A 46356-nucleotide genomic window follows, 5' to 3' on the forward strand; every position below is an offset into this window, starting at 1 on the left:
GCTGCTTGCGTTGCCGCTTGCCGTGTCGATGGAGGCGCATTATAGGGAGTGAATTCGTTCTGGCAACCCCTCCCCTGCAATAAAATTGCAAAAAACTGCACTTTTTTAGTTATTCATATCCAAACACAGCTTTTATACAAACTTATCCACAGAAACCAGCACCGAATTGCTAGTATGGCTGAAAACAAGGAGGCCAAGATGGACTTGCGACTGAGACCCTACAAGGGAAAACGCCCGCAACTGGGCAAACGGGTATATGTGGACCCCTGCGCCACCCTGGTGGGCGATATCGAACTGGGCGACGATGCCAGCATCTGGCCCATGGTGACCGCCAGAGGGGACGTCAACCACATCCGCATCGGTGCCCGCAGCAACATTCAGGACGGCACAGTGCTGCACCTGACCCGCAAGAGTGCCAGCAACCCCGGCGGCTATCCGTTGTTGATCGGGGAAGATGTCACGGTCGGCCACAAGGCGATGCTGCATGGCTGCACCATTGGCAACCGGGTGCTGGTCGGCATGGGTGCCATCCTGCTGGACGGGGCCGTGGTCGAAGATGATGTGATGATCGGTGCCGGCAGTCTGGTGCCACCGGGCAAGCGACTCGAGGCCGGCTTTCTTTATATGGGTAATCCCATCAAGCAGGCGCGCCCTCTCAAGCCGGCCGAGATCGCCTTCCTCAAGACCTCGGCCGACAACTATGTCCTGCTCAAGGACGAATACCTGCAAGAGGTCTGAATCCAGATAGTCACAAACAGGAAGCCCGGCATGAGGCCGGGCTTCGCTTTTTATATAGCTATATAGGTGTCGATGACGACTGCCAGCGATCAGTGGGCCTGATCCCAGTTGTCACCGGTGCCCGCTTCGACCACCAGCGGCACATGCAGCTCGGCGGCGGCTGACATCTTCTCCTTGATGATGGCGATGTACTCCTCCAGCTTCTCTTCGCGGATCTCGAACACCAGTTCATCGTGCACCTGCATCAGCATGCGGATCGACTCGTCTTCAATGCCCCGGATCCAGCCATCCACGTTGATCATGGCGCGCTTGATGATGTCGGCGGCCGTACCCTGCATGGGGGCGTTGATGGCGGCCCGTTCCGCGGCCTTGCGCAGACCGGCGTTGCGCGACTTGATGTCCGGCAGATAGAGACGGCGACCGAACAGAGTCTCGACATAGCCCTGGGCATCCGCCTGCTGGCGGGTGCGCTCCATGTACTCCAGCACGCCCGGGTAGCGCTCGAAGTAGAGATCCATGTACTTCTGCGCCTCGGCACGGCCGATCCCCAGCTGCTTGGCCAGACCGAAGGCGCTCATACCGTAGATGAGGCCGAAGTTGATCGCCTTGGCGCTGCGACGCATGTCGCTGGTCACCGCATCCAGTTCAACCCCGAATACCTCGGCAGCGGTCGCCTTGTGGATGTCCTTACCCTCGGCGAAGGCGGTCAGCAACCCCTTGTCACCGGAGAGGTGCGCCATGATCCGTAGCTCGATCTGGGAGTAATCCGCCGCCACCAGCTTGTAACCGGCGCACGGAATGAAGGCCTGCCGAATACGGCGCCCCTGTTCGTTGCGCACCGGGATGTTCTGCAGGTTGGGATCGGTTGACGACAGTCGACCGGTCGCCGCCACCGCCTGATGATAGGAGGTGTGCACCCGCCCGGTCTGCGGCTTGATCATCAGCGGCAGCTTGTCGGTGTAGGTAGACTTGAGCTTGGCAAGCCCACGGTGCTCCATCAGCAGTTGCGGCAGCTCATAGGTCTCCGCCAGCTCCGCCAGCACCTCTTCCGCTGTGGATGGCGCTCCCTTGGGGGTCTTTTTGATGATCGGCAGTCCCAGCTTGGTGAAGAGGATCTCCCCCAGCTGCTTGGGTGAGGAGAGGTTGAACTCCTGCCCGGCCAGCTCGTGAGCCTGCTTCTCCAGCTCTGCCAGCCGCACTTCGATCTCCTGGCTCTGCTGATGCAGCAGCTTGGGCTCGATGGTGGTACCGAGTCGCTCCATCCGCGCCAGCACCGGCAGCAGCGGCAGTTCGATCTCGCTGAACACCTTGGCGAGACCCGGCTCCGCAGAGAGCTTGCCCCACAGCGCCTGATGCAGACGCAGGGTGATGTCGGCATCTTCCGCCGCGTAAGGGGCCGCCTGCTCCAGTTCAATCTGGTTGAAGGTGAGCTGCTTCACCCCCTTGCCGGCGATGTCTTCGAACGAGATGGTCTCGGCATTCAGATACCTGCGGGCCAGCGAATCCATGTCGTGGCGGCTGGCAGTGGAGTTGAGCACATAGGACTCGAGCATGGTGTCGTAGGCGATGCCCTGCAGCTCGATGCCGTGGTTGAGCAGCACGTTGCGATCGTACTTGAGGTTCTGCCCCACCTTGAGGCGGGCAGGATCTTCCAGCAGCGGCTTGAGCTTGCCGAGTACCACGGCCTCGGTCAGCTGTACCGGCGCCCCCAGATAGTCGTGGCCGAAGGGCACATAGGCCGCCTTGCCCGGTTCGATGGCAAAGGAGACGCCAACGACGCGCGCTTCCATATAGTCGAGACTGGTGGTCTCGGTGTCGAAGGCAAACAGCGGTGCCGCCTGCAGGCGTGCCAGCCACTCATCAAATTCGGCCTCGTCCAGAATGCAGCGGTAGTCGGTTTCGATGGCGGCAGCCGGGGCGGCGCCTTCCTCATCTCCCTCGGCGCCGCTCTCCTCGCCACCGGACTCCAGCTCTTTGATCAGGTTGCGCAGCTCATACTCGCGATAGACCGCCAGCAGGGCCTCCTTGTCGATGGGGCCAAGCTCCAGCTCTTCCAGGCTCTGCTCCAGCTCAACGTCGGTCTTGATGGTGGCCAGCACATAGGAGAGGCGCACCTGCTCCTCCTGCTCGCGGAACTTGTCGGCGAACGCCTTGGAGCCGCGAAAGCCCAGCGCCGCCACCTTGTCGAGGTTGGCGGCGATCTCGTCGATGCTACCGATCCCCTGCAGCAGGGCCAGCGCGGTCTTCTCGCCGACGCCGGTCATGCCGGGGATGTTGTCCACCTTGTCTCCCATCAGAGCCAGGTAGTCGATGATGAGCTCTGGCGGTACGCCGAACTTCTCGATCACCCCTTCCCGATCGGTCTTCACGTCCTTCATGGTGTCGATCAGGGTGACATGGTCGGAGACCAGCTGGGCCATGTCCTTGTCGCCGGTGCTGATCAGCACCGGCAGCTGTTTCTCGGTCGCCTGACGGGCCAGGGTGCCGATCACATCGTCCGCCTCCACTCCCTCCACCATCAGGAAGGGGAAACCCATCGCCTTGATCATCTGGTGGATGGGGGCGACCTGGCTGCGCAGATCGTCCGGCATGCTGGCCCGGTTGGCCTTGTATTCGGGATAGATGTCGTCGCGGAAGGTCTTGCCCTTGGCATCGAACACCACGGCCACGTGGCAGTCGGGGTACTGCTTGCGCAGGCTGCGCATCATGTTGGCCATGACACGGACGGCGCCGCTCGGCAAACCGGTCGAGGTGCGCAGATCGGCCTGCTGAGAGGCAAAGAAGGCGCGGTAAAGATAAGAGGAGCCGTCGACCAGAATAAGGGGATTGCTAGGGGCCATGAAATCGTCCTGCCAGAGATAAACAGCCGCTAGGATGCCACAGGGCCCCCCTCACACCAAGAGGGGGGGCGACCCGGCCGAGGGAGCCTCATCGACTGCCACGCTGTGGATAACTCTGTGCTCAAAAATGGAGTGACTGATGAAGCTCAGTGAAACCACTGTGGATAAAAAATGAAAAATGCATATATAACAATGATTTGAGATCATTAAAACCGATCGCCAGACCGTTGAAATGATCTCGATCAATGTGGAAAAAGATTTAAGGGAGTAAACGCGGCAGGATCCGAAACGAAACAATCCTAGCACAGCAAGATGACTTGACCAGCGGAGGACGAACGATAACCATACAAAAGTACAACAATCCATCCTGGCTCACATTTTCAACAACGAGGAGTCTGTCATGAAAAAAGTGGCCGTGATCTTGAGTGGCTGTGGCGTCTTTGACGGGGCCGAAATCCACGAGGCCGTGATCAGTCTGCTGGCACTGGCCCGTCAGGGAGCAACGGTTCAATGCTTCGCCCCGAACGTCGCGCAGTTGCATGTCATCAACCACCTGACCGGCGAGGTCAGCGAGGGGGAAAGCCGCAACGTGCTGGTCGAAGCAGCCCGCATCTGCCGCGGCCAGATCAAGGACGTGGCCGAGCTGGATGCAGCCGACTACGATGCCCTGCTGGTGCCGGGCGGCTTCGGCGCCGCCAAGAACCTGTGCGACTTCGCCATCAAGGGAGCCGAGTGCCAAATCCAGCCGGACGTGTTGAAGGCGTGCCAGAGCTTTGCCAAGGCCAACAAGCCGGCGGCCTACATCTGCATCGCACCAGCCATGATCCCGCTCATCTACGGCGCCGGCACCTTGGCTACCATAGGCCATGACGAGGGCACCGCCAACGCCATCGAGGCGATGGGGGGCAGCCATCTCAACTGCCCGGTCAACGAGTTCGTGGTGGATCAGGAGCGCAAGGTGATCTCCACCCCCGCCTATATGCTGGCCAGCAATATAGTGGAGGCCGCGGACGGCATCGAGAAGACCGTCAAGCAGCTGCTGGCGCTCTGACTGCCAGATTGACCCAAACAAACGGGCCGCTCATGGAGCGGCCCGTTTTCAATTCTCGCGTATAGCGACGGATTAGATGCTTTCGCCCATCTGATCCATCTTGCCCAACAGGGCACGCAGACGCTCTTGCCAGGCAACGTGCTCGTTGCGCAGCTGATGGTTCTCGTCTTGCAGCTTGCTGTTCTGCTCTTTCAGCTCATCCAGCTCCATCTTCAGCAGGGAGATGTTGTCGACGGCGGATTGTACTTTGGATTCGAGTTGCTCAAGGACTTCTAGTGACATATGCATACCTGTATGTTCAATTGCGATGCCCCACAGAGGGCGATTCAAGCGCGTGAAGCCAGCATACCCTGATGGCATCGGCACAAACAAGCCGGTGCGCTGTAAAATGCGCCTTCCATGGATGTATTGACTAAATATGCGTCTATTTTTCTCGTATCCTGCGCCGGGGCCACGGCAGGGCCCGCACAAGCCGCCATTGCGCCCGATCTGCTCCTCTATTCACATCAACCGGACTCCTCAGTTGTGCAGGGCGATATAGGCCCCCAGCAGCAGACAGGCAACCCCGTACATCAGCAGGCCGTAGAGCAGGTTGCCGCGCAAAATGGCCCCGGCACTCAGGTTGTAACGGGAGGCCAGCGCCAGGTTAGAACCGGAGAGCGGGCTGGTGCCGGTGGCCAGCCCCCACCCCAGCAAAAAGGTCATGCCAAGCAGGCTGGGATCCGGCGCCAGCGGCCACAGCAGCGGCGCCAGCCCGGAGATGCTGATGAGCGGGTGTACTCCGACGATGGCCACCAGCAGGATCAGCAGCAGGGTGAGCGAGGCCTCCAGCCAGCCGAAGTGATGGAAGAAGGGCAAGCCGTGGCCGCCGCCCAGCTCGAGCACCGACAGCGCGCTGTTGATGCCGGCAGCCAGCAGACCGGCCCCCAGAAACAACACTATCTGACCGCCGATGGCGGGGAAGCGCTCCACCACCTGCCGCTTGAGGGCAGGCCCTCGCCCCGTGCTCGGCATAAAGGCAAACGCCAGCAGCGGCGCCACCAGGGCGATCACCGCCAGGATGCCGAGATCCGGCCAGATCTGCTTGATCAGCAGCACCAGCCCGGCCAGGGCGACCGGCAGCCCCAGGGTCTGCAGCCGCAGCGGGTAGCCGGCAAAATCCGCCACCCCCAGCCGCTCCACCTGCCAGGCGGTCAACCCCATCGCCAGCAGGGTCGCCACCAGCCCGAACGGCAGGATCTGCGACAGCTGCAGACCGGGGGCGTAGGTGAGCGCCACCGCCATGGCGACGAAGAAGGGGGACCAGAAGGCCGCGGCACAGAAGATCCGGCTCAGCACCAGTACCTGACGCCGCTCCAGGGTGCCGCCCCGTTCCAGCCGATCGCCGATGATGAAGAGCACCGAGAGGTTGATGACGGCCCCCAGCAGGTTGAGGCTGGCCATGGTGCTCCACAACCCCTTGCGCCCTTGCCATGAGGTGGTGCCGGTCAAGAGGCCCGAGGTGGCGAGATTGAGGGTGCTCACCGCCGCAAACATGGTGAGCATGTTGATGTTGGGCAGCAGCCAGTCCGCCGGCTGGAGGCTGGCCCCTTGCCAGCAGGAGAAGATCAGCAGGGCCAGTGCCGCCCCGTACAGGGCAAGCGCCTGACGGCGCGCCGCCCCCACCAGCCAGGGCCAGGTGAGCAGGGAGGCTCCCCAGGCGGCGATGGCTGCCGGCCAGGGGGAGAACCCCAGATAGAGGTGCAGCAGGTTGAGCAGCCACATCCCCAGGATCAGATAACCCGACCAGCGCTTGGCCATCGACTCGCCTCGGTCACGGGATCAGAGACACTGATCCATGTCCAGCGACGGCTTCTCGCACTCCGGACGGCCCACGATCTTGGCGGGCACGCCCGCCACTGTGGTGTGCGGCGGCACCGGGTTGATCACCACGCTGCCGGCGCCGATCTTGGCGCCCATGCCCACTTCGATGTTGCCGAGCACCTTGGCACCCGCCCCTATCATCACCCCTTCCCGGATCTTGGGGTGGCGATCGCCGCTCTCCTTGCCGGTACCGCCCAGAGTGACGCTCTGCAGGATGGAGACATCGTCCTCGATCACCGCCGTCTCGCCGACCACGATACCGGTGGCATGGTCAAACATGATGCCCTTGCCGATGCGGGCGGCCGGGTGCACGTCCACCCCGAACACCACGGAGATCTGGTTCTGCAGGTAGAGCGCCAGCGAACGACGCCCCTGGCGCCACAGCCAGTTGGCGACCCGATAGCCCTGCAGGGCGTGGAACCCCTTCAGGTAGAGCAGCGGGGTGGAGAAGAGGTCGACCGCCGGGTCGCGCTCCTGCACCGCGCAGATGTCGGCGGCGACCATGGTCAGCAGCTCGGGCTCGCTGCGCAGGGCCAGCTCGATCACCTCGCGCAGGGCGATGGCGGGCATGGTGGCGCTGTCGAGCTTGTTGGCCAGCTGGAAGCTGAGGGCCGAACGCAGGTTCTTGTGATTGAGAATGGTGGAGTGGAAGAAGCTGGCCAGCATGGGCTCTTCGGTCGCCATGCTCGCCGCTTCTTGCTGAATTTTTTGCCAGGTTCTGGCAACCAGATCATCCATGTTGCAGCCTACTGTTGTTCTGAGGGAGTGCCTTGCTGTTCCTTGTGCACCACGGAGATGGGGTCCATGTGGATGATGACATCCATGCGCTCGAATGCCTGACGAACCGCCAGTTCGGCTTCATCGGCAATCTGATGGGCCTTGACCAGAGGGAGCTGATCGTCCAGTTCCAGATGCAACTGCACGAAGCGGGTCGGACCGGACTGGCGGGTGCGCAGATCATGCACCCCGTGTACACCTTCGACGGCACAGCAGAGGGCCATTATTCTCGCTTGTTCCTCGGCTGGCAACTGACGATCGAGCAGCGCCTGCACCGATTCATAACCGATGTGCAACGCCCCCCACAGCAGGAACAGCCCGATCAGGATGGCAAACAGGCCGTCGGCCCAGTACCAGCCCTGCCCCGCCAGCACCAGTGCCAGCAGCACGCCACCGTTGAGCAGCAGATCGGAGCGGTAGTGCAGCATGTCGGCCTTGATGGCCACGCTGTTGGTCTTGCGGATGACGAAACTCTGGAAGCTGACCAGCAGCAGGGTCAGCACGATGGAGCCGCCGCTGACCCACAGACCCGCCTCGAGCCGCTCCAGCGGCGCCTGTTTGAGCAGGGAGGAGATGCCGTGCATCACCAGCAGCAGCGCGGAGCCCGAGATGAAGGCTGACTGGATCAGCCCGGCCAGCGACTCCGCCTTGCCATGGCCGAAGCGATGCTCGTCGTCGGCCGGTGACAGGGCGTAGCGAATGGCCAGCAGGTTGATGATGGAGGCGCTCACGTCCATGAAAGAGTCGGTGAGGGAGGCCAGCAGGCTCGAGGAGTCGGTCATCAGCCAGGCGATCAGCTTGCCGGTGATCAGCAGGGTAGCGGTGGTGACGGCGGCCATGCTGGCCAGCGTCACCCAGCGGGAATATTGTTGATGGCTCAAAACCGGCTTTCCTCTTGCGGTTAAAAATCTATTATACCCTGACCCCTGCGCCAGTCTGGCGCGAAAAATCAGCGGAATGACTTCAGATGCACAAAATACTCCTGGTCGACGACGATCTCGAGCTGACCCAGTTGCTCACCGAAATTCTGACCCTGGAAGGCTTCCAGGTGACCGTCGCCGAGGATGGCGAAGAGGGGTTGCAGCGGCTGGCCGAACAGCACTTCAACCTGGTCCTGCTGGACGTGATGATGCCCAAGCTCAACGGCTTCGCCATGCTGACCCGGCTGCGCAAGACCCACGACACCCCGGTGCTGATGCTGACCGCCCGCGGCGACAGCCAGGATCGGGTCAACGGGCTGGAGGCCGGGGCCGACGACTATCTGGCCAAGCCGTTCGATGATCGGGAACTGCTGGCCCGGGTGCGCGCCATCCTGCGCCGCACCCAGGGTAGCCAGCCCCAGCGCGGCGGCAGTTCGGACGAGGTGCGCTTCATGGATCTGGTGCTGCAGCCCGGCCTGCAGCAGGCCAGCTGCCACGGCGACCTGCTGGAGCTGACCGCCACCGAATTCGGCCTGCTGGAGTGCCTGTTGCGCAACCCGGGCCAGATCGTCAGCAAGAGCCAGCTTTCCGAGCTGGTGCTGGGCAAGAAGCTGGAACCCTTCGATCGCGCCATCGACATGCACCTGAGCAACCTGCGCAAGAAGCTGCCTGAGCGCACCGACGGCCAGCCCCGCTTCAAGACGGTGCGCGGCCGTGGCTACCTGTGGCTGGAACAGGCATGAGAACGGCCCGCACCTTCAACGGTCTCTCCACCCAGATCTTCCTCTGGTTCTGGTTCATGCTGTTGCTGGTGGTGGCCGCCGTGGTGATCCTGCCGACCCTGGATCCCCGCAACATCATCCCGCTGCCGGCCCACGAGATCGCCCGCCTCAACAACAATCTGAAGGCGCTGCAGAAGGGGGCGGATCCCACTCAGGATTTCGATCTGGCCCAGGCCATCGACGCCGCCGGCCTGCTGCCGGTGGACAACATCTACCTGCGCGATGCCAAGGGGCAGATGCAGTCCAGCACCCGCCTGAGCAAGTTCGTGGTCCGTTTCATGCTCGATTCGGACAACCCGGCCAAGCCCATGCTGGGCAGCGAGCACAAGCGAGCCATCGCCGGCCCCTTCCAGATGAAGCATCGCGGCCAGATCTACCACGTCTACTTCGGCCTCAACGTCGAGAACTCCTATCTGTTCCTGTTCATCCAGATCCTGGATCATCCGATCCAGATCCTCGGCATCGCCATGCTGGTCAGCACCCCGCTCTGCCTGCTGCTGGCCTGGCGGCTGACCCGCCCCATCCTGCAGCTGCAGCAATCGGTCTCCCGGCTGGCGGAGGGCAACCTGGAGGCGCAGATCCCCAACCTGGGGCGGCGGGACGAGATAGGCCAGCTGGCGGATCACGTCAGCCACATGGTCGATACCCTCAAGAACATGATCCAGAAGCAGAAACAGCTGCTCTCCGACATCTCCCACGAGCTGCGCAGCCCGCTCACCCGCATCCAGCTGGCGCAGGCGCTGATCCGCCGCAAGCAGGGGGACAGCAACGAGCTGGCCCGGATCGAATCGGAGATAGGCCGGCTCGACAAGCTGATCGGCGACCTGCTCGATCTGTCGCGGGTGCAACAACATGTGGAGGCGCCGGTGGTGATGCCGCTGGCCGATCTGCTGGAACCCATCCTGGACGACGCCATGTTCGAGGCAAACCAGAGCGGCAAGCAGCTCCGGCTGCCGCCGCTGCCCACCGACTCCCTGCGGATGTGGCCCGATCTGCTGGCCCGGGCGCTGGAAAACCCGCTGCGCAACGCGCTCAAATATGCCCGCGAGTTCATCAAGGTGGACTGGTACCGGGAGGGGCGGGAGTGGGTGATGACCATCCGCGACGACGGCCCAGGCGTACCGGTGGAGCAGCAGCCGCAGCTGTTCCTGCCCTTCTTTCGGGTGGATGATGCCCGCAACGCCAAGACCGGCGGCACCGGACTGGGGCTGGCCATCGCCGCGGAGGCCATCCTGCGCCACGGCGGCACCATCCGCGCCAGCAGCAACCACCCGGCCGGGCTGACCATCACCATCCGCCTGCCCATCGGCTGAGCAGGCCCTTTTCATCCGCCCGGGCGCTGGGTATGCTGGCGCCCTTTTCGCCCCATCAGGACGCCGTCATGCTCGACATCGTGCTCTACCAACCGGAAATTCCGCCCAACACCGGCAACATCATCCGCCTCTGCGCCAACACCGGCTATCGGCTGCACCTGATAGAGCCGCTGGGGTTCGAGTGGGATGACAAACGGGTGAAGCGGGCGGGGCTCGACTATCACGAGTTCGCCGAGGTGAAGCGCTGGCCAAACTTCGAGGCCTTCCTGGCGGCGGTAGCGCCGACACGGGTATTTGCCTGCACCACCAAGGGGCGCACCGCCCATTCGGCAGTGCAGTTTGCCGCCGGGGATGCCCTGTTGTTCGGACCCGAGAGCCGCGGCCTGCCCATCGAGATCATCGAGAGCCTGCCGTTCGAGCAGCGGCTGCGCATCCCCATGCTGCCCCAGAGCCGCAGCATGAATCTCTCCAACGCGGTGGCGGTATTCGTCTACGAAAGCTGGCGCCAGCTGGGCTACCCCGGCTCGCTGCAGGTCTGAGCCGGATCAGCCTGGCTAGATAGCGGGCTCAGGAGGAGGCCTGCGGCGCCTCCCCCGCCCCATGGGGTGAGTGGAGCAGCCGACCATCGCGCTCCAGCTGCCAGCAGAGCCAGCCCAACGTCAGTCCCCGCCCCGCCATCAGGGCCGCCATCGCGGCCCACAAGGCCGCCACGCCCCAGCCCTGACAGAGCCACCAGACCGGGAAAAAGCCGCCGAGGGCCGCCACCAGCATGCTGTTGCGCATCTCCCGGGCCCGGGTCGCCCCGATGAAGACCCCGTCCAGCAGGAAACACCAGACCGCCAGCAGCGGCATGGCGATGAGCCAGGGCAGCTGCGCATTGGCCGCGGCGATCACCGCCGGCAGATCCGTGATGTACCCAATCAGCCGGCTGCCCCCCAGCGCAAACAGCAGGCTGAAGCCCAGCGCAATCAGCAGCGCCCAGCCGAGGTTGAGGCCGATGGCCTCCCGCAGTCCCTGCCGATCCCGCCGTCCGATGGCGCGGCCCACCATGGCCTCCACCGCATAGGCGAAGCCGTCCAGCCCGTAGGAGATGAGCATCAAAAAGTTGAGCAGCACCGCATTGGCGGCCACCGCCACGTCTCCCAACCTGGCCCCCTGCAGGGTCATGAAGGCGAAACAGAGCTGCAGGCAGAGGGAGCGGATGAAGATGTCCCGGTTCAGGGCCAGCAGTCGCAGCAACGCGGGCCACTGGCGCCAGCGCTGCCAGGCCCCCTGCCACGCCGTCGGCGCCAGCCGGCGCAGGTGCCGGCTCACCAGCCAGAGTCCCAACCCGAGCGCGCTGTAGTCCGCCAGCAGCGAAGCGCCAGCCACCCCCTTCACCTGCCAGCCCAGCCCCAGCACGAACCAGGCATCGAGCCCCATGTTGACCAGATTGGTGAAGATCAGCAGCAGCATGGGGCTGCGCGCATCCTGCATGCCCAGCAACCAGCCCATGATCACCAGGTTGCAGAGCGCCGCCGGGGCGCTCCAGATCCGTACCGAGACGTACTCGGCGGCATAGTGCTGCACCTCGGCGGAGCCACCGCTGAGGGCGATGAGGGTGGGGAGCAACGGCAGCAACAGCAGCAACAACGCCAGCCCCAGTGCGATGGCAAGCCCCAGCGCCCTGGCCAGGGTATCGAGCTGGCCGGCCGGGCTGCTGGCGCCATGGGCCTGGGCGGTCAGGCCGGTGGTGGACATCCGCAGAAAGCCGAGCAGCCAGAACAGCAGGTTGATGAGGGTGGCGCCGACCGACACGCCGCCGAGGAACCAGGCCTGGCCGAGATGACCGATCACCCAGGTGTCCACCAGCCCCAGCAGCGGAGTGGTGACATTGGAGAAGACCATGGGCAGGGCGAGGGCAAACACGGCGCGATGGCGGCGCCCGTCTCGCCACCAGGCGGGGGTCAACATGCCGGAGGACGTCCGTTGCTCATCACTATTCGCCATCCAGCCGCACTATCCTGGCAAAGTCCGACACCATGCTCGCCATCACCACCCTGGGCACCCCGTCCTCGCTCAGACGGGGGCGAAACACGGCTTCCAGTTTGCCGGCCGGATTGATCAGCACGATGGAGGCGGAGTGGTCGATCAGGTAATCCTTCTCCCCCTGATCGGCGATGGAGTAGATGAGCCCCAGATTGCGCACGAAGGGAAACAGCTTGTCGTGAGGGCCGGTTGCCGCCTTGAACTCCGGGTTGAAGAAGGCGGTATAGGTCTTGAGGCGGGCCACGTCGTCCCGCTGGGGATCAGCCGAGATGAACACCACCTGGCTGCTCGGAGCTATTTTTTTCAGCTCGGGATAGACGGAACGCAGATCCGCCAGGGTGGTCGGGCAAATATCGGGGCAGAAGGTGTAGCCGACGAACAGGAAGGTCCAGTGGCCGGTCAGGCTGGCCGGCACGAAGGGCTGGCCATCCTGATCGGTGAAGGCAAACGGATTGATGTCCCGCCCCGCCGGATAGTAGTCGGCGTGCTCGGGCAGGGAGGGCTGGCTCCAGTAAAAACCGCCCATCATGCCCCCGACCAGCAGCAGAAACAGCAAGGGGTAACGTGGTTTCACCATAAAAAACAAACCCTTTACGTCGACATGCCCGCCAGCCGGGCCAGAATGAAAGGGCTATTGTAACCCAGTGAGCACCGGGCCGGTCACTCCCTTGTCACGGTTGCCCGTTCGCTGGCCAACTTTGGTCAGAAGATGACGCCAGGGTCTGCAAAGCGACGCCGGATCGCCCAAAACGACAGCCCCACCGGGAGGTGGGGCTGTTGCAACGGGTCAAGGTTGTTGTCGGCGCCGCTCGTGCAGGCGGCGGCTCGAGGCGCGCAGCGGGATGACAGGGGCGGTCCAGAGATCATCGGCCAACCCCTGCTCGTGGTGGCTGTGAAACAGGCGCACCAGGCGGACAATCTTGTCCTTCGGGCACCCCAGCCAGATGGTCCAGCAGGCGCCCTTGTGGTGTACCCAGAGCGCGTAGAAACGGGTCATCCGGTTACCCTTGATGAAACGGGTGATGGAAGAAACGGGCGATGCCAGACCCGGATCCCATGGCGAGCTTGAAGCCATACCTGTCCTCCTTGATCAACAGGTCACGTCGACCGGCACCGTCCACCACCGCAAGGGGCGACCCGATGACTGCCGCGTGTCGACTGCACGAGTGTGCCGCTGTTGTGCCGACTGCCGGCGCCCTGCTGGCCACTCTCCCTTCTATCCCGCTGACGCCTCTGCCCCCGGACGAGGCACACATGCTGCCTGCACCGGGCGCGAAGCGCTTGTTATTCCCTGCTGCCCTCGGGGTTCCTGCCACCAGCGACGCGAAGCTGCGCGTCTTGCCGAGCATCGGGGGGCGGCTCACGCCAGTGAGCCAGCCTTACCAAATGATATATCTGAAATGAATCGCCTGCGGCGAGCGCCCGCAGACAAAAGTGCCGGGTATCAGGATCTGATTGAAATCACGGGGAAAGGAGCGCAGAAACAACAGGGCCTCCCATGGGAGGCCCTGTTGGCACGGATTACATCCAGTCGGCGTTGCGAATGACACCGACCGCCAGCCCTTCTATGGTGAGATGCTGGCTGGCGAGATCCACCTCGATGGGGGAGAGCTCTTCGTTCTCCGGCAGCAGCCACACCTGGCTGCCCTTGCGCTGGAAGCGTTTGACGGTGACATCTTCGTCGAGCCGCGCCACCACCACCTGACCGTTGCGTACCTCCTGGGTCTTGTGCACCGCCAGCAGGTCGCCATCCAGAATGCCGATGTTCTTCATGCTCATGCCCTGCACCCGCAGCAGGAAGTCTGCCCGCGGGTGGAACAGGGCGGGATCCACCTGGTAGTGGCTCTCGATGTGTTCCTGAGCCAGGATGGGCTCGCCGGCAGCCACCTTGCCGATCAGCGGCAGACCGCTCTCTTCCAGCTGCTCTTCCTCTTCGAGTAGCAGGCGGATGCCGCGGGACGTGCCCGGCATGATCTCGATGACCCCCTTTTTGGCCAGGGCCTTCAGATGTTCCTCGGCCGCGTTGGCCGACTTGAAACCAAGCTTCTGGGCAATCTCGGCGCGAGTCGGCGGCATGCCGGTCTCGTTCATGTTCGCCTTGATCAACTCCAGCACTTCGGCCTGGCGGGGAGTAAGGGGTTTCATAGCATGGGCACCTGTCTTTTTATACAGCACACTGGCAGTATATACAGTGCAGTGGCCAAGGCAAGCCGCAGCTGACATTTGTCGCGGCCCTCTGTTCATTTGCCATGGTTTTGATCCCGCGCAGCCGACTCATCGTACCTCTCGGCGACAAGCAGTCGGTGATTTGCTATGCTCACGCCGCATTTTTTTGGAGAGCAGACGCACATGTCCCTTGGACAGAAGATTTCCAGAGCCATCTTGCAATGGCCGGTCAGCGGCTTGGTCAATCACAAGAGCCTGCCGGAAAACCCCATCACGGAACTCAAGCTGGATCCGGCCAGACCCATCGTCTATGCCCTGAAGACCAGCTCGATCACCGATCTGATGACCCTGCAGCAGTGCTGCGAGGATCTCGGTCTGCCCGGCACCTTCACGCCGCTGGAGCTGAACGGCCAGCTGCTGCCGCGCTATGTCTGTCTGGATCGTCCGCCTCCCCTGTTCGGCAAGCGCAGCAAGCCGCTCCCCTTCCTGCAGGAGTTCCACCAGTTGCTGGATTTGCACAAGCAGGATCCGGCACTGGACATCCAGGTGGTGCCCGTCACCCTGTTCTGGGGCCGTGCCCCGGGTCGGGAAGGCGAGGAGGCCTCCGGCTGGAACATCATCAGCAGCCTAGCGCCGAACCGCCTCAAGAAGGCGCTGATCGTGATCCTGAAAGGGCGCGAGAACCTGGTGCGCTTCTCTCCGCCGCTCTCCCTGCGCTACATGGCGGACAAGCACGGCACCGACGAGGCCATCGCCCACAAACTGGCGCGGGTGGCCCGCACCCACTTCAGCCGCCAGCAGCTGGCCGCCACCGGGCCCAAGCTGCCCAACCGCAACCTGCTGTTCAAGCAGCTGCTCGACTCTGGCGTGATCCAGCAGGCCATCGAGGAGGAGGCCCAGCGCGAGGGGATCAGCCTCGATAAAGCCCAGAAACGGGCTCATGGCTACATGGACGAGATCGCCTCCAACTTCTCCTACCGGTTGATCCGGCTCGGCGAGAGCTTCCTCGGCTGGCTGTGGAACAAGCTCTATCGCGGCCTGTCGGTCAACGGCGCCGAAAAGGTGCGCCAGCTGGCCCAGGAGGGTCACGAGATCGTCTATGTGCCTTGCCATCGCAGCCACATGGACTACCTGCTGCTCTCCTACGTCATTTATCACCAAGGCATGGTGCCGCCCCACATCGCGGCCGGCATCAACCTCAACTTCTGGCCGGCGGGCCCCATCTTCCGCCACGGCGGTGCCTTCTTCATCCGCCGCACCTTCAAGGGCAACCCGCTCTACAGCACGGTATTCCGGGAATACCTGAACCTGCTGTTTGCCAAGGGTTATTCGGTGGAGTTCTTCACCGAGGGCGGTCGTTCCCGTACCGGTCGCCTGCTGCCACCCAAGACCGGCATGCTGGCGATGACCCTGCAGGCCATGATGCGCGGACTGGATCGGCCGCTCACCTTCGTCCCCGTCTACCTGGGTTATGAGCACGTGATGGAGGTGAACACCTACCACAACGAGCTCAAGGGCAGCCGCAAGGAGAAGGAGAGCTTCCTGCAGGTGCTCGGCATCCTGCGCAAGCTGCGCAACTACGGCCGCGGCTTCGTCAACTTCGGCGAGCCGCTGACCCTCAACAGCTACCTCAACGAACACGTGCCGACCTGGAAGGAGCACATCGGCGAGGAGGAGCGCCCCGAGTGGATGGCGGGCACCGTCAACCAGCTGGCCGAGCTGCTGATGACCCGTATCAACGGCGCCGCCGCCGTCAACGGCCTGACCCTGAGCGCGCTGGCGCTGCTGGCCGCCGAACGCCATGCCCTCACCCGCGACGAACTGCAGGCCCAGCTCAACACCTATCTGGACCTGCTCAAGCAGGTGCCCTACAGCCCGCACAGCACCATGCCGGCCGAGGATGCCAAGACCCTGCTGGATCAGGCGATGGAGCTCAACAAGTTCGAGGTGAGCGAGGACAAGCTGGGGCAGATCATCAGCCTGGACCGCTATCAGGCGATCCTGCTGACCTACTACCGCAACAACATACTGCACCTGTTCGCCATGCCCTCGCTGGTGGCGGCCCTGATCGAGCGTTGCGAGGGGATCTCCCGCAGCGAGATCGTCGCCCGCTGCATCGACATCTACCCGCTGCTCAAGACCGAGCTGTTCCTGCGCTACGAAGAGGATGAGCTGCCAGAGCTGATCGATGCCCTGCTGGCCGAACTGCAGCGCCAGCAGCTGATCGAGGCCCGCGACGGCGGCTTCTGGGTCAATCCGGTCAACCAGACCCGCCTGTTGCTCCTGGCCGAGAGCATCCAGGAGACCCTGCAGCGCTACGCCATCGTGCTGACCCGGGTGCTGGCCCAGCCCCGTATCGAGGCGGAGCAGCTGGAAGCGGACGGCCTGATGATGGCGGAGCGCCTCGGCACCCTGCACGGCATCAACGCCCCCGAGTTCTTCGACCAGAAGCTGTTCAGCACCCTGATCCACACCCTGCGCAGCGAAGGCTATCTGGATCCGGGCTGCAAGCCGGATCTAGGCCGCTTCCAGGCGCTGGCCGACAACATAGTGCCACTGCTCAGCACCAAGATCCGCCGTACCATTCAGGCGGGCAACCGGACCTGAGCAGGTACACACCAATGAAAAAGGCCGCATGTCGCGGCCTTTTTCATTGGGGAAAACGAGTTCACAGGTAGCTGATCACCACCCCGGCGAAGATCAGCGCCCCCACGTAGTTGTTGTTGAGGAACGCCTGGAAGCATCCTTCCCGCGCCCGCTCCCGGATCAGCCGCTGCTGATAGACGAACAGCGCCGCCGCCGCCAGCAGCGACCAGTAGTAGCTGGATCCCAGCTCGCTCAGCTGGCCCACCAGCAGCAGGATCAGCAGGGTCAGCAGCTGAAGCGCGCCGATGATCCGCTTGTCGTGGCGGCCGAACAGGATGGCACTCGACTTGAGACCGAGCTTGAGGTCGTCGTCCCGGTCCACCATGGCGTACTCGGTGTCGTAGGCGATGGTCCACAGCAGGTTGGCGAGAAACACCAGCCAGGCCACGGCCGGCAGGGCGTTGGCCTGGGCCGCGTAGGCCATGGGAATGGACCAGGAGAAGGCCATGCCGAGCACCAGCTGGGGGATCTGGATGTAGCGCTTCATAAAGGGGTAGCAGACCGCCAGCAGCAGGGCCGCAAACGACAGGCCTATGGTGAGCGGGTTCATGGTCAGCACCAGGGCGAACGAGATGAGCGCCAGCACGGCGAACAGCGCCAGCACCTCCCGCGGCTTGACCTTGCCCATGGGCAGCGGCCGGCCGGCGGTACGCTTCACGTGACCATCGAAGTTGCGATCCGCATAGTCATTGATGACGCAACCGGCGGAGCGCATCAGAAACACCCCCACCACGAACACCAGCAGGGTCCAGAGATCCGGCAGGCCATCGGCCGCCAGCCAGAGCGCCCACAGGGTCGGCCACAGCAGCAGCAGGGTACCGATGGGCTTGTCGATGCGAGCCAACTGCACGTAGGCCAGTCCCCGCTCCTTGGTTAACAGATTCACTCCAGCTCCTTGTTGCATGACAGAGAGGGCAAGAAGAGTTCATGGACCAGCAGTGGCCATTGCCCCAGAAACAGACGGGAACGGCGTCCCCACACGATGCCGGCCGGACACCAGGGATTGCTCGCAATCTCGAAACAGGCCAGTTGCAGGTGATCGCGCCGGGCAGGCTCGTCACCGAAGATACGCTCACCCAGAGGCTGCTCGCCCAGCTCGCGCAAGCCGCTGTCCGGCAAGGCAGCCTCGGCGAACAGGGTCCAGCCCAGCAGGGCCGGCCCACGATCACCGTGCAGGATCACCTCGCGGCACAGGCCAGCCGGATGATCGGCGGCCACCAGCTGCTGCTCGTCGGCATCGAGGGGGACGCTGCGGTTGCCGAGCAGTTGCACCGAAAAGTGGTGATTATGGCGGCGCAGGCGCCGGGTCATGGAGTCCGCCTCCAGCAACCAGGGCAGCAAGGCCTCGGGCGGCTCGCACTGCGCGGGAGTCCGCCAGGGCTCCAGCCGGACAAGGGGAACAGTCAACTCGGACTTCACAGCTTCACCATCCGGAGATTTCCGTTATCAGGTTAAAATCCGGTTTATTATCCGTAAATCAATCGAGAATTGTAAGAACATCCGTGCTTGACGGCCCCGATGGCAACATCAAAAATGGGGTATCTCTTGCTGATGAGCCATCCATATGAAGCTATTCAAATTTCTGCTGGTGTTGTTGCTGAGCTGCGGTGCACTCCAGACCTACGCCTCCGAAGGGGGGGAAGCACCCGCAGAAGGAGAAGCGGCGGCGGCCAAGCCGGGATTCCTCTACCACCTGCTGGATCCCGACATCATCACCAACTACCTGAGCGACGGTAAAACCCTCGGCTACGTCCGGGTGACGGTGGAGCTGATGGCCGAGAACGAGGCCGACCTCAAGCTGCTGGAGCAGCATGACCCCCTGATCCGCGACGCCATCATCCGCCTGATGGGCAGCAAGACCGCCGATCAGATCAAGTCCCTGGTCAGCCGTGAAGACCTGCGCAAGGAGTGCGAGACCCGGGCCAACGAGCTGCTGGTGAAAGAGAGCGGCAAGAAGGCGATACGCGAGCTCATCTTCACCAAATTCCTCTATCAGTAATGTCCCGTCATCACGAGCGGGCCATGCGATCATCCGGGCCCGCTCGCTGTTTTAGAAATGAAAATTGATTACACTAGGGCCCACTGAGTTGTCGAGGTAGTCGGAATGGGCAACAAGACCCTGTGTGAATGGCGTCGCAGCGAGATCCCGGCCGATCTCAAGACCCTGCGCAAAATCGTGCGCAAACCCAAGTTCGTCTGCGGCAAGTGTGCCCGCAGCGCCAACGACAAGAGCTATCTGTGTCAGCCGCTGCGGTTGAAAGAGAAAGAAGCCTGACCGGCTATTGATCGGTCCAGCCCTGGCGCCCCTGCTCGAACAGTCGGCGTGCCTGGACGTCGTTGGGGCAGACCCCGCGGTACTCCTCACCGGAACGGCCCGCCAGATAGAGATGTTCCGGTCGGCAGTACCAGGCCAGCCCTTTCTGGTGTCCCTGTTTCCACAGCTCGGCATCCACCTTCTCGCCGCACTGGGCCTGATGGAACTCGACCCGCTCGGCGGTCAGGCCCAGCTTGCCATCCGCCTCCCCCACCTCGCTCCACACCTTCTCGCACGGATCATCCGAATGGGAGGAACAGCCCCCAAGCAGGGCGGCAAACACTATCACCGAGAGTCGCATAGTCATCCTTGAGTGTCGTTTGGGCAGTTCATTCTAGCCAGCCCGCCGCCGGCCTCCAAGTGCCCGCCCCCATTCCTGTGAGCCGCCCAAAAAAACAGGCGGGCCCGAGGCCCGCCTGTGTATTCAATACGCGGATTACTGGTCGTCGAGAGGGTCATCGTCCTGCCAGCTCTCGTCTTCCCATTCATCCAGCTCGTCCTCCCAGGATTCCGGCTCCCACTCGTCGTCGAGGTCGTAATCCGGCTTGTGTCCACCCATGCTCATTCTCCTTGGATAGTGCACCCGCACTCAAAGTCTATCCAGAAAAATGGGGCTCGCCAGTCAGCGGGAGTTCAAAGTTTGACCAGGGTGCGGCCAGCAATCTTGCCCTGGGTGATGGCCTCGGCGGCCTCCACCACCTGCTCCAGTCCAATCTCGGTCACCGCCTGCGCGAAGAAGCTGGCGGGCAGATCCCGGGCCAGTCGCTGCCAGGCCAGCTGGCGACGTGCCAGCGGGCACATCACCGAGTCGACCCCTTGCAACCGCACGTTGCGCAGGATGAAAGGCATCACGCTGGTGGGCAGATCGAAGCCGCCCGCCAGGCCGCAGGCCGCCACAGCGCCGCCGTAGTTCATCTGGGCCAGCAGCTTGGCCAGCACCTGACTGCCGACACTGTCGATCGCCCCGGCCCACAGCTGCTTCTCGAGCGGCTTGGCAGGCTCCAGCAGCTCGCTGCGCGGCACGATGCGGCTGGCACCGAGCGCGGTCAGCATCTCGCCCTGCTCCTCGGGACGACCGGTCAGCGCCGCCACCTGATAACCCAGCGCGGCCAGCAGTGCGACCGCGGTGGAGCCCACCCCGCCAGCGGCGCCAGTCACCAGGATCTCGCCGCTGTGCGGGGTCACTCCCGCCTCTTCCAGCGCCAGCACGCAGAGCATGGCGGTCAGGCCGGCGGTGCCGATGCACATGGCCTGGCGCTCATCCAGCCCGGCCGGCAGCGGCACCAGCCAGTCGGCCTTGACCCGCGCCTGTTCGGCCATGCCGCCCCAGTGCCCTTCCCCCACACCCCAGCCGGTCAACACTACCTTGTCGCCCGGCTGATAACGCTCGTCGGCAGACTCGAGCACGGTACCGGCGAAGTCGATGCCGGGCACCAGCGGCCACTGGCGCACTATCTTGCCCTTGCCGGTGATGGCCAGCCCGTCTTTGTAGTTGATGGAGCTGTAACTCACCGCCACCCGCACTTCTCCTTCCGGCAGCTGGCTCTCACCCAGCCGGGTGAGGGTCGGTACCGTCTTGCCTTCTTGGTTTTCCAGTAACAGAGCCTTGAACATGGTTGCCTCTTTGATGAGTGTGAAAAGGATCAGCTGCTTTGCCGCTTCTGCAGCTGGAAGTCGAGGGTCAGCGCCGAGCCCATGACGGGTTCACCGGCCAGCTGACGCAAGATGAGATCGGCCGCCTCCTGCCCCATCCGCTGATAGGGGATGCGAACCGAGGTGAGGGCCGGGTAGCAGGCGCGCGCCACGTCCAGATCGTCGAAACCGGCGATGGCGAGCTTGCCCGGCACGTTCAGGTGGCGACGCTGGCATTCGAACAGTACCCCGGCCGCCAGCTCGTCGTTGACGCAGACCAGCGCATCCAGCTCGGGCCAGCGCAGCAGAAACTCCCCCAGCATGGCCGCCCCGGTGCTGAAGCTGGGTCGCTCCGAGGTGTTGATGATGGCGTCGGGGGAGAGGTAGTTGTCCAGCAGCGCCTTCTGCCAGCCCTGCATGCGCTGCTGCAGCATCCACTGCTCCTGGCGGGCGCAGAGAAAACCGATATTGCGGTAGCCGCGCTCGATGAGGTGGCGGGTCAGCTGATAGCCGGCATCGAAGTTGGAGACCCCGACGTTCATGTCGATGGGGCTGCGGGCCATGGCCCCCACCTCCACCACCGGCAGGCGAGCCGCCTTCAGCCGCTGGCGGATGGTCTCGCCGGGATCGCTGCCAAACAGTACCACGGCCGCCGGATTGTGCTGCAGAAAGCTGGTCAGCAGGCTCTCTTCCTGCTGTTTCAGGTGCTGGGCATCCCCCAGCATGATCTGGTAACCCTCCCGGCGCAGGCTCTGCTGCAGCCCGGCGATCACCTCGCCGCAGCCGCAGTCGGTCAGGCTGGGCACGATCACCACTATGGTCTGGGAGGTGGCGGATGCCAGCGCCCCCGCCGCCCGGTTGGGGATATAGCCGAGTTCATCCACCGCCGCCTCGATGCGCTCGCGCATCTTGTCGGATACCAGCTCGGGGGTACGCAGGGCGCGCGACACCGTCATGGCCCCCACGCCGGCCAGCTGGGCCACATCGTTGAGGGTCACCCGACCCGTGCTACGGCGTTTCTTCGCTTCTGACATCCTTTCCCTTCCTCGGCATACGGGTACTCACTTTAAGGCAAAAGCGGGGCACTGACTATTTGCTCAAACCGGATTTTACCCCCTTTGAGGCCGACAAGGGGCAGGATGAATCCCTTCTGTGAGAGAAATGATAGCGCTATCACAGATCGATGTTAGCGCTATCTGGTAGCGCTAACTTTCGCGATCAGGCTCACAGTTATCAGCCGGCAAGATCGCTAGATTGGCGCCATCTTATCCAGCCCGGACACTGCCATGCTGACCCAATTGCTGACCGAGGAGGTCATTTCCATCGAAGCGGGCGCCCGCGACTGGCGTCACGCCATCGAGCTGGCCACCGCCCCCCTGCTGGCCAACGGCACCATAGAGCCCTCCTATGTGGCGGCGCTCTACCGCTCCCACGAGGAGCTCGGCCCCTACTACGTGCTGGGCCCGGGCCTGGCCATGCCTCACGCCCGCCCGGAAGACGGCGTCAACCGGCTGGGACTGGCGCTGATCGTGCTGAAGGAGGGGGTCAACTTCGGCTTCGAGGGCAACGACCCGGTCCGGCTGCTGGTAACCCTGGCCGCCAGCGACAGCAACTCCCACGTGGAGACCATCGCCCAGCTGGCCGAGCTGTTCATGAATGAAGAAGACGTGGCGGCCATCATGGCGGCCACCAGCAAAGACGACATCCTGCGCATCCTGGCGCGTTATTGAGTGGCGCCCTGCGCCCGACAGAGGAAGAGAACATGAAGATTCTGGTTGTATGCGGACACGGCCTGGGCACCAGCCTGATGATGGAGATGAGCATCAAGAGCATTCTCAAGGAGCTGGCCGTGACGGCCGAGGTGGATCACCGGGATCTCGCCTCCGCCGGCAGCGAGAGGGCCGAGATCTTTGTCGCCACCCGCGACATCGCCGAACAGCTGGTCAGCATGGGGGTCGACGGCCGGCTGGTATCGCTGGACAACATGGTCGACAAGGCCGCCATGAAAGAAAAACTCGCCATCGCCCTGCGCGAGCTGGGCGCACTCTAACCCCGTTGCGACTGTCTGGGCGGCCGGTGAGCCGCCGCTTCCATCTGCTTGGAGCTGACCATGGAATTTTTCAATTTTCTGATGTTTGACGTGCTGTCGGAGCCGGCCGTGCTGGTTGGCCTGATCGCCCTCATCGGCCTGATCGCCCAGAAGAAACCGGTGACCGAGTGCATCAAGGGCACGGTCAAGACCATCATGGGCTTCGTCATCCTGGGGGCCGGCGCCACCCTGGTGGTGAACTCCCTCGGCGACTTCGCCACCATCTTCCAGCACGCCTTCGGCATCAAGGGGGTGGTGCCCAACAACGAGGCCATCGTCTCCATCGCCCAGCAGTCGTTCGGCAAGGAGATGGCGATGATCATGTTCTTCGCCATGCTGGTGAACATCCTGATCGCCCGGCTCACCCCGTGGAAGTTCATCTTCCTGACCGGTCACCACACCCTGTTCATGTCGATGATGGTGGCGGCCATCCTCTCCGCCGGCGGCATGAGCGGCATCCCGCTCATCGCGGTGGGCAGCCTGGTGGTCGGCGTGACCATGGTGCTGTTCCCGGCCCTCGCCCACCCCTACATGAAGCAGATCACCGGCTCCGATGACGTGGCGCTCGGCCACTTCTCCACCTGCTCCTACGTGCTGGCCGGCTGGATCGGCGCCAAGTTCGGCAACAAGGCCCACAGCAGCGAAGAGGTGCAGGTGCCCAAGAGCCTGCTGTTCCTGCGCGATACCCCGGTGGCCATCTCCTTCACCATGGGGATCATCTTCCTCATCACCTCCGCCTTCGCCGGGCCCGAGTTCGTCGCCAGCGTCGCCAAGGGCAAGCACTGGTTCATGTTCTCCCTGATGCAGTCCATCACCTTCGCCGCCGGGGTCTACGTGATCCTGCAGGGGGTACGGATGGTCATCGCCGAAATCGTGCCGGCCTTCAAGGGGATCTCCGACAAGCTGGTGCCCAACGCCAAGCCGGCGCTGGACTGCCCCATCGTCTTCCCCTACGCCCCCAATGCGGTGCTGATCGGCTTCCTGTCGAGCTTTGCCGCCGGGCTGGTGGGCATGGTGCTGCTCTACCTGCTGGGGCTCACCGTCATCATTCCGGGCGTCGTGCCACACTTCTTCGTCGGCGCGGCGGCCGGGGTGTTCGGCAACGCCACCGGCGGCCGTCGCGGCGCCCTGTTGGGGGCCTTCGCCAACGGCCTGCTGATCACCTTCCTGCCGGTGTTCCTGCTGCCGGTGCTGGGGGATCTCGGCTTTGCCAACACCACCTTCAGCGATGCCGACTTCGGCGTGGTGGGCATACTGCTCGGCCTGATCGTGCGCTAACCCTCAGCCCGCACGACAAACAAAAACGGAGCGCGAAGCGCTCCGTTTTTTATGCCCACCACTCCCGACTCAGTCGTTCTCCAGGCTGGCGAGGCAGTGAGACAGGGTGCGTGCCAGCGCCCCCTGGTTGCGCAGCACCACGGCGCGAGCCTGCTCGCCCATCTCCCGGCGCCGGCTCTCGTCGGCCAGCAGACTGCTCACCTGCTCCCCCAGCTCGGCGGCATCGGCCACCACGGCCGCGCCACCCTGAGCCACCAGCTGGCGGGTGATGTCGCTGAAGTTGAAGTAGGCGGGGCCGCTCAGGCAGGGTTTGCCGAGCGCAGCAGGCTCCAGCAGGTTGTGGCCGCCCACCTTGACCAGGCTGCCGCCGACGAAGGCCACGTCGGCCGCCGCCAGCATCAGCGGCAGCTCGCCCATGGTATCCCCCAGGTAGACCTTGTCGCGCTCGCCCACCGCACTGCCCGCCGTGCGCCGCACGCAGCCGTAGGGGGCGCACAGCGCCGCCACCCGCTCGAACCGCTCGGGGTGGCGCGGCACCAGGATCAGCAGGGCTGACGGCTGCGCCGCGAGCACCCGGTCGAAGGCGGCCAGCACCTGCTCGTCCTCTCCCTGATGGGTGCTGGCGGCGATCCAGACCGGTCGCTCCGCCCCCAGCAGCTGGCGCAGGGCACGGCCCTTGGCCTGTACCTGCTCATCGAGCTGGATGTCGAACTTGATGGAGCCGGTCACCGCCAGCCGCTCGCGCCCCAACCCCAGCCGATGGAAGCGATCCGCGTCGTCCTGGTGCTGGCAGAGCAGGTGGGTCAGCGGCCGGCTGAGGGCATCGAAGGCGCCCTGAAAACGGGCGTAACGCCGGCAGGATCGCTCCGAGAGGCGGGCATTGATGATGGTCACCGGCAGGTGGCGCGCCTCGCAGGCGGCCAGCCAGTTCGGCCACAGTTCGGTTTCCATCACCCAGAGCGCGCGCGGTTTGACGGCCTTAAGAAACGCCGCCACCGCCCAGGGGTAGTCGAGCGGCGCGTAGCGGTGCTCCACCAGATCCCCCAGCCTGGCGGCCTGCTCGGCGCCGGTGCGGGTGGTGGTGGTGAGCAGGATCGGCAAGAAGGGCCGCTCGGCCTTGAGGGCGCGGATGAGGGGGCTGATGGCCAGCGTCTCCCCCACGCTCACCGCATGGATCCAGAGCGGCGCCTCCTGCCCGGTGGCGGGCGTTAGCCCCAGGTGCTCGGCCCAGCGCTTGCCAAAACCGGGCTTGCCCTTCTTCGGCTTGTAGAGCGCCAGCAATGCCAGCGGCAGCCCCAGGTGGATCAGCAGGTTGTAGAGCAGCCGATAGCCCATGCTAGTGCGGCTCCCCGCGCTTGCCCGGCTCGGCGACAAAACGGGGCGGTTCGCCGGGCGCCAGCGGCGGGGCCGGCGTCTCGCTGCACTCCAGCCGGCGGCCGGCCTCGATGACCTGCTCCGGCATCAGCTCGATCAGGCACTTGAGGTGACCGAACTTGCAGGTGCGCTTGAAGCAGGGGCGGCACTCGATGTCGGTGTGGACGATCTCGACCCGGTCCGCCAGCGGCGGGGTGTAGAGCGGCGAGGTGGAGCCATAGACCCCGATCAGCGGCCGGTTGAGGGCGGCGGCAACGTGCATCAGGCCGGAGTCGTTGGCGATCACCCGCCCGGCCAGCGCCATCAGGTCGATCGCCTCGTACAGGCTGGTCTTGCCCGCCAGCACGTGGCAGTTGGGGCGCGACAGCGGATTGATCCGGTCACGGATGGTATTGGCCACCGCCGCGTCCTTGCCGGAGCCAAAGATCCACACCTGCCAGCCCTCGTCGAGGTGCTTTTGTGCCACCACGGCGTAGTGGCCCTCCGGCCAGCGCTTGGCCGGGCCGAACTCGGCCCCCGGGCAGAGCACCAGCACCGGACGGGCGCGATCCAGCCCGAGCCGCGTCAGCGCCTTCTCCTGATTGACGAGATCGACGTTGAGGGCCGGCTGGGGGATGGTCGGGATGTCGGCCCGGCTCTTCATCTGCGCCTTGGGATAGGCCAGTGCCAGGTAGGCCTCCACCATCAGCGGAAAAGCGGACTTGTTGCTGCGCATGTCGTTGAGCAGACCGAAGCGGTGCTCGCCCTTCCAGCCGGTGCGCACCGGGATGCGGGCAAACCAGGGGATCAGCGCCGACTTCATGGAGTTGGGCTGGATGATGGCCTGATCGTACTTTTCGGCCGCCAGCTGCTTGCCGAGCCGACGGCGGGCTCCCAGCTTGAAGTCGCCGTGGCCGAGCGGCATCGGGATGGCCTTGTCCACCTCCGGCATCCGCTCCAGCAGGGCACCACACCAGGCGGGCGCCATCACGTGCAGCTCGCTGTCGGGGTGGTTCGCCTTGATCGCCTTGTAGAGGCTCTGGGACATCACCATGTCGCCGACCCAGGAGGGGCCGATCACCAATATTTTCATCTCGCACTTCTCCAGGGCCACGCCCTGCGGTTAATCGTTGCTGGCCGAGATTATGCCCGAAGAATGGCCCGAGAAATAACAGAAGATCCCCGCACCACCCGCTCTCACGCCAAAAAATAATCCATTTGAAACTGACTAAACCCCGACAGCCGGAACCATGCTCCGCCTGCCGTTTTAGGCTAGAATGGGCGCCAATTTGAGCATGGCCCGCCAGTCGGGCGCCAACAAGAGCCTTTAATCCGTGAACAAACCGACTCTGGCGGCTGTCCTTATCGTCAAGAATGAAGCCGAAAACCTGCGCCCCTGCCTCGCCTCCCTCGACGGACTGGTCGACGAGATCGTCATCATGGACTCCGGCAGCCAGGACGAGACCCCGGCCATCGCCGCCGAATTCGGCGCCCGCTTCTTCGTCAACCCGGTGTGGCCGGGCTTCGGCCGCCAGCGCCGGCTCGCCCAGTCCCACGTGCAATCCGACTGGGTGCTGTGGCTGGATGCGGACGAGCGGCTCACCCCCGAGCTGAAAGCCGCCATCGCCGCCGTCATGGCCAACCCGGCCAGCGACACCATCTACTCGCTCCCGCGCCTCTCCTGGGTGTTCGGCCGCTTCATCCGCCACAGCGGCTGGTACCCGGACCGGGTGCTGCGCCTCTATCCCAAGGATCTCACCAGCTACAACGAGGTGCTGGTGCACGAGAAGGTGGAGGTGCGCGCCAACATGAAGATCGTCAACCTGCACGGCGACCTGCTCCATTTCACCTATCGGGATCTGGAGCACTACCTGGTCAAGTCCGCCGGCTATGCCCGCGCCTGGGCCGATCAGCGCACCGCCCGCGGCAAGAAGGGCTCCCTCGGCCAGGGGCTGGTGCACGCGCTGGGCTGTTTCCTCAAGATGTACCTGCTCAAGGCAGGCTTCCTCGACGGCAAGCAGGGGCTCTTGCTGGCCATACTGTCGGCCCACTCCACCTTCGTGAAGTACGCCGACCTCTGGATCCGCCAGCAGCCGCAGGCACCGGAACAGGCGGACAAGTAAGCCGCCGCAGACAGGGCTGCCAGCGAGCAGCCCCCCATACGAGACAGGGCCCTTGAAGGGCCCTGTCTGCATTTGCGCTATCCGCTATCACTGCTCGCTGCGCCAGAACGGCGGTGCCCAGCGGGCGATCGCCGCCGCCATGGTCTTGGGATCGAGCTGGCTCATGTCTTCCGGGTGGTCGCTGTCTTCCGGCGGGCTGAACGCCAGGTGGCGCCCCTCGCTGTTGAGCGGACGCCAGCGCAGCGGCGTTGCCGAGCGGTGGGCCGGGAAGAAGCCGATGGTTGGCACATCCAGCGCCGCGGCTATGTGCAGCGGCCCTGTGCTGCCCGCCACGAACAGGGCGGCGTTGGCCATCACCTGGCAGAACTTGGGCAGCCCCTCCTCGGAGCGGTAGATCCAGCCGTTGCCGCCGTGGGCCAGCAGCTCGGCCGCCAGCTGTTCGGCGATCTTCTCCTCCCCCGGCCCCGCCGTCAGGATGCACTGCAACTCGGGACAGGCCTGGTTGAGCTTGATGATGAGGCGGGCGTACTGCTCGATGGAGAGGTTGTTGGCCGAGCCACCGCTGCCGGCATGCACCATCAGCCAGGGCCGACCGGCATCGAGCCGCAGGCGGGCGGCAACCTGCTCGCGTACCTGTTGCAGGCTCTTCGCATCGAAGCTGAGGTAGGGGCCCTGCGGCTCCACCGCGCTCACCTGCTGGTCGGCAAGGAAACGGCGCACCAGATCCAGGTTGTATTCGTACTCCGGCTTCTGGGAGCGGGAGCGACGCTGGATCAGGCGCTGGTTGTAGAGCACCTGGGCCAGCTTGGTGGCCGGCGCCAGCCGGTAGGGAATGTGCGCCTTCCACACCAGCATGGCGTTGCGGGAGTTGGAGAAGAGGCAGATGGAGGCATCGAAGGCGGCGGCCTTGATGCGCGCCTGCAAGGCGCGTTGCTGTTCCTTGTCGGCCCGTGAGCCCGGATCCAGGATGATCTCGTCAATCCAGGGGCAGAGGCGGGCCAACGGCGCCGTGTAGGCAGGAACCAGGGCAGTCACATGACACTCCATGGAGCGCTTGAGCATGGCAAAGCTCGGCCAGGCCAGCATGAAGTCACCAATCTTGTCATTGCGGACTACCAGAATACGTTTCATAAAAAATCCCTTTGCTCCCTGTCACCAATGCAAGGAGGCTTGATGCGCGGTGCGGGTATTCTTGCCTGATGTATCGCTATTCTCAAGCGAAGAGACCCGGTGACCCCGATTTGGATCGGCAAAGCCGGCCTTGGGGCGCCAAAACTCGCCCCAAGGCGGTCGCGCCAATCCCCCAACAGACCCTATAATGCGACCAAATTTCCCGGTTGCAGGAATCAGCAGCATGACCAACAAGGTAATCTATCCCGGCACCTTCGATCCCGTCACCAACGGCCATACCGACCTCATCGGCCGGGCCGCCAAACTGTTTGATGAAGTGGTGGTCGGGGTGGCCAACAGCCCGAGCAAGCGGCCGCTGTTCGATCTGGACGAGCGGGTGCAGCTGGCCCGCCAGGTGACCGCCCACCTGCCCAACGTCAAGGTGGTCGGCTTCTCCGGCCTCTTGGTAGATTTCGCCAAGGAGCAGCAGGCCAACGTGCTGATCCGCGGTCTGCGCGCCGTCTCCGACTTCGAATACGAGTTTCAGCTGGCCAACATGAACCGCCGTCTGATGCCGGAGCTGGAGAGCGTGTTCCTCACCCCGGCCGAGGAGAACTCCTTCATCTCCTCCACCCTGGTGAAGGAGGTCGCCCTGCACGGCGGCGACATTCGTCAATTCGTCGACCCCATAGTGGCGGCCGCCATCAAGGCCAAACAGACCAGATAACAACGAAACAGGCTACCCGAGGGTAGCCTGTTTGCTGTTGGTAGCTGCCTCAGCCCGCCAGACGCGGGCCCAGCAGCTGCTGGCCTGCCTGGGTCAGCTGATCGAGCCACTCGTAGCGGCGCCGGTACATGGCCCGCTTCTTGGAGGCGATCTCCTCCAGCGGTTTGCGCTGGGCGGGCTGCAGTCGCACGAAGTTGGCGTCCAGATCGGTGGCGCCGAACTCCTGCCACAGCTCGTCATAGTCCGCCTGCAGACAGGCCTTCTTCTTCTTGCTGTAGCGACGGGCCTGATAGATGTGGGCCTTCATCCGTACCGCCGAGATATGCTCGGCCTGCATCGCCTCGGCCAGCTGCATCACCAGCATCACCACCAGCGACTTGGGCCGCACACCGTGGCCCTCCTTGGTCAGCGCACGCACTTTGTCCTGCGCCTGCTCGATGCAGGGCTCCGGCCCTTGTACCGAACCGATCACTACCGCCAGCCGGTTGGGAGTGCCGGCCAGCGAGAAGGCGCAGCTGTAGAGCCGCTTGCCCTGCGGGTCGACGATGGAGAGGGCCAGCTCAGCCTCGCGGCGGAAGGTGCCGTCGTGGCGCAGCACGATGCGGCAGCCGCTCTCGGGATAACGGCCAAGTTCGATGCCATCCCCCAGATAGAGCGGGTCGATCAGATCCGGGTAGCGAGCCAGCATCAGCCGGTAGTGGTTTTCCAGCATCTCGGCCCGCTCGGTCGCGGTGGAGCCGGCGAAGCGATAGGGTCGCATCGGCTTGTCGAGCAGCTCGGGATAGTGGGCGGGCAGGGCCTTGAGCGGTTCGGCCTGGAACAGCTCGAACACCCGGCTCAGCTGTTGCCGATAGAGCAGGCTGCGCAGCACGAACTTGGCGCGATTGAAGGTCTTGCGGGCGCTGTCATCGGGATAGAGGAAGCGCGCCATTTTTTGGGCACAATAGTGCCCCTGCCGGGACAAATGGTCCCAGTCTATTGATTTAGCTGTCATTTTATTGTCTCAAACCGCCTGAACGGCCGAGATAGTAGTGACGGGCGAGCAAATATTCAACAGACTGGAAATACTCTCTTACAACTTGGCCGTTTCAGGCCGAAAAAACCGCGATTCAGCGCTGACAGTGGGAACAGAACACGGTCGTGCGCTGCCCAAGCCGGATTTCGCTGAGCAGGGTGTGGCAGTGAAAACAGGGCTGGCCGCCCCGCCCATAGACCTGCAACTGCTGCACGAAATAACCCGGTTTGCCGTCCGCACTGGTGAAATCCTTGAGGGTGGTGCCGCCCTGCCGAATCGCCTCGGCCAGCACCCGCTTTATCTCCCCTACCAGGGTGCCCAGCCGCTCGGCGCTGATATTGCCCGCCGCCCGCTTGGGATGAATGCCAGCGGCATAGAGCGCCTCGTTGGCGTAGATGTTGCCTACCCCGACCACCACCTGGTTGTCCATCAGGAAGGTTTTAATGGCAGTGCTGCGCCCCTTGGCGCGCTCACGCAGGTAATCGGCGTTGAAGGCGTCGGTGAGCGGCTCAGGCCCCAGCTTGACCAGCAGCGCGTGCGCCTCGGCCGGCTCGCGGGTCCACAGCAGGGCGCCGAAGCGGCGCGGATCGTTGAGCCGCAGCAGCTTGCCGTTCTCGAGCTCGATATCCACGTGATCGTGCTTCTCGGCCGGGGTGCCGATGTCCAGCACCCGCAGGCTGCCCGACATGCCCAGATGGAGGATGGCGGTACCGAAGTCGGTCTCCAGCAGCAGGTACTTGGCGCGGCGGCTGACCCGGTGGATGGTGAGGTCCACCAGCTCCTGGATCTCCCCCGGCACCGGCCAGCGCAGACGGCCGTCCCGCACCACCACCCTAGTGACCTTGATGCCGGTAAGCCAGGGCGAGATGCCCTGGCGGCTGACTTCGACTTCCGGTAATTCAGGCATGGGATCCTCGTGCTGACGCTGAAAAATGGGTTAGGGAGCGGGACGCAGCAGGCTGCGGTACTGCTCCTGGCTCAGGATGAGCCAGGTCGAGGGGGGCAGCAGGGCGGCAAACTTGCCGTCATCCTGATAGAGCCCCACCTCGATGGGGTCACTCTGGCCGGCGACCCAGATCTTGAGGGTAACCGGATTGCCGCGCACGGCTTCACCGGGTGGCAGCAGCCAGCCCTGCCAGGCCTCGATGTGCGCCGCCAGCTGGGTACTGTCGAGCCCCAGATCCGGCCCGCTGCGCCAGCCCTGCCCGATGCGCTCTATCTGCCAGCTCGGCCCCTGCCAGGTGAGCACCACGGCGCTCTCCGGCAACAGCGGACGCGCCCGCTTGGCGCTGTTTTCCTGCTGGGCGATCTCCAGCCGGTGCAACAGGGTGATCACGATCAGCACCACCACAATGATCACGTTGTTCCAGCCTCTGCGGCTCAATTTGAACATGACAAGCCTCCCTTCGAACCGGCAGTGTACTGAATTCCAGCCATAAAAAAACCCGGCACAGGGCCGGGTTTTTGGGAATGCAGCATCAAGTAATTACTTGATTTTGCCTTCCTTGTAGATCACATGCTGACGAACAACGGGATCAAATTTTTTGATTTCCATTTTTTCGGGCATGGTGCGCTTGTTTTTGGTAGTGGTATAGAAGTGACCAGTACCGGCGCTGGAGTTCAGGCGAATCTTCTCGCGAATACCTTTAGCCATGATCTAATTCCTTATACCTTAACACCGCTGGCGCGCAGTTCAGCCAGAACCACTTCAACGCCACGCTTGTCGATGATACGCATGCCTTTTGCGGATACGCGCAGGCTTACGAAGCGTTTTTCACTCTCAACCCAGAAACGGTGAGTGTGCAGGTTCGGCAGGAAACGACGCTTGGTAGCGTTGTTAGCGTGCGAACGGTTGTTACCAACTGCCGGGCGCTTGCCGGTTACTTGGCATACTCTAGACATGTCAGTCTCTCCAAATCTTACTTCATTGCTCGAGCAAATATCTGCCCCGCTGGCCTTCGATTGCGGGGCAAACAGAAGGCGGCATTTTATACAGCATCCGTGATCAAAGATCAACTAATACGGAGCCAGAGCACAGTCATAACCAACCGCGCTCGGCGAAAGAAACCGTGATGCCATCACCGATCACCAAGTGATCCAGCACTCTGATATCGATCAGGGCCAGGGCGGCCGTGATCCGATCCGTGATCTGGCGGTCGGCCCTACTGGGCTCGGCGACGCCGGACGGGTGATTATGCGCCAGAATCACGGCGGCTGCATTATGTTTGAGTGCGATCTGCACGATTTCTCTGGGCCAGACGCTCGCCGAGTCGAGGGTGCCGTAAAAAAGTTCAACGAATTGAATCACTCTGTGCTGATTGTCGAGCAGCAGCAGGGCAAACACCTCCCGCGGCCGATCCCGCAGCTGGGCCTGCAGATAGTCCCGGGTCAGCTGGGGCGAGGTGAGCGCATCCCCCCGTTGCAGCTGCTGCGCCAGATGACGTTTACCCATCTCCAGCACCGCCTGCAGCTGAGCATATTTAGCTGGGCCCAGGCCATGCGCCTCGCAGAAGGCACGTCGGTCCGCCCCCAGCAGATTGCGCAGCGATCCGAACTGATTCAACAGGTTGCGGGAGAGATCGACCGCACTCAAGCCACTGACCCCGGTGCGCAGGAAGATCGCCAGCAGCTCGGCATCGGACAAACCGCCCGGGCCGTGACGCAGCAGCTTCTCACGGGGTCGTTCATCCTCTGGCCACTCCTTGATGCTCATTTGTCTCTCCTTCGCGCTATTGAGAGAAAACATAGCAAAGAAATCACGGGAGCCCGGCCACAAGACCCCCATGTCAGCCTCTGTCGTCGACTGCTGCCTGTGGTATCTTAGCCGACCAGTCAGAGTGAGCCGGAAGAGAAACAGCAGATGAGATTGGCCGATAAACGCATCCTGTTGGGTGTCAGTGGCGGGATCGCCGCCTACAAGAGTGCCGAGCTGGTACGCCGCCTGAAAGATCAGGGTGCCGAGGTACGGGTGGTGATGACCCGCTCCGGCAAGGAGTTCATCACCCCGCTGACCCTGCAGGCCGTCTCCGGTCACCCGGTGGCCGACAGTCTGCTGGATCCCGCTGCCGAGGCGGGCATGGGCCACATCGAGCTGGCCAAGTGGGCCGATCTGGTGCTGATCGCCCCCGCCAGCGCCAATCTGATGGCCCGCATGGCCGCCGGCATGGCCGACGAGCTGCTCACCACCCTCTGCCTGGCTACTCCGGCACCGGTGGCGCTGGCGCCGGCCATGAACCAGCAGATGTATCTCAACGCCGCCACTCAGGCCAACCTCAAGACCCTCGCCAGCCGCGGCATCCTGCTGTGGGGGCCGGATTCCGGCAGCCAGGCATGCGGTGACGTGGGCCCGGGCCGGATGCTGGATCCCCTCGAGCTGGTTGAACGCTGCTGCCAGCAGCTCGCCGCCGAGCCGCTGCTGGCGGGCGTCAGACTGCTGCTAACCGCCGGGCCGACCCGTGAAGCGCTCGATCCGGTGCGCTACATCAGCAACCACAGCTCAGGCAAGATGGGCTATGCCATCGCCCGCGCCGCCCGTGAAGCGGGTGCCGAGGTGACACTGGTGAGCGGCCCGGTGGCACTGGCCACCCCAGCCGGCGTCACCCGCGTCGACGTCGAGAGCGCCGAGCAGATGCACCAGGCGGTCATGAGCCGGGTCGGCGAGAGCGACCTCTTCATCGGCTGCGCCGCCGTCGCCGATTACCGCCCCGCCCAGGTGGCCGAGCAGAAGATCAAGAAGACCGGCGACAACGACCAGATGCAGCTGACCCTGGTCAAAAACCCCGACATCATCGCCGCCGTGGGGGCCTTGTCAGACAAACCCTTCACCGTCGGATTTGCCGCAGAAACCGTGGATGTGGAACAATACGCCCTCGACAAACTGCAGCGTAAGCGGCTGGACATGATCGCCGCCAACGACGTATCCCGTGCGGGCCAGGGCTTCAATGCCGATGACAACGCCCTCACCGTGTTCTGGCAAGGGGGTCAAGCCCCTCTGCCCCTGGCCGATAAGCTGACGCTGGCTCGTCACCTGATTGCCCTGATTGCACGCCATTACCGGCGCTGAGCCAGTCAATCGACCACCTCCACTCCAATAAAAACGATTTATGACAACACAAATTGAACTGAAGATTCTGGATGCCCGCATCGGCACCGACTATCCGCTGCCTGCCTACGCCACACCGGGCTCCGCCGGCATGGATCTGCGCGCCCTGCTGGATGCCCCGCTGACGCTGGCCCCGGGTGATACCACCCTGGTACCAACCGGGCTGGCCATCCACATCCAGGATCCGGGCCTGTGCGCCACCATCCTGCCCCGCTCCGGCCTCGGCCATAAACACGGCATCGTGCTGGGCAACCTGGTCGGCCTCATCGATTCCGACTACCAGGGCCAGCTGATGGTCTCGGTATGGAACCGCGGCAAAGAGGCGTTCACCATGCAGCCCGGCGAGCGCATCGCCCAGCTGGTGATCATGCCGGTGGTTCAGGCCAGCTTCCAACTGGTCGATGAGTTCAATCAGAGCGAACGGGGTGAAGGCGGTTTTGGTTCTTCTGGTCGCCAATAACAGACCACACCGGCCCGAGCGGCGGTGCCTAATAACAGAATCAGGCCATTGTTTTTTTAGGGGAATCCATGGCAAGCAGTAATCAGAAACAGAGTCGGCGCGATCAGATCCTGCAGGCGCTCGCCCACATGCTGGAGACCAGCCCAGGCCAGCGCATCACCACGGCCCGTCTGGCGGCCGAGGTGGGGGTCTCCGAGGCTGCCCTCTATCGACATTTTCCCAGCAAGGCGCGGATGTTCGAGGGGCTGATCGACTTTATCGAAGATTCCCTGCTGTCACGGGTCAACCTGATCATGGCCGAAGAGAAGGACACCATGAGCCGCTGTCACCACATACTGCAGCTGCTGCTGGTGTTCGCCGAGCGCAATCCCGGTATCACCCGCATCCTCAACGGCGACGCCCTGCTGGGCGAGCACGACCGGCTGCGGGATCGCATCAGCATCCTGTTCGACAAGCTGGAGACCCAGATCAAGCAGGTGCTGCGGGAGAAACGGCTGCGCGAAGGTCAGGGCTTCCAGCTCGACGAAACCATGCTGGCCAACCTGTTACTGGCCTACACCGAAGGGCGGATCAGTCAGTTCGTCCGCTCCGAGTTCAAAATCAAGCCCACCGCCGGGTTTGAAGATCAGTGGCAGTTTATCCGCAGCCAGCTGCTGCAGAGCTGACAAGCTCAATGTGCGATCAGTAGCGGCCACGCCGCTCCAGACGGGTTGCAGTAAAGAGGGAGGCCTTGGCCTCCCTTGTTTTTTGTGGCACAAAAGAGGCGGTGAGCACCAGATGCGACCCGGACTGTCGCATGCCAATGTTAGATTCATGCGTCATAAACCTTTTATCGCCTGACAGGACACCCTATGGAACCCGAAATCATTACCGAAGCGCAGACCTGGCTGGTCAACAACCAGGGCCTGCTGATCGAGTATGCCGTCAACATCGCGGCCGCCCTGCTCACCCTGCTGGTCGGCTACATCGCCGCCAACCTCATCAGCGGCGCCGTGGTCAAGGTGATGCAGTCCCGCAAGCTGGACACCACTGTCACCCACTTCGTCGGCAGCATCCTCAAGTACGCCATCCTGGTATTCGTGGTGATCGCCGCGCTGGGCCGGGTCGGGGTGCAGACCGCCTCCTTCGTCGCCATTATCGGTGCCGCCGGTCTGGCCATCGGTCTGGCGCTGCAGGGCTCGCTCTCCAACTTCGCCGCCGGCTTCCTGCTGATCATCTTCCGCCCCATCAAGGCAGGCGAGTTCATCGAGGTGGCAGGCACCAATGGCGTGGTGCAATCCGTTCAGCTGTTCACCACCACCCTCACCTCAGGTGACAACAAGATGGTGGTGGTGCCCAACTCCGCCATCCTCAACGGCACTATCGTCAACTACTCGCGCATGGATACCCGCCGCGTCGACATGACCTTCGGCATCGGCTACGGCTCGGATCTCCGCAAGGCCAAGCAGATCCTGGAGCGGCTGGTGAACGAAGAGCCGCGCATCCTCAAGGAGCCGGCCACCACCATCGCCGTCGCCGCGCTGGCCGACTCCTCGGTCAACATAGTCGTTCGCCCCTGGGTCAAGACCGGCGACTACTGGGGAGTCTGGTTCGACTTCCACGAGAAGGTGAAGCTCACCTTCGATGCCGAAGGCATCGAGATCCCCTTCCCGCAGATGGTCATGCACATGCAAAAGCCGCAGGCGTAAACGCGGTTTTGCAGCCACCCACAATGCCAGCCTTCGGGCTGGCATTGTCGTCTCTGGCCTCGGCAGGGGTGAACACGACCATAAAAAAAGCCGGCCACAATGGGCCGGACTTTGTTTTCAGCATTCCGGGGCGTCGGCTTACACCAGCCGACGTGCCACCCGGTTGAGCAGCGGTTGCACCAGCACATATCCCCCCAGCACGGCACCGATCACCGCCAGTACCCGCAGCGGCAAGGTAGGGGCTGCACTGGTCAGCACCAGGGTCAACAGGCCGATGAGGCCGGTGGCGATCAGGCTAAGGGCAAACAGGGACAACACAGCTTTCATAGCGATCTCCTCATTCCAGACAGTAGCCATCCCTGGGAGATCTCGTCCATGCGACACCCATGCTAGCCATCTTGGGCCACCGACAATTTGCGCCTGCGCATGAAATGAGCGAAAAGGCGCCTATCGAATACTCTTTTGGCTGCCATGCCAGGTTGCCACCCCGTCCACAGCAATGCCTCGCCCTGAAAGCCCTTTCAACGGCGGCAAGCCCGACCAAGTATGCGCAAACGCAAGATCCGGCAGCCATGGGTGACTCATAATCGCAGCGTTTTGGTTGTAAACTCGGTCGATGGCAGACAATTGGTAAAGCTCTGTTACACGGGCCGCACCATGGGCTCGGTATAATGGGCCCGGTATAGTGCTCGAATAATAAGGTTTGGCGGGAGCCTTGCCTGCAAGGTTCATACACAACTTGGAAGACTGATAATCCTATGAAAAACATCAATCCAACCCAGACCCAGGCCTGGCAGGTACTGGAAGCCCACTTTGCAGCGAACAAAGAGACCCGGCTCAAGGATCTGTTCGCCCAGGATCCCCAGCGTTTCGACAAATTCTCCCTCACCTTCGGCGGCGACATCCTGGTCGACTACTCCAAGAACCTGATCACCGAAGAAACCCTCAAGTTGCTGATTGATCTGGCCAAAGAGACCGATCTTCGCAGCGCGATCGATGCCATGTTCAATGGCGACAAGATCAACATGACCGAAGGCCGCTCCGTACTGCACGTGGCCCTGCGCAACCGCTCCGACCGCCCCATCGAGTGTGACGGCAAGGATGTGATGCCGGAAGTGAACGCCGTACTGGCCAAGATGAAAGGCTTCTGCGAGAAGATCATCAGCGGCGAATGGAAAGGCTACACCGGCAAGGCGATCCAGCACGTGGTCAACATCGGCATCGGTGGCTCCGATCTGGGCCCGGTGATGATCACCGAGGCGTTGCGTCCCTACAAAAACCACCTGCAGATGCACTTCGTCTCCAACGTCGATGGCACCCACATCGCCGAGACCCTGAAGAAGATCGATCCGGAAACCACCCTGTTCCTGGTGGCCTCCAAGACCTTCACTACCCAGGAGACCATGACTAACGCCCTGACCGCCCGCGACTGGTTCATCAAGATCGCCGGTGACAAGGCCCACGTTGCCAAGCACTTCGCTGCGCTCTCCACCAACGGCAAGGCCGTGGCCGAGTTCGGCATCGACACCAACAACATGTTCGAGTTCTGGGACTGGGTTGGCGGCCGCTACTCCTCCTGGTCTGCCATCGGCATGCCCATCGCCTTGTCTGTCGGTTTCGACAACTTCGAGGCCCTGCTGCAAGGCGCCTTCGAGATGGACATGCACTTCGCCACGGCCTCCTATGAGCAGAACGTGCCGGTGCTGCTGGCACTGATCGGCCTGTGGTACAACAACTTCCATGGTGCCGAGTCCGAAGCCATTCTGCCGTACGATCAGTACATGCACCGCTTCCCTGCCTACTTCCAGCAGGGCAACATGGAGTCCAACGGCAAGTACGTGGATCGCAACGGCAAGCCGGTTGACTACCAGACCGGCCCCATCATCTGGGGTGAGCCTGGCACCAACGGCCAGCACGCCTTCTACCAGCTGATCCACCAGGGCACCAAGCTGATCCCCTGTGACTTCCTGGCCCCGGCCATCAGCCACAACCCGATCGGTGACCACCACCCGAAACTGCTGGCCAACTTCTTCGCCCAGACCGAGGCACTGGCCTTCGGCAAGAGCAAGGAACAGGTCGAAGCCGAGTTCCTAGCGGCTGGCAAAACCCTGGAGCAGGTCAAGGATCTGGTGCCGTTCAAGGTGTTCGAGGGCAACCGCCCGACCAACTCCATCCTGTTCAAGAGCCTGACCCCGAAAACCCTGGGTGCTCTGATCGCCATGTACGAGCACAAGATCTTCGTACAGGGCGCAATCTGGAACATCTTCAGCTTCGACCAGTGGGGCGTGGAGCTGGGCAAACAGCTGGCCAACAAGATCCTGCCGGAGCTCAACACTGCCGAGGCTGTCACCAGCCACGACTGCTCCACCAACGGCCTGATCAACACCTGGAAAGCGTGGAAAGCCTGATTTAGCCAGCCTTTCTGAATGCAAAAGCCCCGCTCGATGAGCGGGGCTTTTTTATGGCTGTCGGGCTGGTTTTGCTGGCTGGCCGGTCGGGTGTCCAGCCCGACCGGCGACGGGGATCGTCATCCCCGCCCCTTCATCATCTAGCCCGATGCCGGCTTAACCGCCAACGGCGATACGCTTCATGTCCTTCATGTAACCGCGCAGCACCTGCCCGATCGCTTCGATGGGGTGGTTGCGGGTCGCCTCGTTGGCCGCCAGCAGCGCCAGGTTGTCGACGCTCTGCCCTTCCGCCTTGCTGGCACCCAGGTCGCCCGCTTTCAGGGTCGGCATGAAGTGCTCGCGCAGCAAGGGCACCGCGGCGTTGGCGAACAGGTAGTTGCCGTACTCGGCGGTGTCGGAGATGACCACGTTCATCTCGTACAGACGCTTGCGGGCGACTGTGTTGGCGATCAGCGGCAGCTCGTGCAGGGATTCGTAGTAGGCGGACTCTTCATAGATGCCGGAGGCCACCATGGTCTCGAACGCCAGCTCGACACCCGCCTTGACCATGGCCACCATCACCACGCCATTGTCGAAGTACTCCTGCTCGGCAATCTTGCCTGCAAACGCCGGGGCGTTTTCGAAGGCGGACTTGCCGGTCTCTTCACGCCAGCCGAACAGCTTGGCATCGTCTTCGGCCCAGTCGGCCATCATGCCGCGGGAGAATTCACCGGCGATGATGTCGTCCATGTGCTTCTCGAACAGCGGGCGCATCAGGGTCTTGAGCTGCTCGGAGAGCTCGAAGGCACGCAGCTTGGCCGGGTTGGACAGGCGGTCCATCATCAGGCTGATGCCACCCTGCTTCAGGGCTTCGGTGATGGTCTCCCAACCGAACTGGATCAGCTTGCCGGCGTAGGCCGGGTCTGTGCCCTCGGCAACCAGCTTGTCGTAGCAGAGCAGGGAACCGGCCTGCAGCATGCCGCAGAGGATGGTCTGCTCGCCCATCAGGTCGGATTTCACTTCCGCCACGAAGGAGGACTCCAGCACGCCCGCACGGTCGCCGCCGGTGGCAGAGGCCCACGCCTTGGCGATGGCCATGCCTTCACCCTTGGGATCGTTCTCCGGGTGAACGGCGATCAGGGTCGGTACGCCGAAGCCGCGCTTGTACTCTTCACGCACTTCGGTACCCGGGCACTTGGGTGCGACCATCACGACCGTGATGTCGGAGCGGATCTGCTGACCCTCTTCCACCACGTTGAAGCCGTGGGAGTAGCCCAGTGCGGCGCCCTGCTTCATCAGCGGCATCACGGTTTTGACCACGTCGGAGTGCTGCTTGTCCGGGGTCAGGTTCAGCACCAGATCGGCGGTCGGGATCAGCTCTTCATAGGTGCCGACCTCGAAGCCGTTGTCGGTAGCCTTCTGCCAGGAGGCACGCTTCTCGGTGATGGCGGCCTTGCGCAGGGCGTAGGAGATATCCAGCCCGGAGTCGCGCATGTTCAGGCCTTGGTTCAGACCCTGGGCACCACAGCCCACAATCACCACCTTCTTGCCCTTCAGCACGTTGCAGCCGTCCGCGAACTCTTCGCGCTGCATGAAACGACACTTGCCCAGCTGGGCCAACTGCTGACGCAGGTTCAAGGTGTTGAAATAGTTAGCCATGGTGATTGCTCCGTTCGATTGATTCCATGCCGGATGGCGGCGTTGTCGAAACCACTATAGCGCGGGACACTTATTGCCTGAACTGATATATTCGAAACAGTACGTTGCAATAATTGAAACGTTAACCCTTCATGATCACATGGCGGGAGCGAACCACCCACCGCTGGATATCGGGCAGACATCCAGCGCCAGGAGCTGAAAGATGGACCTTCGCAATCTCGAGCTGTTTCTCCACCTCGCCGACTCCCTCCACTTCGGCAAGAGCGCCGACGCCATGGCGGTCAGCCCCTCCACTCTCAGCCGCGCCATCCAGCGGCTGGAGCAGGAGACCGGCTGCGTGCTGTTCGAGCGGGACAATCGTTCGGTGCGGCTCACTGTGGCGGGCGAGAAGCTGCGCGAGTTTGGTGGAGAGCTGCTGCAGGAGTGGCGTCAGCTCAAGCAGGAGCTCAAACGCAGCGATGAGCCGCTGCAGGGTCGGCTGCGGGTGTTCTGCTCGGTCACCGCCAGCTACTTCCTGCTGCCCGAGGTGCTGGAGCGCTTTCGCCGCCGCTATCCCCAGCTGGAGATCAAACTGGAGACCGGCGACCCGGCGCTGGCGGTGGACAAGATCCTGGCCGACGAGGCCGATCTCGCCATCGCCGCCCGCCCCGATGCCCTCTCGTCCAAGCTGGAGTTTGCCAGCCTGCAGCAGGTACCGCTGGTGTTCATCGCCCCCCGCACCGCACCGCAGCAGAGCCAGTGGTTCTCCCAGGGCGAACCTGACTGGGAGCGGCTGCCGCTGATCCTCTCGGAGCAGGGGCTGGCCCGCAAACGCTGCGATCAATGGCTGCGCAACAAAGGGATCGCCCCCAACATCTATGCGGAAGTGGCGGGCAACGAGGGGATTGTCGCCATGGTGGCGCTCGGCTTTGGCGTGGGACTGGTGCCGGCGGCGGTGATCGACCATAGCCCCATGGGTGAGAAGGTACGCATCGTCGAGCCCAAGCCGGCGCTCAAACCATTCGATGTCGGCATCGCGGTGCTCAAGAAGCGGCTGGAGGAGCCGCTGATCCGCGCCTTCTGGGATACGGCGCGGGGACAGGGATCACTGCGCTGACAAGGCGGGCAACACAGGTGCATAGATGAGCGAGGGATCCTGCATCATGGCGCGGCTGCCGGCCGGCAGATCCGGATTGCTCAGCTCCAGCATCACCCGCCGATCGAGCTGCAGCCGCCGGATGGTGCTGCCAAAACCCGCCTCGAATATCCGCTCATAGTCACCGGACTGGCGGGCCCGCTGCAGCCCCAGCTCGATGCGCTTGGCCAGCTCCGGATACCTGGGTGAGACGAAAAACAACAGCGCCAGCGGATAGCGAAACACCAGGTGGGGTTCGATGGCCAGATCAGGATGCTGTGTGAGCTCATCCTCGATCTCGATGACCGAGCGCAGAAAGCAGTCGAAGCGCCGCTTGCGCAGCATGTTGAACAGGGCCTCATAGAGGCCGCCCACCACCACGTCGAGGCCGTTCTCCTTGAGCAGACGAGTATCAGGCCAGGATCTGTGCTGGCCGATGCGAAGCCCGGCCTGCTGCCAGTCGATCAGCGATCGTATGTTGGCGAACCGCCCCTCGTCCCCTTGCCGAACGAGGCACACCCGCCAGCCCAGCAACCCTTTTGCCAACGGAACATGAATGGCCAGCAGGGTGCGCACGCGCTCCTCATCGGGCGCAAACACCCCGACCTGCACCAGTTCGCCCCCCTGCAACTCCTTGACCGCCCGACCCTGCTCCATCGGCGGGCTGGCAATCAGCCGATAGGGACCATATTCAGGCACGGTCAGATCGAGGGAGAGTCGCAACAGACCAGCCACGGCGGGATTGGGGTGATCAAGCAGCAGATTCCAGGCCCTGATGGGGGTCTCGGCCGCCTGCACACTGCCAGCCAGCAGAATGACGCACCACAGCCAGCTCCTGATCATTGCACTCCTCCCCTTGTCACTTCCTCACTATAACCTCTCCTCCTCTACCGCCGGGCGCGTGGCAGCACGGATATGTGAGCGACTCGATGTCAAATATGACAGTAGCTACGGCAAGGGGCAGATCAGAGACTAGACTGAACGTTCAACCTGAGTGGAAGAGGGAGTCCTGCCATGATGTCCAATCTGATCGAAATCAACAGCTCGCTGCTGTTCGACGAGTACCTGCAAAGCCTGGGGGTACCCTCAACCTTGCTGGATCAGGAACAGGACATCTATCTGCAGGAGCACCACCTGGCAGCGGTACGCCAGATCCAGGGTGAACTGAGGTTTTACCTCCGCGCCAACGCCCTCACCAAGCAGTGATCCGCAGCCGGTCACAGAACCGGCGCTGAATGCATATTAAACTGGCACCATCCGCCACCCACGGGAGTGCCCATGAAACCAAGCGGCCTGGATCGGCTCTTCAAACCCCAGTCAATCGCCGTCATCGGCGCCTCGACCGACCCGCAGAAGGCCGGTCACGTAGTCATAAGGCACCTGCTCGCCGGCCAGTTCAAGGGCCCCATCCTGCCGGTCAGCCCGCACAGCAAAGCCATTGCCGGCGTGCTGGCCTATCCCGACATCGACAACCTCCCCCTTGCCCCTGACCTCGCCATCGTCTGTACCCGGCGGGAACGGGTACTGACCCTCATCGAGGCGCTCGGCAAGCTAGGAGCGGGTGCCGCCATCATACTGGCGGCCGATTTCACCCCACCTGAGCGCGAACAACTGCAGCGACTGAGCCGGCAATACGACATCCGCCTGCTCGGCCCCAACAGCATGGGGATGTTGTTGCCGGGTCAGGGCATCAATGCCAGCTTCTCACCGATTGCCGCCAAGCCCGGTCAGGTCGCCTTTCTCTCCCAGTCGGCCGCCGTCAGCACCACCATTCTGGATTGGGCCAAACAGCATGAGCTCGGCTTCTCGGCCTTCATCTCCCTTGGCGATCACTGCGATATCAACTTCGGCCAGCTGCTGGATCAGCTCTCCCGCGACAGCGTGACCCGCGCCATCCTGCTCTACATGGACAAGCTGCAGGATGCCCGCCATTTTCTCTCGGCCGCCCGTGCCGCCGCGCGCAACAAGCCCATCCTGGTGCTCAAGAGTGGCCGCCATGAACCGGACAACGGGCTCGACAACGTCTATGACGCCGCCATCCGTCGCGCCGGCATGCTGCGGGTACGGGATACCCACGAACTGTTTGCCGCTGTTGAAACCCTGAGCCACTCCCTGACCCTCAAGGGGGAGCGGCTCGCCATCATCTCCAACGGCCGTGGCCTGGCCAACATGGCGATCGACAAGCTGCTGGAGCGCGGTGGCAAGCTGGCGATGCCGCCCCGCGACATCGGCAGCGATGCCGACATCAATGACTATCAACAGGCTCTCGACGACCTGCTGCAAGGGGACGAGGCTGACGCCATCCTGCTCATCCATGCCCCTTCACTCACCGCCCGCGGCGCCGCCTTGGCCCGCAGCCTGATCGACTACGTCAAACAGCATCCCAGGGCCAGACGCTTCAATATCCTGACCAACTGGGCGGGGGAATATTCGGCCCAGGAGGGGCGTCGTCTATTCAGCGAGGCGGGATTCCCCACCTACCGCACCCCGGAGAGTGCGGTCGCCGCCTTCATGCATATGGTGGAGTACCGCCGTAACCAGAAGCAGCTGATGGAAACCCCTGCATCGCTGCAGGGTGACAGGCTCGACGTCGACCAGTGCCAACTGCTGATCCGGCAGGCGCTGGAACGCAAACAGCTCACCCTCGACACCCATCTGGCACACCCCATTCTGCAGGCCGCAGGGCTCTCTACCCTGCCGACCTGGATCGTCTCCGATGCCATCGAGGCCACCCTGACCGCGGAGCAGATCGGCTATCCGGTCGCGGTCAAGCTGCGCTCGCCAGACATACTCCACAAGTCGGCCGTACACGGCGTCATGCTCAACCTGCGCACCTCGACCGAAGTCGCCCAGGCTGCGGACGCCATTCTGGATCGAGTCAGGCAGCACGACCCCGGTGCCCGCATCGAAGGCCTGCTGGTACAGCGGATGGCACGGCGCAGCGGTGGCCTGGAGCTGCGGATCCGGCTGCAACAAGACCCGGTGTTCGGCCCCGTCATCCTGCTCGGGGAATCAGGTGCCGAGCCGCAGGAGATGATGGCTGCCCTGCCGCCACTCAACCAGGCGCTGGCACGCTACCAGATCATAGGGGCGCTCAAGAGTCGCAAGATCCGCGAACAAGCCAGTCCGGAACGACTCGATATCGATGCCCTCGGCCAGGTGCTGTGCCAGCTGTCGGAGCTGCTGCTCGCCTTCCCCGAGATCCAGCAGCTGGATCTGCACCCGCTGCAGGCCTGCGGCGCCGAGATGGTGGTGCTGGACGCCAGCCTGACCCTGCAACCCCATGAAGAAGGCAGCTGCAGGCTGGCTATCCGTCCCTATCCCACCGAGCTGGAAGAGGGGGCCTGGCTCAAGGATCAGAGCCATGTGCTGCTGCGCCCCATCCGACCGGAGGATGAACCTGCCCACAAGCAATTTGTCCTCAAGGTATCGGATGAAGACAGGTACAAACGCTTCTTCGCCGATGTGGGGGAGCTGGGGCACGAAGAGCTGGCCCGCATGACCCAGATCGATTACGACCGGGAGATGGCCTTTGTCGCCGTGGGACAGGATGGGGAACGAAAAGATCAGATTTTAGGGGTGGTTCGCGCCATTTCGACGCCGGACCTGAGCGATGCCGAGTTTGCCATTCTGGTACGGTCCGACCTGAAAGGGTTGGGGCTTGGCAAACTGATGATGGAGAAGATTGTGCGTTATGCCAGGGAGCGCGGCATTGGCCAGCTGTCGGGCATGACCATGCCCAGCAACCGCGGCATGATCAACCTGGCCAAACGGCTTGGCTTCAAGATCGATATCCAGCTGGAAGATGGGGTAGTCAACATGGAGCTGCCCTGTGCGGAGCGAGCAGAGGGGGAATAGCACGGGAAACTGTGCATAAATGGCTGAATTTCAGGCAATAAAAAAGCCCGCTCAAATGAGCGGGCTTCTTCAATTGGGTGCCTGGCAGTGTCCTACTCTCGCATGGCGAATGCCACACTACCATCGGCGCTACAGCGTTTCACTTCTGAGTTCGGCATGGGGTCAGGTGGTTCCACTGCGCTATTGCCGCCAGGCAAAATCTTCAATCTGAAAAAGCTGATTTAATTCTTCGTTCTCGGTATCTGCTACAAGTCTTCGAACACTTCTTGGGTGTTGTATGGTTAAGCCTCACGGGTAATTAGTATGGGTTAGCTCAACACGTC

General features: G+C 63.1%; 48 protein-coding genes and 1 rRNA gene. 21 read left to right on the plus strand and 28 right to left on the minus strand.

Features of this window, described 5'->3' with window-relative positions:
* Positions 1 to 198 precede the first annotated feature (198 nt).
* Positions 199 to 738 carry a gamma carbonic anhydrase family protein gene (locus tag AB5Y81_RS13155; RefSeq protein ID WP_279485041.1) on the plus strand — a complete coding sequence of 180 codons (540 nt, stop codon included), beginning with the start codon at positions 199 to 201 and terminating at the stop codon, positions 736 to 738.
* A gap of 89 nt (positions 739 to 827) precedes the next feature.
* Here AB5Y81_RS13155 and polA read toward each other — a convergent pair whose 3' ends face one another.
* Positions 828 to 3578, minus strand: a complete 2751-nt coding sequence (polA, locus tag AB5Y81_RS13160; RefSeq protein ID WP_279485042.1) for a DNA polymerase I — start codon at positions 3576 to 3578, stop codon at positions 828 to 830.
* Positions 3579 to 3978: 400 nt separating this feature from the next.
* On the opposite strand from polA, the gene elbB reads away from it, so the two are divergent.
* Positions 3979 to 4629, plus strand: coding sequence for an isoprenoid biosynthesis glyoxalase ElbB (gene elbB, locus AB5Y81_RS13165; RefSeq protein WP_025202425.1), 651 nt, complete (start codon positions 3979 to 3981; stop codon positions 4627 to 4629).
* 72 nt (positions 4630 to 4701) lie between these two features.
* Here the strand turns inward: elbB and AB5Y81_RS13170 are convergent, their stop codons facing one another.
* The 4 genes from AB5Y81_RS13170 to AB5Y81_RS13185 form a co-directional block, all read right to left on the minus strand.
* Complete coding sequence (locus AB5Y81_RS13170; RefSeq protein WP_005307594.1) at positions 4702 to 4911, minus strand: cell division protein ZapB; 210 nt, start codon at positions 4909 to 4911, stop codon at positions 4702 to 4704.
* Positions 4912 to 5148: 237 nt separating this feature from the next.
* A complete protein-coding gene (locus AB5Y81_RS13175) occupies positions 5149 to 6429 on the minus strand; it encodes a hypothetical protein (RefSeq protein ID WP_268037820.1) in 1281 nt (426 codons plus the stop codon).
* A gap of 21 nt (positions 6430 to 6450) precedes the next feature.
* Positions 6451 to 7230, minus strand: coding sequence for a serine O-acetyltransferase (gene cysE / locus AB5Y81_RS13180; protein ID WP_005307587.1), 780 nt, complete (start codon positions 7228 to 7230; stop codon positions 6451 to 6453).
* Between the two features lie 8 nt (positions 7231 to 7238).
* Positions 7239 to 8150, minus strand: coding sequence for a cation diffusion facilitator family transporter (locus AB5Y81_RS13185; RefSeq protein ID WP_010635505.1), 912 nt, complete (start codon positions 8148 to 8150; stop codon positions 7239 to 7241).
* An 86-nt stretch (positions 8151 to 8236) separates the two neighbouring features.
* On the opposite strand from AB5Y81_RS13185, the gene AB5Y81_RS13190 reads away from it, so the two are divergent.
* The 3 genes from AB5Y81_RS13190 (at position 8237) to trmL (ending at position 10823) form a co-directional block, all read left to right on the plus strand.
* Entirely contained in the window at positions 8237 to 8932 is a 696-nt protein-coding gene (locus AB5Y81_RS13190) for a response regulator (protein WP_010635506.1), read from the plus strand.
* The gene (locus AB5Y81_RS13195; RefSeq protein ID WP_279485043.1) at positions 8929 to 10284 is read left to right on the plus strand and encodes an ATP-binding protein; all 1356 of its coding nucleotides are present in this window, start codon (positions 8929 to 8931) and stop codon (positions 10282 to 10284) included. The genes AB5Y81_RS13190 and AB5Y81_RS13195 overlap by 4 nt, the downstream gene beginning before the upstream one ends.
* 68 nt (positions 10285 to 10352) lie before the next feature.
* Positions 10353 to 10823 carry a tRNA (uridine(34)/cytosine(34)/5-carboxymethylaminomethyluridine(34)-2'-O)-methyltransferase TrmL gene (gene trmL / locus AB5Y81_RS13200; RefSeq protein ID WP_026141165.1) on the plus strand — a complete coding sequence of 157 codons (471 nt, stop codon included), beginning with the start codon at positions 10353 to 10355 and terminating at the stop codon, positions 10821 to 10823.
* Between the two features lie 28 nt (positions 10824 to 10851).
* On the opposite strand, the gene dinF is transcribed toward trmL, so the two are convergent.
* The 4 genes from dinF to lexA all read right to left on the minus strand — a co-directional run bounded on the left by dinF (position 10852) and on the right by lexA (position 14457).
* Positions 10852 to 12273: an MATE family efflux transporter DinF gene (gene dinF, locus AB5Y81_RS13205; protein WP_274438720.1), complete on the minus strand. Its 1422-nt coding sequence runs from the start codon at positions 12271 to 12273 to the stop codon at positions 10852 to 10854.
* Positions 12263 to 12889, minus strand: a complete 627-nt coding sequence (locus AB5Y81_RS13210; RefSeq protein ID WP_005307570.1) for an SCO family protein — start codon at positions 12887 to 12889, stop codon at positions 12263 to 12265. Before AB5Y81_RS13210 ends, dinF begins: the two co-directional genes overlap by 11 nt.
* Positions 12890 to 13099: 210 nt before the next feature.
* On the minus strand, positions 13100 to 13387 hold the full coding sequence (locus AB5Y81_RS13215) for a hypothetical protein (RefSeq protein WP_005307567.1): 288 nt from the start codon (positions 13385 to 13387) through the stop codon (positions 13100 to 13102).
* 446 nt (positions 13388 to 13833) lie between these two features.
* Positions 13834 to 14457, minus strand: coding sequence for a transcriptional repressor LexA (lexA, locus tag AB5Y81_RS13220; protein ID WP_005307564.1), 624 nt, complete (start codon positions 14455 to 14457; stop codon positions 13834 to 13836).
* Between the two features lie 204 nt (positions 14458 to 14661).
* Here lexA and plsB point away from each other — a divergent pair, with 204 nt between their 5' ends.
* A complete protein-coding gene (gene plsB / locus AB5Y81_RS13225) occupies positions 14662 to 17085 on the plus strand; it encodes a glycerol-3-phosphate 1-O-acyltransferase PlsB (RefSeq protein WP_279485044.1) in 2424 nt (807 codons plus the stop codon).
* A 61-nt stretch (positions 17086 to 17146) separates the two neighbouring features.
* Here the strand turns inward: plsB and ubiA are convergent, their stop codons facing one another.
* Positions 17147 to 18010, minus strand: a complete 864-nt coding sequence (gene ubiA, locus AB5Y81_RS13230) for a 4-hydroxybenzoate octaprenyltransferase (protein WP_017780823.1) — start codon at positions 18008 to 18010, stop codon at positions 17147 to 17149.
* Positions 18007 to 18543 carry a chorismate lyase gene (locus tag AB5Y81_RS13235; RefSeq protein WP_005307556.1) on the minus strand — a complete coding sequence of 179 codons (537 nt, stop codon included), beginning with the start codon at positions 18541 to 18543 and terminating at the stop codon, positions 18007 to 18009. The genes ubiA and AB5Y81_RS13235 overlap by 4 nt, the downstream gene beginning before the upstream one ends.
* Positions 18544 to 18688: 145 nt before the next feature.
* On the opposite strand from AB5Y81_RS13235, the gene AB5Y81_RS13240 reads away from it, so the two are divergent.
* Positions 18689 to 19123: a flagellar basal body-associated FliL family protein gene (locus AB5Y81_RS13240; protein ID WP_042049789.1), complete on the plus strand. Its 435-nt coding sequence runs from the start codon at positions 18689 to 18691 to the stop codon at positions 19121 to 19123.
* Positions 19124 to 19228: 105 nt separating this feature from the next.
* A complete protein-coding gene (locus tag AB5Y81_RS13245) occupies positions 19229 to 19399 on the plus strand; it encodes a hypothetical protein (protein ID WP_005307551.1) in 171 nt (56 codons plus the stop codon).
* A gap of 4 nt (positions 19400 to 19403) precedes the next feature.
* Here the strand turns inward: AB5Y81_RS13245 and AB5Y81_RS13250 are convergent, their stop codons facing one another.
* The 4 genes from AB5Y81_RS13250 to AB5Y81_RS13265 form a co-directional block, all read right to left on the minus strand.
* The gene (locus AB5Y81_RS13250) at positions 19404 to 19739 is read right to left on the minus strand and encodes a DUF2799 domain-containing protein (RefSeq protein ID WP_026141475.1); all 336 of its coding nucleotides are present in this window, start codon (positions 19737 to 19739) and stop codon (positions 19404 to 19406) included.
* Between the two features lie 135 nt (positions 19740 to 19874).
* The gene (locus AB5Y81_RS13255; protein WP_005307545.1) at positions 19875 to 19997 is read right to left on the minus strand and encodes a hypothetical protein; all 123 of its coding nucleotides are present in this window, start codon (positions 19995 to 19997) and stop codon (positions 19875 to 19877) included.
* Positions 19998 to 20071: 74 nt separating this feature from the next.
* Positions 20072 to 21052, minus strand: a complete 981-nt coding sequence (locus tag AB5Y81_RS13260; RefSeq protein WP_024943260.1) for an MDR family oxidoreductase — start codon at positions 21050 to 21052, stop codon at positions 20072 to 20074.
* A gap of 29 nt (positions 21053 to 21081) precedes the next feature.
* On the minus strand, positions 21082 to 22104 hold the full coding sequence (locus AB5Y81_RS13265) for a LacI family DNA-binding transcriptional regulator (RefSeq protein ID WP_017766511.1): 1023 nt from the start codon (positions 22102 to 22104) through the stop codon (positions 21082 to 21084).
* Between the two features lie 252 nt (positions 22105 to 22356).
* Between AB5Y81_RS13265 and AB5Y81_RS13270 the strand changes: the two genes are divergently transcribed.
* Genes AB5Y81_RS13270 through AB5Y81_RS13280 form a run of 3 tightly spaced genes read left to right on the plus strand, consistent with a single transcriptional unit; the run spans position 22357 to position 24437 of the window.
* The gene (locus AB5Y81_RS13270) at positions 22357 to 22800 is read left to right on the plus strand and encodes a PTS sugar transporter subunit IIA (protein WP_279485045.1); all 444 of its coding nucleotides are present in this window, start codon (positions 22357 to 22359) and stop codon (positions 22798 to 22800) included.
* Positions 22801 to 22832: 32 nt separating this feature from the next.
* A complete protein-coding gene (locus AB5Y81_RS13275; RefSeq protein WP_026142047.1) occupies positions 22833 to 23120 on the plus strand; it encodes a PTS sugar transporter subunit IIB in 288 nt (95 codons plus the stop codon).
* 60 nt (positions 23121 to 23180) lie between these two features.
* The gene (locus tag AB5Y81_RS13280) at positions 23181 to 24437 is read left to right on the plus strand and encodes a PTS ascorbate transporter subunit IIC (protein WP_011704190.1); all 1257 of its coding nucleotides are present in this window, start codon (positions 23181 to 23183) and stop codon (positions 24435 to 24437) included.
* Between the two features lie 69 nt (positions 24438 to 24506).
* Here AB5Y81_RS13280 and waaA read toward each other — a convergent pair whose 3' ends face one another.
* Complete coding sequence (waaA, locus tag AB5Y81_RS13285) at positions 24507 to 25772, minus strand: lipid IV(A) 3-deoxy-D-manno-octulosonic acid transferase (RefSeq protein ID WP_279485046.1); 1266 nt, start codon at positions 25770 to 25772, stop codon at positions 24507 to 24509.
* A 1-nt stretch (position 25773) separates the two neighbouring features.
* Positions 25774 to 26883 (minus strand): lipopolysaccharide heptosyltransferase II, encoded by a 1110-nt coding sequence (gene waaF / locus AB5Y81_RS13290; RefSeq protein WP_279485047.1) that lies wholly within the window; start codon positions 26881 to 26883, stop codon positions 25774 to 25776.
* 241 nt (positions 26884 to 27124) lie between these two features.
* Here waaF and AB5Y81_RS13295 point away from each other — a divergent pair, with 241 nt between their 5' ends.
* A complete protein-coding gene (locus AB5Y81_RS13295) occupies positions 27125 to 27913 on the plus strand; it encodes a glycosyltransferase family 2 protein (RefSeq protein WP_279485048.1) in 789 nt (262 codons plus the stop codon).
* An 87-nt stretch (positions 27914 to 28000) separates the two neighbouring features.
* On the opposite strand, the gene AB5Y81_RS13300 is transcribed toward AB5Y81_RS13295, so the two are convergent.
* The gene (locus AB5Y81_RS13300) at positions 28001 to 29044 is read right to left on the minus strand and encodes a glycosyltransferase family 9 protein (RefSeq protein WP_010635522.1); all 1044 of its coding nucleotides are present in this window, start codon (positions 29042 to 29044) and stop codon (positions 28001 to 28003) included.
* 223 nt (positions 29045 to 29267) lie between these two features.
* Between AB5Y81_RS13300 and coaD the strand changes: the two genes are divergently transcribed.
* Entirely contained in the window at positions 29268 to 29750 is a 483-nt protein-coding gene (gene coaD / locus AB5Y81_RS13305) for a pantetheine-phosphate adenylyltransferase (protein ID WP_279485049.1), read from the plus strand.
* A gap of 49 nt (positions 29751 to 29799) precedes the next feature.
* On the opposite strand, the gene AB5Y81_RS13310 is transcribed toward coaD, so the two are convergent.
* From AB5Y81_RS13310 to radC, 6 genes are all read right to left on the minus strand, one after another.
* The gene (locus AB5Y81_RS13310; protein ID WP_279485050.1) at positions 29800 to 30681 is read right to left on the minus strand and encodes a VirK/YbjX family protein; all 882 of its coding nucleotides are present in this window, start codon (positions 30679 to 30681) and stop codon (positions 29800 to 29802) included.
* 178 nt (positions 30682 to 30859) lie between these two features.
* A complete protein-coding gene (gene mutM, locus AB5Y81_RS13315; protein WP_017780814.1) occupies positions 30860 to 31672 on the minus strand; it encodes a bifunctional DNA-formamidopyrimidine glycosylase/DNA-(apurinic or apyrimidinic site) lyase in 813 nt (270 codons plus the stop codon).
* 30 nt (positions 31673 to 31702) lie between these two features.
* The gene (locus tag AB5Y81_RS13320) at positions 31703 to 32158 is read right to left on the minus strand and encodes a hypothetical protein (RefSeq protein ID WP_017780813.1); all 456 of its coding nucleotides are present in this window, start codon (positions 32156 to 32158) and stop codon (positions 31703 to 31705) included.
* Positions 32159 to 32251: 93 nt separating this feature from the next.
* Entirely contained in the window at positions 32252 to 32419 is a 168-nt protein-coding gene (gene rpmG, locus AB5Y81_RS13325; protein ID WP_005307500.1) for a 50S ribosomal protein L33, read from the minus strand.
* 11 nt (positions 32420 to 32430) lie between these two features.
* Positions 32431 to 32667: a 50S ribosomal protein L28 gene (gene rpmB, locus AB5Y81_RS13330; protein ID WP_005307492.1), complete on the minus strand. Its 237-nt coding sequence runs from the start codon at positions 32665 to 32667 to the stop codon at positions 32431 to 32433.
* Positions 32668 to 32803: 136 nt separating this feature from the next.
* Positions 32804 to 33478 (minus strand): DNA repair protein RadC, encoded by a 675-nt coding sequence (gene radC / locus AB5Y81_RS13335; RefSeq protein WP_005307485.1) that lies wholly within the window; start codon positions 33476 to 33478, stop codon positions 32804 to 32806.
* Positions 33479 to 33625: 147 nt separating this feature from the next.
* Between radC and coaBC the strand changes: the two genes are divergently transcribed.
* From coaBC to AB5Y81_RS13355, 4 genes are all read left to right on the plus strand, one after another.
* The gene (coaBC, locus tag AB5Y81_RS13340) at positions 33626 to 34828 is read left to right on the plus strand and encodes a bifunctional phosphopantothenoylcysteine decarboxylase/phosphopantothenate--cysteine ligase CoaBC (protein WP_279485051.1); all 1203 of its coding nucleotides are present in this window, start codon (positions 33626 to 33628) and stop codon (positions 34826 to 34828) included.
* A 40-nt stretch (positions 34829 to 34868) separates the two neighbouring features.
* On the plus strand, positions 34869 to 35327 hold the full coding sequence (gene dut, locus AB5Y81_RS13345; RefSeq protein ID WP_005307478.1) for a dUTP diphosphatase: 459 nt from the start codon (positions 34869 to 34871) through the stop codon (positions 35325 to 35327).
* A 68-nt stretch (positions 35328 to 35395) separates the two neighbouring features.
* Positions 35396 to 35992, plus strand: a complete 597-nt coding sequence (slmA, locus tag AB5Y81_RS13350) for a nucleoid occlusion factor SlmA (RefSeq protein ID WP_005307475.1) — start codon at positions 35396 to 35398, stop codon at positions 35990 to 35992.
* Between the two features lie 186 nt (positions 35993 to 36178).
* On the plus strand, positions 36179 to 37015 hold the full coding sequence (locus tag AB5Y81_RS13355; protein WP_005307473.1) for a mechanosensitive ion channel domain-containing protein: 837 nt from the start codon (positions 36179 to 36181) through the stop codon (positions 37013 to 37015).
* 138 nt (positions 37016 to 37153) lie between these two features.
* On the opposite strand, the gene AB5Y81_RS13360 is transcribed toward AB5Y81_RS13355, so the two are convergent.
* On the minus strand, positions 37154 to 37342 hold the full coding sequence (locus AB5Y81_RS13360; RefSeq protein WP_005307469.1) for a holin: 189 nt from the start codon (positions 37340 to 37342) through the stop codon (positions 37154 to 37156).
* A gap of 431 nt (positions 37343 to 37773) precedes the next feature.
* On the opposite strand from AB5Y81_RS13360, the gene pgi reads away from it, so the two are divergent.
* On the plus strand, positions 37774 to 39423 hold the full coding sequence (pgi, locus tag AB5Y81_RS13365; protein WP_279485052.1) for a glucose-6-phosphate isomerase: 1650 nt from the start codon (positions 37774 to 37776) through the stop codon (positions 39421 to 39423).
* 156 nt (positions 39424 to 39579) lie between these two features.
* Here the strand turns inward: pgi and ilvC are convergent, their stop codons facing one another.
* Entirely contained in the window at positions 39580 to 41061 is a 1482-nt protein-coding gene (ilvC, locus tag AB5Y81_RS13370) for a ketol-acid reductoisomerase (RefSeq protein ID WP_017780811.1), read from the minus strand.
* Positions 41062 to 41263: 202 nt separating this feature from the next.
* On the opposite strand from ilvC, the gene ilvY reads away from it, so the two are divergent.
* Complete coding sequence (gene ilvY / locus AB5Y81_RS13375; RefSeq protein ID WP_201990626.1) at positions 41264 to 42157, plus strand: HTH-type transcriptional activator IlvY; 894 nt, start codon at positions 41264 to 41266, stop codon at positions 42155 to 42157.
* Here the strand turns inward: ilvY and AB5Y81_RS13380 are convergent.
* Complete coding sequence (locus tag AB5Y81_RS13380) at positions 42146 to 43018, minus strand: transporter substrate-binding domain-containing protein (RefSeq protein ID WP_216973643.1); 873 nt, start codon at positions 43016 to 43018, stop codon at positions 42146 to 42148. The two genes, ilvY and AB5Y81_RS13380, sit on opposite strands and share 12 nt — an antisense overlap.
* A 171-nt stretch (positions 43019 to 43189) precedes the next feature.
* Between AB5Y81_RS13380 and AB5Y81_RS13385 the strand changes: the two genes are divergently transcribed.
* Both AB5Y81_RS13385 and AB5Y81_RS13390 read left to right on the plus strand, forming a co-directional pair.
* The gene (locus AB5Y81_RS13385; protein WP_005307455.1) at positions 43190 to 43381 is read left to right on the plus strand and encodes a hypothetical protein; all 192 of its coding nucleotides are present in this window, start codon (positions 43190 to 43192) and stop codon (positions 43379 to 43381) included.
* A 72-nt stretch (positions 43382 to 43453) separates the two neighbouring features.
* Positions 43454 to 46033, plus strand: a complete 2580-nt coding sequence (locus AB5Y81_RS13390; protein ID WP_279485053.1) for a bifunctional acetate--CoA ligase family protein/GNAT family N-acetyltransferase — start codon at positions 43454 to 43456, stop codon at positions 46031 to 46033.
* A 79-nt stretch (positions 46034 to 46112) separates the two neighbouring features.
* Here the strand turns inward: AB5Y81_RS13390 and rrf are convergent.
* Positions 46113 to 46227 (minus strand): 5S ribosomal RNA (gene rrf / locus AB5Y81_RS13395).
* Positions 46228 to 46356 lie beyond the last annotated feature (129 nt).

The sequence above is a fragment of the Aeromonas sp. s2 genome, assembly GCF_040907935.1.
Taxonomy (GTDB): Bacteria; Pseudomonadota; Gammaproteobacteria; order Enterobacterales; family Aeromonadaceae; genus Aeromonas; species Aeromonas dhakensis.

Bases quoted from the DNA above. Each gene is read 5' to 3' on its own strand.
- AB5Y81_RS13155 (WP_279485041.1), top strand. From the start codon at position 199: ATGGACTTGCGACTGAGACCCTACAAGGGAAAACGCCCGCAACTGGGC.
- polA (WP_279485042.1), bottom strand. From the start codon at position 3,578: ATGGCCCCTAGCAATCCCCTTATTCTGGTCGACGGCTCCTCTTATCTT.
- elbB (WP_025202425.1), top strand. From the start codon at position 3,979: ATGAAAAAAGTGGCCGTGATCTTGAGTGGCTGTGGCGTCTTTGACGGG.
- AB5Y81_RS13170 (WP_005307594.1), bottom strand. From the start codon at position 4,911: ATGTCACTAGAAGTCCTTGAGCAACTCGAATCCAAAGTACAATCCGCC.
- AB5Y81_RS13175 (WP_268037820.1), bottom strand. From the start codon at position 6,429: ATGGCCAAGCGCTGGTCGGGTTATCTGATCCTGGGGATGTGGCTGCTC.
- cysE (WP_005307587.1), bottom strand. From the start codon at position 7,230: ATGGATGATCTGGTTGCCAGAACCTGGCAAAAAATTCAGCAAGAAGCG.
- AB5Y81_RS13190 (WP_010635506.1), top strand. From the start codon at position 8,237: ATGCACAAAATACTCCTGGTCGACGACGATCTCGAGCTGACCCAGTTG.
- AB5Y81_RS13195 (WP_279485043.1), top strand. From the start codon at position 8,929: ATGAGAACGGCCCGCACCTTCAACGGTCTCTCCACCCAGATCTTCCTC.
- trmL (WP_026141165.1), top strand. From the start codon at position 10,353: ATGCTCGACATCGTGCTCTACCAACCGGAAATTCCGCCCAACACCGGC.
- dinF (WP_274438720.1), bottom strand. From the start codon at position 12,273: ATGGCGAATAGTGATGAGCAACGGACGTCCTCCGGCATGTTGACCCCC.
- AB5Y81_RS13210 (WP_005307570.1), bottom strand. From the start codon at position 12,889: ATGGTGAAACCACGTTACCCCTTGCTGTTTCTGCTGCTGGTCGGGGGC.
- AB5Y81_RS13215 (WP_005307567.1), bottom strand. From the start codon at position 13,387: ATGGCTTCAAGCTCGCCATGGGATCCGGGTCTGGCATCGCCCGTTTCT.
- lexA (WP_005307564.1), bottom strand. From the start codon at position 14,457: ATGAAACCCCTTACTCCCCGCCAGGCCGAAGTGCTGGAGTTGATCAAG.
- plsB (WP_279485044.1), top strand. From the start codon at position 14,662: ATGTCCCTTGGACAGAAGATTTCCAGAGCCATCTTGCAATGGCCGGTC.
- AB5Y81_RS13240 (WP_042049789.1), top strand. From the start codon at position 18,689: ATGAAGCTATTCAAATTTCTGCTGGTGTTGTTGCTGAGCTGCGGTGCA.
- AB5Y81_RS13245 (WP_005307551.1), top strand. From the start codon at position 19,229: ATGGGCAACAAGACCCTGTGTGAATGGCGTCGCAGCGAGATCCCGGCC.
- AB5Y81_RS13250 (WP_026141475.1), bottom strand. From the start codon at position 19,739: ATGCGACTCTCGGTGATAGTGTTTGCCGCCCTGCTTGGGGGCTGTTCC.
- AB5Y81_RS13255 (WP_005307545.1), bottom strand. From the start codon at position 19,997: ATGGGTGGACACAAGCCGGATTACGACCTCGACGACGAGTGGGAGCCG.
- AB5Y81_RS13260 (WP_024943260.1), bottom strand. From the start codon at position 21,052: ATGTTCAAGGCTCTGTTACTGGAAAACCAAGAAGGCAAGACGGTACCG.
- AB5Y81_RS13265 (WP_017766511.1), bottom strand. From the start codon at position 22,104: ATGTCAGAAGCGAAGAAACGCCGTAGCACGGGTCGGGTGACCCTCAAC.
- AB5Y81_RS13270 (WP_279485045.1), top strand. From the start codon at position 22,357: ATGCTGACCCAATTGCTGACCGAGGAGGTCATTTCCATCGAAGCGGGC.
- AB5Y81_RS13275 (WP_026142047.1), top strand. From the start codon at position 22,833: ATGAAGATTCTGGTTGTATGCGGACACGGCCTGGGCACCAGCCTGATG.
- AB5Y81_RS13280 (WP_011704190.1), top strand. From the start codon at position 23,181: ATGGAATTTTTCAATTTTCTGATGTTTGACGTGCTGTCGGAGCCGGCC.
- waaA (WP_279485046.1), bottom strand. From the start codon at position 25,772: ATGGGCTATCGGCTGCTCTACAACCTGCTGATCCACCTGGGGCTGCCG.
- waaF (WP_279485047.1), bottom strand. From the start codon at position 26,883: ATGAAAATATTGGTGATCGGCCCCTCCTGGGTCGGCGACATGGTGATG.
- AB5Y81_RS13300 (WP_010635522.1), bottom strand. From the start codon at position 29,044: ATGAAACGTATTCTGGTAGTCCGCAATGACAAGATTGGTGACTTCATG.
- coaD (WP_279485049.1), top strand. From the start codon at position 29,268: ATGACCAACAAGGTAATCTATCCCGGCACCTTCGATCCCGTCACCAAC.
- AB5Y81_RS13310 (WP_279485050.1), bottom strand. From the start codon at position 30,681: ATGGCGCGCTTCCTCTATCCCGATGACAGCGCCCGCAAGACCTTCAAT.
- mutM (WP_017780814.1), bottom strand. From the start codon at position 31,672: ATGCCTGAATTACCGGAAGTCGAAGTCAGCCGCCAGGGCATCTCGCCC.
- AB5Y81_RS13320 (WP_017780813.1), bottom strand. From the start codon at position 32,158: ATGTTCAAATTGAGCCGCAGAGGCTGGAACAACGTGATCATTGTGGTG.
- rpmG (WP_005307500.1), bottom strand. From the start codon at position 32,419: ATGGCTAAAGGTATTCGCGAGAAGATTCGCCTGAACTCCAGCGCCGGT.
- rpmB (WP_005307492.1), bottom strand. From the start codon at position 32,667: ATGTCTAGAGTATGCCAAGTAACCGGCAAGCGCCCGGCAGTTGGTAAC.
- radC (WP_005307485.1), bottom strand. From the start codon at position 33,478: ATGAGCATCAAGGAGTGGCCAGAGGATGAACGACCCCGTGAGAAGCTG.
- coaBC (WP_279485051.1), top strand. From the start codon at position 33,626: ATGAGATTGGCCGATAAACGCATCCTGTTGGGTGTCAGTGGCGGGATC.
- dut (WP_005307478.1), top strand. From the start codon at position 34,869: ATGACAACACAAATTGAACTGAAGATTCTGGATGCCCGCATCGGCACC.
- slmA (WP_005307475.1), top strand. From the start codon at position 35,396: ATGGCAAGCAGTAATCAGAAACAGAGTCGGCGCGATCAGATCCTGCAG.
- AB5Y81_RS13355 (WP_005307473.1), top strand. From the start codon at position 36,179: ATGGAACCCGAAATCATTACCGAAGCGCAGACCTGGCTGGTCAACAAC.
- AB5Y81_RS13360 (WP_005307469.1), bottom strand. From the start codon at position 37,342: ATGAAAGCTGTGTTGTCCCTGTTTGCCCTTAGCCTGATCGCCACCGGC.
- pgi (WP_279485052.1), top strand. From the start codon at position 37,774: ATGAAAAACATCAATCCAACCCAGACCCAGGCCTGGCAGGTACTGGAA.
- ilvC (WP_017780811.1), bottom strand. From the start codon at position 41,061: ATGGCTAACTATTTCAACACCTTGAACCTGCGTCAGCAGTTGGCCCAG.
- ilvY (WP_201990626.1), top strand. From the start codon at position 41,264: ATGGACCTTCGCAATCTCGAGCTGTTTCTCCACCTCGCCGACTCCCTC.
- AB5Y81_RS13380 (WP_216973643.1), bottom strand. From the start codon at position 43,018: ATGATCAGGAGCTGGCTGTGGTGCGTCATTCTGCTGGCTGGCAGTGTG.
- AB5Y81_RS13385 (WP_005307455.1), top strand. From the start codon at position 43,190: ATGATGTCCAATCTGATCGAAATCAACAGCTCGCTGCTGTTCGACGAG.
- AB5Y81_RS13390 (WP_279485053.1), top strand. From the start codon at position 43,454: ATGAAACCAAGCGGCCTGGATCGGCTCTTCAAACCCCAGTCAATCGCC.